The sequence below is a fragment of the Agrobacterium sp. NPDC089420 genome (assembly GCF_044900305.1).
GTDB lineage: Bacteria > Pseudomonadota > Alphaproteobacteria > Rhizobiales > Rhizobiaceae > Agrobacterium.
In genome coordinates, this window is sequence record NZ_JBJDMY010000002.1 from 224,176 (window position 1) to 280,424 (window position 56,249).

Genomic DNA, 56,249 nt, shown 5'->3' on the forward strand with positions numbered 1-56,249 from the left:
CCTGAAAGGTGTCGGCGGGGCCGTCCGCGCTGTCCTCGACGGCGCGCGGGAGTCCTCTCTACGTGAGAGTGTCCGGCGGGAATATGCCGGGGCAATCGCGGCTGCGAAGGCTGCCGTCGAAAAAGCCGAGGCGGAGGCCACGAAGGCGAATGTCTCGCGGCGTGAGGCGGAGAAGCAGGCTTCCGAGCAGCGCCATGCGTTCCGGCAACAGGGCCAGCGCTTGGCATCGGCCCAAGCGGAAATCCACAACCTTTCCAAGGCGCTCGCCGCCGCGCTGGAACAGCCGGCACCAACACCAGGGGGAGGAGCACCAACACCATGACGACAACAGGCGAGGAAATTTTCTGGAACAATGCCCGCGGTGTCCTTCGCGATATCGGTATGCAGCACCTCGATCCGGCGCATGGCGCTGCCGTGGATATCGTCCGCTGGTGCGCGCTGGTGCGGTCCCGTCCGACGCATCACCGCCAGACGTTTTTGGAGGCCGAGTCCCCGGCGCTCCTTGTGTACCTGGAGCGCCTTGCCTCGTCGGGCGATGCCACAGGCTGGCGGACTCTCAGGGATCGCATCCAATTCCATGTGGAGCTTCTTCGGGATGGCGAGATACAGCCATGCGCCCGCCCGTGGCTGGCGGCGATCTGGCATTGCCTGCCAGAGTTCGCGGCGCTCGGACAGCATATCCTCGATCAGCAGGCGGAGAAGAATGGACTCGATCCAGAGGTCGAGCCGGTGGTTTCCGACACGACGGGAACGGGCGGCGACGGAGACAAGGGCAGCGCGGGAAAGTCGGGAGCCGCGACGGCCAGCAAACCGCGTACGTCGCCACGTCTTGCATTTCCGATTGTGCCCGTGGTGCCGACGCCCGCGGAGGAAAAGGCCCTCGATCTCCGTGACGAGTCTGAAAACACGAGCACCAAAGACGGCATGACGTCTGACGGTCCGGAGACGGAGACGGAGAACGGTATGGCGGGGCCGAAACCTCCGGGAGCGAAACCATGATCGACATACTCGCGGAACCATCCACAACCAATATCGCATGGCAGTGGGTGTCCGCCGTGCTTCCCCCGGACGGTTCGTCGCCATGGGGCCGGACGCTCCAGGTGTTCACCAGCGTCCTCGCTTTCCTCGCCAGCCTTGGCCTTGGCTACAGCGTCGTGTCGGGGATCGTTCAGAGTGCGTACACAGGCAAAGTCCTCGGTGACAAGTGGCATCAGATTTGGTCGCCGCTTCGCATCATCGTCGGCATCGGTCTGCTGGTGCCTCTGCCGAATACTGGATTTTCCTCGGTCCACTATATCCTGCGCGACGTCGTAGCGCGTGGCGGTATCAATGTCGCCGACGCGACTTGGAACGTTTTCGTCGGTGTCGTCGCGGGGAAGGACGGGATGCCGATAGTCCCGGTTTCGGAGACGGGATCGACGGTTGCTATGGCGATATTGCGACATGAGGTCTGCGCTGCCGCCTACAACCAGGGTGGCTCTATGTGGGGATGGGAGCAACGGTTGCCTGACCCTGCGGGCTTCAACGTGGCTGGAGTGACGGTGTGGGCCTACGGTGCGACCTGCGGACGGTTCTCATTCACAATACCGGAGGGGCGTTCCGATTTCGTCGGTATCCGCCGTGCGGCGGTCGCGGACATCATTGCCGCGGTCCGTCCCGAAGCGGCACGGTACGCCAAGCTCGCCGCGGAGACGTCAGGCATATCGTCGGCTGATGGGATGAGAAACGCTATTTCGACGAAACTACTGTCGCCGACATTGGTTCAGGACATTCGTGCCATGGGGACAAGGTTCGACTCTGCAATCGTTGCTGCGGCCAAGGCAGAAGTGGCCGCAATGGACATGACGTCACGTTCGAAACTCGTTGAAGCGGCTGAACAGGATGGATTTTTGACGGCTGGGATGTACTGGCGGGCGCTGGCGCAAATCTCCGAGCTCACGACCGGCCTGACGAATGAGCGCCTGGATGACACGCTACCGCGCACGGATGGGGATTTCGGGCAGGCTATCGATCGGGCGTTTTCGGCGCTGGCGCTTCAAATTTCCGGAGAAACCGAAAGGGTGAACCTTACGGCCAACGATTTCGCCAGTGCAGGCGACGAGACAGCGGACTTCCTGACCAAGCTGCTCGGCGGCGTGGCTAGGGATATGGCCGAATGGGCAACGTCTTCGGGATCGGATGGCAACGCGATGGCGGGCCTGATCTCATCGGGTCATGCGATGATCGCAGGCGGATGGGCCGTGATCGCCGCAGGCGCGACTGCTGCCGCATTGGCGGGGAACGCGGTGACGCGGTTCTTTGGTGCCGCGGGTGTCGACTGGCTGTTGGACTGGTCCAAATACGTAGTGGGAGCCTTGATGCTTATTGGCAGCCTTCGTGCATACGTGCTTCCCATGATGCCTTTTGTCTTTGTGTTCATGGCAGGAATGGCGACACTGGCAGCGTTGATGGAGGCCATGATAGCCCTGCCGCTGTGGGCCATGAAGTGGCTCAAGCTGGATAATAGTGGAGACTTCGCGGGCGAAAGTGTCCGCATGGGCCTGCTTTTGATAACGAACATCGCGCTCCGCCCGATCCTCGCGGTTCTTGCGCTCTGCGCAGCATACCCCCTCTTCGACGTGACCCTCGGGACCCTCGATAAGCTGTTCGTTACCGCCTTCCTCGGCCAGACTGGCGGGCACGTCGTCGGACTCGTGGGAATCTTGGTCATGACGGGCATGTACATGTATCTGGTGTTCTATTCATGCATGAAGGGCTTCGGCCAGGTCTGGACCCTGCCAGACCTTGTCCTCAAATGGACAGGCCAACCTGGCGCAGGCGGTGAGGCGAACCTGACGTCGGGCGCGTTCGGCGGGATGATGGCGCTTGCTGGACGCGGTAATTTCCCGAAGACTGGTCTAACCGCTGCACTCAAGAAAGGTGGGCGGAAATGAGCGTGGGTTCCCAGCCTTCGGTCTCTTTCATGACCCCGCCTGCCATGCGGCGATGCCGATCAGCGTAAAGCCGACCGCATGCAAACATACAAAGAAGAAAATGAGGTTGGCAACAGCCTTCATCCACACTTTCGGAAGGCGCAGAAGCCGCATGAAGAACGCCAGTGCCACCAGCGCCGTGACGATCATCGCCACACGCTTGTAATCATGAAAGTCAACGTACTGGTAAATGTTGAGATCGATCATTTCGCAGTCTCCGATTCGATGTAGTCGATAAGAAATTGCTCCACCGTTCGCGCCGAAGCCCGTTTTTCGCGGTCCTCAATACGGCGGATCGTTTCCCAGGCATCGCCAAGCGCGCCGTAGACCTCTTCCATCTTCTTTGCGACCTCGGCCCCGTCGCGCGTTCCGAGGTTGTAGAAGTACGCGGAGATAGACCCGATTTCGTCACGAAGACGGCGATAAGTCTCGTGATTCATCGGGAAATCGGCGGTCGGGATTTCGCTGAATTGGGTCATTGTTTGTCCTCCGCAGGGTCTGATCTCCCAGCAAGTCCATCATGCTGCCGCTCGTTCCTGTCCCAGAAACCGAACAGCATCGTAAAAGCCTCGTCGAGGACCTGGAGAAATTCCTCGTGCGTCAATGGAGACGAGGCCTCCTGGTCGCCCTCACAATCGGTCTGCCTGTTCAATCCTGCATCTGATGTCATCCTGTCAGGCTCCCTTGCCACCTTTAATCAAAATGCCTTGGGTAGCGATTTCAGAATTGAGTTCATGCCAAGCCTCCATGAACTCAATGAAATCGTCGCCGTTTCCGACAGCAACCTCGACCGAACCGCGTTCTGTAAACTGAATCAGAGCGGGGCCACGATCCGAGAGACTGATTCCGAAGGGCGTACCAGCAAGGAGAGTTTCAAGCTTGCGGAGTTTTGTATCTTTACTCATGTTCATGCCTGCGCCTCCTCTTTCCGCCAGCGACGGCCGATGTCTGTGACATAGGAGAGCAATATTTCTTCCTCGCGATCACGACGGGTACACTGCGATGCGGCGCTAATCGTCATCATCGCCAGTTCGACCGTGAAGTTATTGAGACCCTGTTCCTGGAGCGCTGCGACGGCATCATCACAGTCCTTTATCGCGGCTAGCGCGTAAGGTTGCGGTTGATACCACGGTTTCCCTGTCTCGATCAGGTCGCGGGCGGTCAGGAGGTACAGGATAACCCTTTTCACCTTTAGATCGCTCATCATCGTTCTCCTTCCATTTCTTCATTCATTTTCCGATCTCCTTTCTAGATGCCGCAGCGAGATCATGAGGATGTTGATCCAGGCTGCACTGAGCAGAGCGAATATGGTAAGCGCCAAGAAGACCGTGGTCATTGCTCTTGATCCAAGGACCTCGAACATGATCCCCACCACGAGCGCCGCGGGAGCCAGGAGGAACGCGTGTTTTGTCAGCCGCTGCGTTTCCTTCTTGAATTCCGCTATGGTTGGCGGTGTTTTGATCCCTCTTTTGCCGATCACTGTCCGACCTCCTTTTTTACGAGTTCGGTCACGACTTCGCGGATCGTGGTTTCTCTCTGTGCAGCATGAATCTTGAGAGCTGTCAGAGTGCCTGGCGGCAGGTCGACTGTGAGTCGATCTCCACGGCGCTCTTGGCACGGGTGCCTTGGGTTTCCAGCGTCCGTCACCGCGATGCCTCCTCTTTGTCATCGCCAAGGTGCAGATAGGCGAGTTCCAGCGCCTGCGGGTGCGTCTCCTTCATTTCGTCGGCATCGAAGTAAGAGCCTCGTACGATGCAATCCAGAATGTGTGCTGCAACGCCCCCCTCTTCGCGGGTCATCTGAGCCTGCAGTGTTTCGATCTTGGCCCTGCGCGTCGGGCTCTTACGAGCTTTCATCCGTTCCATGTTATGCCTCCTCTATCTCGAAGTACTTGGCTACGGTGTCCTCATCCGCGTGTTCTTCGGCGAAAGCGCGGGCGTCCTGTGCGCTGACGACGGTCAGTCCCTCTCCGCCAGTTCGTCCGTCCCTCACTGACCGAGCCCACCGGGACATTGCACCGCCATGTCCCGCCAGAAAAAAGCGACCGCGAGGTGTCTGGTAGAGCGCCGTGATCTCGAAACGGAAATCTCCTCTATCCTCGTCGTTCTCAAGGCTACAAATCTTGGTCGCGGTCACCGTGTTGTAGCGAAGTCCGTCAACGATTTTGCTAATCTGTTTGGCCACTACTATTACCTTTCATGTCGACCCTGGGCATGGCTTCGCCATTCGCCCCGAGGTCATCGGGCGTTGAATTTTCCTGAGATGTCAGGAGTTTAAGATGTGTGTGGAACCACTTTTGTGAGTGTCCACGTAACAAGTGTTGGAGCGATCGGTCGACGGCGCAAGGGGTAAAATGCGCCGTCGATGCATTTTCTCATTTTGCCGAAACCGCGACCGTCAGGCCCCCGTCGAGTTTAGCGACGGCATGCGCTGCCGCTATCCGGGCAGACTCAAGATCAGTCGCGAAACCTGATGCCAGCGAACGGATTTGTCCGTCTTCCTCTGGAACGTCGATTGAAAACATCACCCGATCGTCTGGCCCTGGAATCTCCGCGACGAAAGGGCAAACTGTTCCGTCCCGTGTTTCTACTTCAGCGCAATCCCAGTTCGGCATCTTGCGGCCCCAATGTATATCGATCAATTAATATCTCCTTTGCTCGTTGTACGGGTGTATTGTTGCGCGAAATACTAAGTACGTCAACAATTTTAGTTCTGTAATTTCAATAATTTAATTCAAGAACTCGATGTATAATGAGTTCTTGAATTTATTACTTGAGTTCTTGAATTAATGTCCCGCCAGGCGCTTGGCAGCGGCAATGACCAGGACGATCGGGAGGGCGATCCAAAGAGTGATACTCGTCAATTCGACTGCTGCGGGGGCCTTGGTGGCGACCACGAAGAGAGCCATGAAGGCTACCATAGCGATGGGGAGAGTAAGGATGCGGAGTGCCAACATTGGGTTCGTCCTATGATCGTTAAGCTGTCTGATAGCGGCGAAATGCCTGGATGCCGTCACGCTGGAATTCGCGTTTCATATCGGCGGCGGCTCCAGGGATACGGGACCGCTTAAGTAGCGTTCGGGCGGACGTCTTAGGGTCAATCCTGTAAAGACTGGCGAGGTAGCAGATAAGGCCGCCCACTGGGTCAAGGTGGTTAACTTCTTCAACCTGTACGGCGAAAATCAGCCCCGGAATGGTTGTTGTCTTGACCTGCATTTCCATGCCTTTCGCTCTGTTTTCTATGGGTATTTTATACCACATCGCCGGGGCGGAGCCCAGGCTAGAACGTGGACAGGTTGAGTTGTCCCGGAGGTGGAGTTAACGGGATTGGTTGGATTTTAACGGTTCTCTTTTGAAAGCCGTGCTCCCTGTTCGATGCGGGCCGCAGGCCGAGCTTCGAACCCGCGCGTAGCGCGGTCTTTGATGCTCCCCGTCCCGATGCCTCCAAGATTGCCGACGCTCGGAGCGGCAGTCACCCGGAGGGCCGTAACGGAGTGGAGGACGCCGCGGCGTTGACAGAGTGAGAACGGTGGCAGGCTTGATGCTGAGGGTGGGAAAATGGATTCAGAGGTAGTCTGAGCCATTTTAAAATATATTAGGGACGTAGGAGGCTGCCTGCGTGGTCGTACAGAATCGTCGGCTTCAAAATGGTCCATGGGACCATTCGGGCGCGGGAACCGCGTCTGCAAAAGAAGAAGAGCATATCGGAGCGGCAACCATCGCGGTCCCCGGCTCCGGGGATGACGCGGGAATTCGCGCATGACGAGATCGGTTAAAAGGGCCGCCGTAGGAGGTTCAGCACCGCGCCGCCACTTTGGCGGGAACCGGGACCGACTGCCCCCGGATCGGCATACGGTTTCATGTGACGGTGCTGGGGTAAGGGTCATGATGCCAAGGTGGTCGCACGGGCCGCTGGCCGACTACGGTTCACGAGAGCTTAACGAAGGTGGCAAACTGGCAGGGTAAAAATACTCTCGGCGCGTGAAGCCGCATTGGCAAGTGGATTGCTACAGCATTATTCGGTGCGGAAATTGGAGGTGGTGTCATGGTACGGTTTCCTGCTCCGCCAGACACCATCAAACGATCTGGACGACTGCTGGCCCATCTTTCCCGCCGAACCCCATCTGGCGGTCACGCTGGCGACTTTCTTGGCGTAACCGCTTCCGGTCTTCCTCCTCCCTCCACGTTTTCGTCGCCTGATCCTGTGCTGCACGAAGAAACGCGGGCATCGCCACCGTTCGTTTGATGACAGGACGGATCGGTGTCTGTGTTTTCGGCGCATGGGAGGCGACTGTTTTCCCCACCACTGAGGGTTCCGTGTTCCGGACAATGGATTCTTGATTCTTAAATCCAGATTCAGCCTCAGCGGAGGGAGCAAGAACAGGGGACTCGGAGGGGGCGGGGACGTAGGTGTGGACTTGAGGCGCACAAGTATCTGATTTCGTTACGGAAGCGGCCGGAGGATTTTTGACGGAACAGACGGCTCCCGAGGCCTTGCCGACAAACTTTTCAAAGGCCTCTTTCATTGTGCGGATCAGGATCGTGGTCGCCGTAGCTGGCACGATGAAACTGTCGTGTATCGGGAGGCACGGAATACCTTTCCTGACCGTCATGGCACGTAGGACATACTCGGCCATCTTCCCGTCGAGGTTCTGGAGACGCAATCCGCAGCCGGAATGAAAGAATTCGCGGACTTCATGGTGTCTCGCCTTCATCGCCTCGATCAGCTTACTGGACAGTTTCGGGTCCAGTTCCTTTTCGATCAGGAGTTTGGCCACGGCACCCTTGGCATCGACGTAGTTCTTCGCGTTCACGATGATGAAGAAAGCACGCTTGGCGACCTTCCTGTCCCATCCCTCTAGGTCGTAGGCGTCGCCCCACAGTTTCTTCTTCGCTTCGGCGTAGATGATCCTGGCGTGGAGTTGGTCGTAGTCGACCTCCACGGTCTCGCGCCCGTCGATCAGGATGTGCCTCCTGTCCTCTGACCGCATGTTCTGCCAGAACGCTCCGTAGAAGCGTCCTCCAAGCGTCCAGCCGCCGTTGTAGATGCGGTGCAGCGACTTGTGGTTCGGGAACACGAGGTAGTCGTCGATACGGGTCCATCGGCCTTCGTTCACGACCCCTTCGCGGTCGATGCAGATGTCGGCCGCCTCAAGCACGCGATTCACCCTGGAAAGCGTGCATCGCTTATCGCGAGTCTCCGGTGTGTCCTTGTAGCCGACCATGTTGCCGTCGGCGTCCTTGAGGATCAGGGTCTCGCCTCTCGCCTTGTTCAGCTTGGGCATCTCGAGGGCGGTGAGCATCGGATTTGGTAGATACGAGGATTGGACCCCGCGCTTTCCAGGAGGGCGGCGGTCGTGATTGACCAGAATGCCCCTCTCTACGAGTTTTTCCACAGCGAGCGTGACGGTGTCTCTGTTGAACCCCTTGCCCGTGTAGCGGATGCGTGCCGCCCAGTATTCGGCCCGCCTGGAATACGAGATGCGGCGGCCGGGATAGAGGTGGGCCGACACGATGGCGTCGGCGACGATGGCCTCACAGACTAGATCGCCCGCCGCTGTAGGCATCTTGGGAAGGTTGAGGAGTGCTTTCAGTTCGTCGGACGGGATACGCCATGAATAACCGAGCGGACGGTGGCGCGATGGGTCCTTGCGCCATTCGGCATCCGTGGAGAATTCGGGCGCGACATAGGCATGTCCGCCGGCTGCGCCGGACGATTTGCGGGCCTGCCCATCGACAGCGGCACATACACGCGCCTTTGCCTCGTCGTCTGGGCCGAACGCAAAACCATTGTTTGCGAAGAGCTTGTCAACAAATTTGGATCGGTGGGTTGGAGGTGACGTCGGCTTGGCTGGGATATGTCCCAGCCTGGGGCTCACCGTTCAGAATTCGGGGTCTTTACAATAATCGCGCCGTTGGCAATCATGGACTTGTCCTTGAAAAAACACCGCGGAGGGTTCCAGCCCGTTGATGCGGTGTTTTTTTATGGTCATGCGCGGCGGCACATCGGTCAAGCGCCGAAAATACGTTCCGCATCCGAAACTATTTGGCGCTGCCGTCACCTACAAGTACGTGATGCTTTCAAACCTCCATCCCGCCCCAGGGAAGGAGCCTCACGTCCCTTGCGGGTTTCATCGCCGTCGCGCAGGCGCTCGGGCGATGCCATTACTCCATGCCGGATGCACCTCCCAGACCGAGGAAGAACTGATCCAAGGCGTCGTTGTTGGCGGGAGATTCAAGCAGCATTGAAACGATGCCATGGTCCATGCGAAACGCGAAGGGCATGACTCCTTTCATCTGGACTTCGAGGCGCGGCTTGAGGATCATGACTGGCCCGATGGGCCGGCAATCGACGCGCTCCACCAACCCACGCAACAAGGATGACAGTTTGATGCGGAGTTCCCGACGCTTCTCTAGGTCTGTTTCTTCTAGCTGTCCGGACAATTCATTTGCCGTCGTTAAACGCGCAATGATGCCCGGATCGGCTTGCCTGCTGGCCGCTGCCTTTTCTTGCTCTTTCAGTCGTTTCGTAAGTTCTTTCACTTCAGCGGCGACCTGGACAAACTGCTCCTGAACCTCTTCATCTTCGGTCACAAGAACCGTTAGCAAGCGGGTGCGTCGAGCCTTCGCGTCGGCGAGTTTTGCTTTCAGTGCTTCGATCTGTCGGAGCATCTCAGGGGTCTCATCATCCAGAGACGCGAGAGCAGCAACATCGACGTGGAGCAGCGCCGTCAACAGGTCCCTCTCAAGGCGGTCAACTCGAATGCGACGGGTGTTATCACAACCCGTCTTCCGAAGGTTGCCCGAGCACACGAGGTAGATGCCACCCTTCGGCGGTTTCCCCTTGTTCTGGATATGCATGGGGCCACCGCACGAAGCGCAGCGGGCAAGACCTTGAAGGATGTGAGCCCCCTTCTGCCCCTTTCGCCCCGCCGCCGATTGCCGCCGTCCCGCAGTAGCGTTTTGCGCTCGCCAAAAGGTATCGTCATCGATGATGCGAGGGTAGTAGTCGGTGATGGGTTCGCCGTCTGGCTTCCTGTTGCGGTTCTTATGTGTACCGACGTGGGGCTGGTACTCTCCAAGGACCGCACGGCTCTGGATAACCTTCGCGATGCTCGATGTATGCCAACCTTTGCCCCCTCGAAACGTTGGCTCTCCTTCCACGTTTAGACGGCGCATGATCTCACGCCGTCCGAAGCCATCGATTGTCTCCTGAAAGATACGCTTTACGAGATCAACTCTTTCCTCGCGTTCCACGAATTTTCCGTCGCGGACCTCAAGCCATTCCGGGCACCGCGGGGTGAGCGGACGCCGTTCGTTTCGTGCTTCGTCTTTCTTACGTCGCCACGCCTTTGCGACGCGATCCGCCTTTAGCTTACTTTCTTCGTGCGCTCTGGACATGATTGCCAGCGAGACAATCAGAGCGGTCCAATCACCACGAATTTTCTCATCAGAGTACTCCTGATTGTCACTCAACGTGACGATGGTGATACCCGCGCGGATTAGATCAAGGAAGCGAGGAACAGCATCAATGACCGCTTCACGAGACAGGCGGTCGAGACTTTCAACGATCAGATATGATCCCTCTTCAACCTCCCCCCGTTCAACTAAATCCAGGAATGAGCGAAGTGCGCCCTCCATTCTGTTCGCGCCACGGTAGGCACTCACGCCAAGATCGTGGAGGGTTTCGTCCAACGTAATGCCGCGTTCGGCACACCATTTTTCCGCACCCTCAGTCTGCCGACGAAGGGAATCACCGCGCGCCTGCTCAGGGCTGGAGAATCGAATATAAGAATAGGCTTTTCTCATGATCTACATTCCATATCAGATGTGATGCAATTAATGTAGCACAATTTGCTGATGGTCGGTCCACCTGGCTCGGGAAAATCCATGCTGGCCGCCCGCTTGCCGTCCATCCTGCCGCCGCTCGAGGCGGCGGAACTGCTGGAAGTGTCCATGGTCCATTCCATTGCCGGCCAATTGTCGGGCGGCAGGCTTTCTGACCGCAGACCGTTCCGCACGCCGCACCATTCCGCCACCATGGCGGCATTGATCGGCGGCGGGCTGCGCGCCAAGCCGGGTGAGGCTTCGCTTGCTCATCACGGCGTTCTTTTTCTGGACGAGTTCCCGGAATTTTCACCGCAGGTGCTGGATGCCCTGCGCCAGCCGCTTGAAACCGGCGAATGCATCATTGCCAGGGCCAATCATCGCGTCAGCTATCCGGCGGAAATCCAGCTGATTGCGGCCATGAATCCCTGCCGCTGCGGCATGGCGGGTGAGCCGGGTTTCACCTGCGCCAGAGGGCCGCGCTGCGTGGCCGATTATCAGGCACGCATTTCCGGCCCGCTGCTGGATCGTATCGATATTCGCATCGATGTTCCCGCCGTTTCCGCTGCCGACCTCATCCGCCCCGTTGCATCCGAGCCGAGTGCAGCGGTCGCCGCTCGTGTCGCTGGCGCGCGGCTGGCGCAGAAGGAGCGTTATGCGGCAGCGGGGTTTCCGACCATACGCACCAATGCCCGCTGTACGACAACATTGATCGAAAAATATGCCGAGCCGGATGCATCCGGGTTGCAATTACTGCGCGATGCGGCTGAACGGCTGAAATTTTCCGCACGTGGTTATCATCGCATTCTCAAGGTCGCCCGCACGCTGGCCGATCTGGAGGGCAGGCAGACGGTGGGCCGCATTCATGTAGCGGAAGCCGTGTCCTATCGTATCGCAGGCGAAAGGGTGACGTCGGCGGCCTAGTGGTATCAGGGTGTGTGTTGCAAGAAGACGGGAACGACCCCGTCAATTTGGAGCCGGTCGGTATAAAAACAAAGACTGAAAGGGCGCCGAATAGGTCTGATCGACTGCGCGCCGCTTCGTAAAGCCGATATGCCGCCGGCGGGCCGGCGGCATATCGAGATATTCGTTAATCTGGTCCGCGATTGCGCGATCCCGAAAGGGTGTGATTAAAGCCCAAGCCCTTCAAAAAGCGCGGTCGAAAGATAACGTTCCGCGAAGGAAGGAATGATGACGACAATGTTCTTGCCGGCATTTTCTTCACGTGCGCCAACCTTGATCGCCGCTGCCAGTGCAGCACCCGAGGAGATGCCGACGGGCACGCCTTCGATCCTCGCCGCCAGACGCGCGGTCTCGAAAGCCTCGTCATTGGTCACGGTGACGATCTCGTCATAAATGCCGGTATCGAGGATCGCAGGTGCGAAACCGGCGCCAATGCCCTGTATCTTGTGCGGGCCGGGGTTGCCGCCGGAAAGAACCGGGCTGTCGGCGGGTTCGACCGCGACAACCTTCACTTCGGGCTTGCGGGATTTCAGAACCTGGCCCGTGCCGGTGATCGTGCCGCCGGTGCCGATGCCGGAAACGAGAATATCAACCGCGCCATCGGTATCGTTCCAGATTTCCTCAGCCGTCGTCTTGCGGTGAATATCCGGATTGGCAGGGTTTTCGAATTGCTGCGGAATAATGGCGTCGGGCAGGGTCTCGGCCAATTCCTGCGCCTTGGCGATTGCGCCCTTCATGCCCTTCGGACCTTCGGTCAGCACCAGCTCGGCACCGAGCAGGGCCAGCATCTTCCGGCGCTCGACCGACATGGTTTCAGGCATGGTCAGGATCAGCTTGTAACCCTTGGCGGCGGCGGCGAAGGCAAGTGCAATTCCGGTATTGCCGGAAGTCGGTTCCACCAGCGTGGTCTTGCCGGGGGTGATCTTGCCCTGCGCTTCCAGCGCTTCGATCATCGCGACGCCGATACGGTCCTTCACGGAAGCGATCGGGTTGAAAAACTCCAGCTTGGCGAGGAGGTTGGCCTTCACGCCCTTTTCTTTCGCCAGCTTGTCCAGCCGCACGATCGGCGTATCGCCGATTGTTTCCGTGATCGAGGAATAGACGCGTCCGCGTCCGGGCTTTCTGGCTTCAGGCATGATGCTCTCCCGTATGAAGGCCACGTAACGGTGGCCGCAAGATGTGAGCGGCAGAATAGGTGCAATCGCCCTGTCAGGCTAGCGAACGTTCATCCTTATATGATTGGTTTTCCGGAAAAATTTCACGAAAAACCGGGTAAATGCACGAAATTATTTTAGGTGCTGCGGATCGCGATCACGGTCGCCGTTCCGGCCAGAATACCCGCCGCGGTGCGGTTGAGGATTGTAAGCGCGCTTGGCCGTTTCAGGAGGTTGCGCGCCTTGGCCGCCAGCAGGATGTACGGCAGGAGAACGGCCATCAGCACGACGAAAGTAAGCGCGAGAAGCGTCGCATATTCCGACGGGCCGATCATGCGAATATCGATCAGCGTCGGCACCAGCGCCACATAAAACAGCATGGTTTTCGGATTGCCGAGGGTGATCAGCAGGCCGGACAGAAAGGACATCGGCATGCTGGTGCTTTTTTTCGCCTTCAGTTCCTGCGGCAGCAGGCCGGCGGTCCACAGCTTCCAGGCGATATAAAGGAGATAGGCCGCGCCGGCGAATTTCAGGACCATGAACGCCTCCTGAAAGGTTTGCGCCACAAAGGCCAGCCCCAATATCACGCCGGTCAGGTAGATCATGTCGCCCAGCACCAGCCCGAGACCCATGAAGAAGGTTTCCCGAAAGCCCGAACCCAGCGCCCGCGCCACGATCGCCGTCATGCCGGGGCCGGGAATGGCGGCGGCGATGAAAAGGGCGGTGGCATAGGCAAAAAGGGTCGTCAGCGTCATGATCGTGTTTCCCCGGAAAAACTGCCAGATCCATAGCGAAATTGCCGGGCAAAAACAATCGGCTCTCGCGCGCAACCGGCTGGATGGCGCGGGAGCCTCGCCTGACTGAAAGGCGGGATGAGAGCTCTGACGGAGAGGTTGTGCGGCTAGATGCCGGTGGAGCCGAAACCGCCGGCGCCACGCACCGTTTCGGAAGTTTCCGTCACTTCGCTGACGACAACCTGCGTCACCGGCGCGATCACCATCTGCGCGATACGCATGCCGCGCTCGATGACGAAATCGCTTTCACCGAGATTGGCGAGAATGACCTTCACCTCGCCGCGATAGTCGCTGTCCACCGTGCCGGGGGAGTTGAGGCAGGTGATGCCATTCTTGATGGCAAGGCCGGACCGGGGACGGATTTGCGCCTCGTAACCATGCGGCACCTCGAAAACGAAACCGGTCGGCACCAGCGTTCGTCCGCCGGGTTTCAGGGTCAGCGGTTCACCTTCGGGCACTGCTGCGCGCAGGTCCATGCCCGCGGCACCGCCGGTTTCATAGGAGGGCAGGTCGAGGCCCGCGCCATGGGGGAGCCGGACGAGCCGGAGAGGGGGGCGATTGTCGTTTTGAACGGTCATGCGGCATTAGTTTGCCGAGATCGCGGCAAGGTCAATTGCAAAACGGGGCCTGAAACGCTAGATAGCCCGCAATTCCACAGGATTTGTCAGATGGCCGAAACACTTGCCGAGGCGGTCTCCCGCCGCCGCACCTTTGCTATTATCGCGCACCCGGATGCGGGTAAGACCACGCTTACCGAAAAACTGCTGCTGTTCGGCGGAGCGATCCAGCTTGCCGGCGAGGTGAAGGCGAAAAAGGACCGCATCCAGACCCGTTCGGACTGGATGAAGATCGAGCGTGAGCGCGGCATTTCGGTCGTCACCTCGGTCATGACCTTCGAATATAACGACCGGGTCTTCAACATTCTCGATACGCCCGGCCACGAGGACTTTGCGGATGATACCTACCGCACGCTGACGGCGGTGGATGCGGCGATCATGGTCATCGACGCCGCCAAGGGTATCGAGCCGCGTACGCTGAAGCTCTTCGAAGTCTGCCGTATGCGCGATATCCCGATCATCACCTTCATCAACAAGATGGACCGCGAAAGCCGCGACCCATTCGAGATTCTGGACGAGGTCGAGGAAAAGCTGGCGCTCGATACCGCGCCGATCACCTGGCCGGTCGGACGCGCCAAGACCTTCTGCGGCGCCTATAATCTTGCCGACAGCACCTTCCGCGGCGTCGACACGCAGGTGGAGGCCATGCCCGTCAATGGCCCGCAGGCAGTTGCCGATCGTCTGCCGGAAAATGAACGCCATGCCTTTGTCGAGGAAACGGAACTGGCGCTGGAAGCCTGCCGCCCCTTCGACCGCGAAGCCTTTCTTGAGGGCCATATGACGCCGGTGTTCTTCGGTTCGGCGCTGCGCAATTTCGGTGTGCGTGACCTCATCAACGCGCTCGGCGACTTCGCGCCGCCGCCGCGCGATCAGGTGGCGGATACCCGCACCGTCCATGCGGCTGAAGAAAAAATGACGGCCTTCGTCTTCAAGATTCAGGCCAATATGGACCCGAACCATCGCGACCGCATCGCTTTCGCCCGCATCTGCTCCGGCAAGCTGGAGCGCGGAATGAAGGCACGGCTTGCCCGCACCGGCAAGCAGATGGGCCTCACCGCGCCGCAGTTCTTCTTCGCTTCGCAGCGCCAGCTGGCTGATACGGCCTTTGCGGGTGACGTGGTGGGCATCCCGAACCATGGCACCTTGCGCATCGGCGATACGCTGACCGAGGGGGAAAACCTCGTCTTCCAGGGTGTGCCGAACTTCTCGCCGGAAATCCTGCGCCGCGTGCGGCTTGAGGATGCCATGAAGGCGAAGAAGCTGAAGGAAGCCCTGCAGCAGATGGCGGAAGAGGGCGTCGTACAGCTGTTTTCGCCGGAAGACGGTTCGCCGGCCATTGTCGGTGTCGTCGGCGCGCTGCAGCTCGATGTGCTGAAGGAACGGCTGATGGGCGAATACGGCCTGCCGGTCTCCTTCGAAATGTCGCGCTTTTCCGTCTGCCGCTGGATTTCCTCCGATCAGCCGGCAGAAATGGACAAGTTCCTCAACGTCAAGCGCGGCGATATTGCCCGCGATCTCGATGGCGATCCGGTGTTTCTGGCGCAGGACGCCTTCTCGCTGCGTTACGAGTCCCAACGGTTCCCGGCGATCAAGATGGTCGCGATCAAGGAATATCACGTCGCCAAGGCGGCGTGATTGCACTTTGAATGCCAAGGGCTTAGTTTCCCCGTAAACGGGAAACTGGTCCGGCATCATGACGCTTTCAGGCAAACATATCCTCCTCATCATCTCCGGCGGCATCGCGGCCTATAAGAGCCTCGATCTCATTCGTCGCCTGAAGGAGCGCGGTGCGAAGGTGACGCCTGTCATGACGAAGGGGGCGCAGGAATTCGTCACCCCGCTCGCTGTCGGCGCCTTGTCCGCCACCCATGTGTTTACCGAGCTTTTTTCGAGGCAGGATGAGCAGGATGTCGGCCATATCAGGCTGGCGCGCGACTGCGATCTCGTGCTGGTGGCGCCTGCCACCGCCGATCTGATGGCGAAGATGGCGCATGGCTTGGCCGATGATCTCGCCTCCACGGTTCTTCTCGCGACCGACCGCAAGGTGCTGATTGCACCTGCTATGAACCCGAAAATGTGGACGGCGAAACCGACCGGCCGCAATGTTGAAACGCTGAAGAAGGACGGCGTCTTTTTCATCGGCCCCATGGCTGGAGAGATGGCGGAGAAGGGCGAGGCTGGTCTCGGCCGCATGGCGGAGCCTTTACAGATCGTTGAAGCCGTCGAGGCGCTGCTGGAAAGCGGCCCGAAGCCCTTGCGCGGCAGAACGGCCATCGTCACCTCCGGTCCGACGCATGAGCCGATCGATCCGGTGCGTTATATCGCCAATCGTTCCTCGGGCAAGCAGGGCCATGCCATTGCGGCGGCTCTGGCGGAACTGGGGGCTGAGGTCACGCTTGTCTCCGGCCCGGTTGCCCTTGCCGATCCCGCCGGGGTCGCGACGGTCCATGTCGAACGCGCCGAAGAAATGCGCGATGCGGTGATTTCGAGGCTTCCGGCGGATATCGCCGTCATGGTCGCCGCCGTCGCCGACTGGCGGGTGGCCGGCTCGTCGGAGCAGAAGATCAAGAAGCAGCAGGGGGATGCGCCGCCGGCGCTGCAACTGACGGAAAATCCGGATATTCTCAAAACCGTCGGCCACCATGAAAAACGCCCGAAACTGGTGGTGGGTTTTGCCGCCGAAACGCAGGATGTCGAAAAGAACGGCCGGGCCAAGCTGGAACGCAAGGGAGCGGATTATATCGTCGCCAATGATGTCTCGGCCGAGACCGGCATCATGGGCGGAGACCGCAACAGCGTGAAGATCATTTCGGCGGATGGTATCGAGGTCTGGCCGGATCTCGACAAGGCAGAAGTCGCAAAACGTCTGGCAGCCCTTGTCGCGGAGAAACTCGCATGACCCTGTTTGATCGCAAGACCTTCGACAGGGTGCTGGGCAGGTGGCCGGGCGTGCGTTTCGTCGATCAGTGGGATTCGCATGTCGCCAAGGTGGGCGACAAGGTCTTTGCCGTGCTGGGTGAACGCGAGGACTGGCGGCTGGTGGTGAAATGCTCGGAGGAAAGCTTCGAAATCCTCACCTCGCTCGAGGGCATCGCGCAGGCGCCCTATTTCGCCAAGCGCAAATGGGTTTCGATCGGCGATCATTCCCCATTGGAGCAGCAAGAACTGGAACACTATGTGCGCCGTTCCTACGAGCTTGTGGCCGCAGGACTGACGAAAAAGCTGCGGGGCGAACTTGGCATCGTGATCGACACCGTATCTCGAGCACGTCCGCTCTAGACGGAATCGTCGGATGTACCCTATCCTTTGTTTTTCCGCATTTTCCGGACGGAAAACCGCTGCGCACTTTTACTGGAAATGCTGCAGCCTGTAATCTTCCGTCAGTTGAGTTTCTTGTCCTTGCCTATGATCTGGCGCACGCCTTCCCTGGTGAATGGCTGCACGAGTTGCGGCAGAAACCCCTTTGCTATTTCCCCCTTGATGCCGATATCGGTGGAGGAGGGCCGGTCGGGATTGTGGTAGGAGCCGAAGATCAGATCGAAGATGACGAGATTTTCGCCGTAATTGGTATTGCCTTCCGGAAGCTGCTTCGAATGGTGCCAGCGGTGCAGGCGCGGGGTGCTGAAGACGTAATCGAGCGGCCCCGTTTTCATATCGACATTGCAATGGGTCAAGATACCGATGAAGGCCGTAACCGCGCCCAGCCACCAGAAAACCTGTAGCGGCGCACCCATGAAATAGAGCGGAATCTGGCTGAGCGCGATCTTGAACAGCGAATCGGCCACATGGAACCGTCCCGTATTCACGACCCAGAGCCGCACCACGCTGTGATGCAGGGCATGGAAGCGCCAGAAGAACACGGTTTCATGCGCTATGCGGTGCGCCCAGTAGAGACCGAATTCGGCGATCGTCACCGCAAGCGCCACCTGGACGATCATCGGCAGTTGCGACGGCCACAGGTCGAACCGCATGGCGGCCAGGGGCTGCAGCACATTCGCCGTCAGCATCGGGAAAATCACGGCTGCCGCTGCCGCGAGCTGGACAAGTCCTTTTGTCAAAAGCGTATGGCCGATGCTGTTCACCGTCTCGCCGTCGCCCTCAAGCCATTGCACCTCATAGGGAATATAGCGCTCGAGAAGAAACAGGCTGAGAACTGCGCCCGCATAGACGGCCAGAAAAGCCGCGATCGGGTGGCTGCTCGTGAACGCGAAATAGGAGCCCGCAAGGCCGCCCACGAACACCAGCGGCCACGAAGAATAGGAAAGGGCCGCTTTCAATGCTTGCGATTTTGCCATGAATTTCAAATCCCATCCGGCATTATCTGTCTCTCAACCATCGACGCAATTCCGCGCAGGATCGCGGTTTTCCGTCACTGAAGCGGCCATCGCCGCAGGGGTCAATCCCCGGCCGTCGCGTCGGCCTTTCATAGTTCAAATCCCTGCGGTCGGGCCTGCCCGAACGGCGCAGTGCGCGCCGCAATTCGCCGCAGTTGCGCACTCTCCCGTCCCTTGTAAGTCCGTCGGTGCATGGATCACCTGTCTTGTTTCAAGATCAGGTCCTTATTCCTCCAATAGATTACACCACCATGGCAGTTGTTCGTCTTTAGATGCTCAGCTGACCCTGACAGCAATATAAAGCAGCGTCAGCGCAATCACCCACAGCGCTATCCGGCCCCACCTTGTGTGGCGCGCCTCCGCCTTGCCGATGGCCTCGGCTGTCTGCGCGTCGAAACGCAGGCCGTTCTCGCTCATATACATCAGATCGGAATGCAGTTTTTCCGTCTTGGCGGCGATTTCCGGTGCGGCCTCGGCAAGCTTGAGGGCAGCCTTCACGCCGTCCTTCAGATCGGTGACGATGCGCTTCGGACCGAGATTGTCCCTGATCCAGCCGCCGACCACCGGATCGGCAGCCTTCCACATGTTGAAGCGCGGATTGAGCATGCGCGACACGCCTTCCACCACCACCATGGTCTTCTGCAGCATCACCAGTTCCGGCCGCGTTTCCATGTCGAAAAGCTCGGTCACTTCAAACAGCAGGGTCAGAAGCTTGCCCATGGAGATGGTTTCGGCCGGCTGGCCGTGAATCGGTTCGCCGATTGCGCGTATCGCCTGTGCGAAGCTGGCAATATCGTGGTGGCCCGGTACGTAACCCGCCTCGAAATGCACTTCCGCCACCCGCATGTAATCGCGGGTGATGAAACCGTAGAGGATTTCGGCGAGGAAACGGCGCTCCTTTTTGCCGAGCCGTCCGGCGATGCCCATATCGACTGCGACGATCTCCCCTTGCGGATCAACGAAGAGATTGCCGGGATGCATGTCAGCATGGAAAAAACCGTCGCGCAGCGTGTGCCGCAGGAAGGATTGGATCAGCGTGTCGGCCAGTCTGTTGAGGTCGTGACCGGCCGCCTTCAGCCCCTCGATATCCGACATCTTGACGCCGTCGATCCACTCCATGGTGACGACATCGCGGCCGGTGCGTTCCCAGTCGACCTCGGGAACGCGGAATCCGGGATCGTTCCTGGTGTTTTCCGCAAGTTCGGAAAGGGCTGCGGCCTCAAGCCGCAGATCCATTTCGATCTTGGTCGTCTGCTCCAGCGTGCGGGTCACTTCCACCGGCCGCAGGCGGCGGGCGGAGCGGACAAAACGCTGCTGCAGGTCGGCGATCAGATACATCGCCTCGAGATCGTTCTGGAAACGCTGGCGCACGCCGGGGCGGATGACCTTGACGGCCACCTTGCGCGGCCCTTTCGGCGTATCCACCATTGCCGGATGAACCTGGGCGATGGAGGCGGCGGCGATGGGATCGCCGAATTCCCTGTAGAGATCGGAAACCGACCGTCCAAGCGAACCTTCGATATTGGCCTTCGCGGCGGCGGCCGGGAAAAACGCCATGCGGTCCTGAAGGCTTGCAAGATCGTCGGCGAAATCGGCGCCTACCACATCCGGCCGGGTGGCCAGAAACTGGCCCATCTTCACATAAGAAGGCCCCAGCCTTTCGACGGCCACCGCCAGCCGGTCGCTGCGCTGCGCCCGTTTCGCCTTGCTGCGCGCGAAGGGCTTCAGCAGCGCTTTCAACAATTGTGCGGGAGCAGGCAGGTCATCGGATGGCAGGGCCAGCACGACGCCTTCGCGCACGAGAACCCAACCCACCCTTGCGAGGCGGAAATATGCGCCCAAAGTGCTCATGCTTATGCTTGTCTCCTGCTTCTGCCAGCCATGGGTCTCAAAGTTTCCAGCCGGAATGCAGGGCGGCGATGCCGCCGGTGTAATTGGTGTAGGTGACGCGGGAGAAGCCGGCGGTGCGGATCATCGTCGCAAAATCCTCCTGATTGGGGAATTTGCGGATCGACTCGACCAGATATTGATAGGGCTCGGCGTCACCGGTGATCATCTTGCCGAATTGTGGAATGGCGTTGAACGACCAGGCGTCGTAGACGCGGTCGAGCAGCGGCATGTCGACTTCGGAAAATTCCAGCACCAGGAGCCGGCCGCCGCGTTTCAGCACACGATGGGCCTCCTTCAGCGCGACATCGATGCGCGGCACGTTGCGAATGCCGAAGGCGACGGTATAGGCATCGAAGCTATTCGCCTCGAAAGGCAGCTCTTCGGCATTGGCCTCGATGAAGGTCAGATTGTCGGAAAGCTTCCTTTTTGCCGCACGCTCTTCGCCGACGGCGAGCATCGAACCATTGATGTCGAGAACGGTGGCCTGTGCCAGGCGGTTGGAGGCTTCAACGATGCGGAAGGCGATATCGCCGGTGCCGCCCGCCACGTCCAGCACCTTGTAGGAGGCATCCTTGCGCGGCGAAAGCGAGGAGACCATCGCATCCTTCCACAGCCGGTGCAGGCCGGCCGACATCACGTCGTTCATGATGTCGTAGCGTTTGGCCACCTTGTGGAAGACTTCGTTGACCAGCCCCTGCTTCTTGCCTTCGTCCACCTTGTGGAAGCCATAGGACGTTTCCATGCCTCCTTCTGCGGTCGTACGGGCGTCGGTCATCGTCTGTCTCCATATTTATTGCGTGGCGGACCATAGCGGAAACGCCATGGCGACGCTATCTGTTGCCGCATAGCCAGGCGCGACATTTCGCGTGCATTGTATAGACCACATGGTCCTAACGATAAACTGCCGGATAAGCCAGATGCCAGAATTGCCAGAAGTCGAAACCGTCAGACGCGGCCTCGCCCCCACCATGGAAGGCGCAAGGGTCCGCAAGCTCCATCTTGGCCGCCCGGATCTGCGGTTTCCGTTTCCGGAGGATTTCGCGGCGCTGATCGAGGGCAAGGCGATCCTGTCGCTCGGTCGCCGGGCGAAATATCTCCTGATCGAGCTGGAAGACGGGCTGACCATCGTTGCCCATCTCGGCATGTCCGGTTCGTTCCGCATCGAGGCGCAGGCGGATGCGGCCGGCAATACGCCCGGGGCGTTTCATCATGCCCGCTCGAAGGACGGCAAGCACGACCATGTCGTCTTTCATCTGGAACGCGGCGGAGAGCGCGCCTTTGTCATCTATAATGATCCGCGCCGCTTCGGCTTCATGCATCTGGTGGAGCGCAACAAGCTCGATCTCTATCCGGCTTTTGCCGAGCTTGGACCGGAGCCGACCGGCAATGCGCTGAGCGCGGATTATCTGGCGAGCCGGTTCAAGGGCAAAAGCCAGCCGTTGAAAAGCACGCTGCTGGACCAGAAGGTGATTGCCGGTCTCGGAAACATCTATGTCTGCGAGGCGCTGTGGCGCGCCCATCTTTCGCCCTTGCGGGCGGCAGGAACGCTGGTGACCAAAAGCGGCACGCCGAAGCCGCAGCTTGTCGAACTGACGGAGAAAATCCGCGCTGTGATCGCGGATGCGATCGCAGCCGGCGGCTCCTCCCTGCGCGACCATATCCAGACGGATGGGACGCTCGGTTATTTCCAGCATTCCTTTTCGGTTTACGATCAGGAAGGCCAGCCTTGCCGGACACCCGGCTGCGGGGGTACGGTTGAAAGGGTGGTGCAGGCCGGTCGTTCGACCTTTTATTGCGCCGCCTGCCAGACATGACCGAGCAGGGAAATAGCGTAGAAGGGAGACTGCCGTGGATTATGAAACGATATTGGTCGAGAAACGCGATGAGGTGGGCGTCATCACGCTCAATCGGCCCAAGGCGCTCAACGCTCTCAATTCGACGCTTCTAAAAGAGCTGCGGCATATTCTCTCCTCGTTTTCGACCGATGATTCCATCGGCGCGATCATCATCACCGGCTCGGAAAAGGCATTTGCGGCAGGCGCCGACATCAAGGAAATGCAGGGGCTGGATTTCGTCGATGCCTATGTCGGTGATTTTCTCGGCGGCTGGGACGAGGTGGCGTCGACGAGGAAGCCCGTCATCGCCGCGGTTTCCGGCTTTGCGCTCGGCGGCGGCTGCGAACTGGCGATGATGTGCGATTTCATCATCGCCTCGGAAACGGCGAAGTTCGGCCAGCCGGAGATCACGCTGGGCGTCATTCCGGGCATGGGCGGCTCGCAGCGGCTGACGCGGGCAGTGGGCAAGGCAAAGGCCATGGACCTCGTTCTGACCGGCCGCATGATGGATGCGGCGGAGGCCGAGCGTGCGGGCCTCGTCTCGCGCATCGTGCCGGCGGAAAATCTGATGGAGCAGGCCGTGGAGGCCGCCGCCCGCATCGCCTCGCTGTCGCGCGCCTCGGTTCTCATGGCCAAGGAAAGCGTCAACCGCTCCTTCGAGGTGCCGCTTGCGGAAGGGCTGCGATATGAAAGGCGGTCCTTCCAGTCGCTGTTTGCCACGGCGGATCAGAAGGAGGGCATGGCCGCCTTCGTCGAAAAGCGCAAACCCGTTTTCCGGAATCGCTAAGGATTCGGAATATCGGCGCTTTTAAGCGTTTTGCGCGTTGACGGGTGCGCGCTTTAGCGGTATATGCCCGCCCACGGTTAAGGAAAGCCATCCGGCTTGTCCGAAATTACTCCCGCATTCTTGGGTTACGTGAGGTCGTCGAACGACCCGATCCTCTGGTTGCGGAATTTGGTTTGAATTCGAAGAGAGGCATACATGGCCAATACAACTTCGGCGAAAAAGGCGACCCGCAAGATCGCTCGCCGTACCGCAGTCAACAAGGCTCGCCGTTCGCGCGTTCGCGGCTTCATCCGCAAGGTCGAGGAAGCCATCGCTTCCGGCGATCTCGCAGTCGCTACCGAAGCTCTGAAGGCAGCTCAGCCCGAGATCCAGCGCGCCGCGACCAGGGGCGTTCTGCACGGCAACACGGCATCCCGCAAGGTGTCGCGTCTCGCACAGCGCGTGAAGGCTCTTTCCGCCTAATCCGGCTAATCACAAATAATTATCCAAAAAGCCTGGTCTTTTGACTGGGCTTTTTCTGATTCTAACCACCTGTTAATCATTCCTACCGTAACGTGACAAATGCATGTCAGATGGACGACAGGAAAAAATAAATAAAAACAAATACTTGCGGGAGGTCTTCCGGAAAATGGGAAGCTTGCTCTACGGAAGTCGGGAGAAGTTTTGAGTCAAGAAGATTTTTATTTTTTTGCCAAAAACGCCTCTCAAAAATTGCCAAAATTGAATCTCATTGATTCATAAGCGATTCTGCTTCGCGCCTTGTCGGTGATGCAAAACGGCCTTTGCGAGTCAATGGCCGATCTGAGTTTTTGCAGAAAAAACGCCATTGATCTCTCCCCGCGATCCTGCCTAAATGCATTCCAACAAGGGGTGCGGATCTCAGTCCACAGATTATCTCGATGATCGTATCGACGATATTCACCTTCTTGCTGACGGGTCTTTCGAGGTCCGTTTTCTCAGGTCATGGAGCTTTTTGTGCCGTTTCGGTCTCGGAACGGGCAGGGGTTTTTTGTCCTCAAGAATGCGCCTTAAGGTTGTGACGAAAGGAGCGTTTTTAGCGTGTCGCAGGCCTCTCCATGACGGGGAGGGAAATGGGATAACCGACTCGCAAACGAGTAGTAGTCTTCGACGTTCTTTCGAGGGGAACGCTGGAGGCAGGAATAATACGAGGGGGATCCCTGGCGATCGATTTTTGGTCGTCAGGCTATGATTGGCAATTTGAAAGGCGGCAATATGCAATTGAATTTGGCGATGGGTGCGGTGGCTGATGGGGACCGCGCACCAAAGGCATGTGATGCAGCTTGCTCTGATGCGGCAGGGGACAAATCGGCAATGAAGCACGATGCGCTGTTTGAACGTTTTAGCGCGCGGCTCAAGGCACAGGTCGGTCCCGAGGTCTATGCAAGCTGGTTTGCACGGCTCAAACTCCATTCCGTTTCAAAAAGCGTCGTCCGTTTTACCGTTCCGACGACCTTTCTGAAGTCCTGGATCAACAACCGTTACATGGACCTGATCACGAACCTCGTTCAGAGCGAGGATCCGGATGTGCTGAAGGTGGAAATTCTCGTCCGCTCGGCCAGCCGTCCGGTTCGACCGGCGCAGGCCGAAGAACGGTCGCAGCCCGTTGCGGAGATCGGCTCCGCACCGCGCAACAAGTCCTTCATTCCGTCGCAGCCCGCGACGTCGCCTGCCGCGCAGCCTGCGGCGGCGCAAGCCACGCTGCGCCAGGGTGGTTCCGGGCCGCTCTTCGGCTCACCGCTCGACACGCGCTTCACTTTCGATACCTTTGTCGAAGGGTCGTCCAACCGTGTCGCGCTTGCGGCCGCAAAGACGATCGCCGAAGCCGGCGCCGGCGCCGTGCGCTTCAACCCGCTGTTCATCCATGCGGGTGTCGGCCTTGGCAAGACGCATCTTCTGCAGGCCATTGCAAACGCCGCCATCGACAGCCCGCGCAATCCGCGCGTTGTCTATCTGACGGCCGAATATTTCATGTGGCGTTTCGCGACCGCGATCCGCGACAATGACGCGCTGACGCTGAAGGATACGCTGCGCAATATCGACCTGCTGGTCATCGATGACATGCAGTTCCTGCAGGGCAAGATGATCCAGCATGAATTCTGCCACCTGCTGAACATGCTGCTCGACAGCGCCAAGCAGGTCGTGGTTGCGGCTGACCGCGCGCCCTGGGAGCTGGAATCGCTCGATCCGCGCGTGCGCTCCCGTCTTCAGGGCGGTATGGCCATCGAGATCGAAGGTCCCGACTACGACATGCGTTATGAAATGCTCAACCGACGCCTCGGTTCGGCCCGTCAGGACGATCCGTCCTTCGAGATTTCGGATGAAATCCTGACCCATGTGGCGAAAAGCGTGACGGCGAGCGGACGCGAGCTTGAAGGCGCCTTCAACCAGCTGATGTTCCGACGCTCTTTCGAGCCGAACCTCTCGGTTGATCGTGTCGATGAGCTGCTGTCGCACCTCGTCGGGACTGGCGAGGCCAAGCGGGTGCGGATCGAGGATATTCAGCGCATCGTCGCCAAGCACTATAATGTGTCGCGGCAGGAACTGGTGTCCAACCGTCGCACCCGCGTCATCGTCAAGCCGCGCCAGATTGCCATGTACCTGGCCAAGATGCTGACGCCGCGCTCCTTCCCCGAGATCGGCCGCCGTTTCGGTGGTCGCGACCACACCACGGTTCTCCACGCGGTGCGCAAGATCGAGGAACTGATTTCCGGCGATACCAAGCTTGGCCACGAGGTGGAGCTGCTGAAACGCCTGATCAACGAAAACAACGCATGAAAAAAGCGGCCTGCGGGCCGCTTTTTTATTGGCTTTTCATTTATTGATGGGTTCAGGTCAGATGACGTTGCCGTTCAGCAGGCGAGATCGGCCACCACGGCATCGAGAATGAGCATGCCCGAAGGCGTGCAGCGCAGGCGGGAATTGCCGAGCCTTTCCACGAAGCCGTGCTGCAGGAGGAACTCCTCCTTCTCCGGGTCGAGATCGCGGCCGGAAAGATCGCTCCAGCGGGCGAGGTCGATGCCCTCGCGCAGGCGAAGGCCCATCAGCAGCAATTCGTCGGCCTGTTCATCGACGCCGAGAAGCTCCTGATCGACCATGCCATGGCCTTCCCGCTCGACGGTCTCGAGCCAGGTTTCCGGATGCCGCTCGGTGGCGGTGGCGAGTTTGGAAGCGCCTCTCGTCAGGCGTCCATGCGCGCCGGGGCCGATGCCGGCATAATCGCCATACCGCCAGTAGGTGAGGTTGTGGCGGCTTTCGGCGCCGGGCCGGGCATGGTTGGAAACCTCATAGGCCGGCATGCCGTAACGCGCGGTGATGTCCTGTGTCGCCTCGTAAAGCACAGCCGAATGCTCGCCATCCGGCACGATGAGCTTGCCAGCCTTGTGCAGCCCGTAAAAGGGCGTGCCCTCTTCGATGGTCAGCTGATAGAGCGACAGATGGTCGACCGCATAGGAGACCGCTTCCTTCAGTTCGGCGTCCCATTCGGCTACCGTCTGGTTCGGGCGGGCATAGATCAGATCGAAGGACATGCGTGGAAAGATGTCCCGCGCCAGCCGGATGGCCTTCAAGGCATCGGCGACGTCATGCAGGCGCCCGAGGAACTTCAGGTCGCGGTCGTTCAGCGCCTGCACGCCGAGCGAGACGCGGTTGACGCCTGCCGCGCGATAACCGCGAAATCGTTCCGCCTCGACGCTGGAAGGGTTGGCCTCCATGGTGATCTCGATACCATCGGGCACATGCCAGAAGCGCGAGACGCCATCGAGAACCGCACCCACCGTCTGCGGGTCCATCAGCGATGGTGTGCCGCCGCCCATGAAGATGCTGGTGACGACGCGCGGGCCGCTCAGCGTGCGCATATGCTCCATTTCACGCAGAAATGCCGCGGTAAACCGTTCCTGGTCCACCGGCCGGTGGCGGACATGGCTGTTGAAATCGCAATAGGGACATTTGGCCGCACAGAAGGGCCAATGCAGATAGATCCCGAAGCCGGGATCGCCCGTATCCGGCAGAAGCGATGCGCCGGGGGCAGAAAGTTGATGCTCCCCGACCATCGGGTTCATGCCTCCAGGCAGGTTTCTACGAATGTCTTGAAAGCGCGGGCACGGTGTGAAAGCGCGAAAGCATCTCCGTGTTTCCAGCCGTGTTTTTCGTCCGCCGTCATCTCGCCGAAAGTGGTGTCGTATCCTTCGGGTTTAAAGACGGGATCATAACCGAAACCGCTCGTTCCGCGCGGCGGCCACACGACAGTGCCTTCCACCTCGCCGCGGAAATATTCGACATGCCCGTCCGGCCAGGCAAGGCACAGCACGCTGACGAACCGGGCGGTGCGATCTTCCGGCTTCGATGCGCCACGCTCGGCAAGCGCATCCTCGACCTTGCGCATGGCCATGGCGAAGTCGCGTGTGCCATCGGCCGTCTCCGCCCAATTGGCGGTGTAGACGCCAGGCGCACCATCCAGCGCATCGATGACGAGACCGGAATCATCCGAGAGCGCAGGCAGGCCGGAGGCCTTCGCCGATGCCAGCGCCTTGATGGCGGCGTTTTCCTCGAAGGTGGTGCCGGTCTCGTCCGGCTCCTCGAAGTTCAGCTCCGCCGCGGATTTGGCGGAAAAGCCGAAGGGTCCGATCAGGTCGGCGATTTCGGCGATCTTGCCCTTGTTGTGGCTGGCGACGACGATCGTTCTGGTATCGAGCTTGCGCATCACGCTTTCCTGCCGGTTCAGGCGATCGCCTGTTTCTGAAGGGCCACCAGTTCGCTGCATCCGGCTTTGGCAAGACCGAGCAGCGTCAGGAACTCTTCCTCGGAGAAGGGTGCGCCTTCCGCCGTTCCCTGCACCTCGACGATGCCGCCGGAACCGGTGATGACGAAATTCGCATCGGTTTCGGCCGAAGAATCTTCCAGATAATCGAGATCGATCACCGGCTGCTTCGCAAAGATGCCGCAGGAGATTGCGGCGATATGGTCCTTCAGAACCTTCTCGACCTTGATCATGTTGCGGGTTTCCATCCACTTCAGGCAATCATGCAGGGCGATCCATGCGCCGGTGATGGAGGCCGTTCGGGTGCCGCCATCGGCCTGGATCACGTCGCAGTCGATGCTGATCTGGCGCTCGCCGAGTGCCTGCAGATCGACGACGGCGCGCAGCGAGCGGCCGATGAGGCGCTGGATTTCCTGCGTGCGCCCGCCCTGCTTGCCGGAAGCGGCTTCGCGCTTCATGCGCTCGTGGGTGGAGCGCGGCAACATGCCATATTCGGCGGTGACCCAGCCCTTGCCGCTGTTGCGCAGCCACGGCGGCGTCTTTTCTTCAAGGCTTGCGGTAACGAGCACATGCGTGTCGCCGAATTTGACCAGACAGGAACCTTCGGCATGTTTCGAGAAATTGCGCTCGAAGGAAACCTTGCGCATCTGATCGGTTTTTCTGCCTGAAGGCCGCATATGATCCACTCTCCATGTTGGTCCCTGCCTTCTAAGGCGCGGCCCGGGCTTTTGCAAAGCCAATTTCCATTTTGCCGCGGCCGCGCGACGCATTATATTGGTGGCGACAGGATCTCGACGACAAAGAACGGACGAAATGGGTTTTTCTGCACCGCTTTCAAAAGATCAGACATCGCTGCTGGATGAACGGTCGCGGGAAATTTTCCGGCGCATCGTCGAAGGTTATCTCGATACCGGTGAGCCGCTCGGATCGCGCAGCCTGTCGCGGCTGTTGCCGATGTCGCTTTCACCGGCTTCCGTCCGCAATGTCATGAGCGATCTGGAGGAGTTGGGCCTCATCTATTCGCCGCATATCAGCGCCGGGCGTCTGCCGACGCAGACCGGGCTGCGCTTTTTTGTCGATGCCTTCATGCAGGTGGGCGATCTGCCCGCCGAGGAAAGGGCAAATATCGACCGTCAGATCGGACCCGTTGCCGGCCATGAACAGTCGCTGGAAGGGCTTTTGACCGAGGCGAGCCGCATGCTGTCCGGCATGTCGCGCGGGGCGGGCCTCGTGCTCACCGCCAAGAATGACGTTGTCCTCAAACATGTCGAATTCATCCGGCTGGAGCCCACCAAGGCACTTGCGGTGCTGGTGGGCGACCATAACCAGGTCGAAAACCGCATCATCGAATTGCCGGCCGGTATTTCCTCGTCGCAATTGACCGAAGCGGCCAATTTCATCAATGCGCATCTGTCCGGCCAGACGCTGCAGGAATTGCGCGGCCAGTTCCAGAAGCAGCGGGCTGAGCTGCAATCCGAGCTCGGCACGCTGGCGCAGGACCTCATCGAACGCGGCCTCGCGGTCTGGGCGGGAGACAATGAGGACGGCAAGCTCGGCCGTCTCATCGTGCGCGGACGCTCCAACCTGCTCGAAGGGCTGGCGGGGGAAGAGGACATCGACCGTGTGCGCCTGCTGTTCGACGATCTGGAGCGCAAGGAAAACCTGATCGAAATCCTCAATCTCGCCGAAAGCGGCTCGGGGGTGAGGATTTTCATCGGCTCGGAAAACAAGCTCTTTTCCCTCTCCGGCTCATCGCTGATCGTCGCGCCCTACCGCGATGAGGACAATCGTGTCGTGGGCGCGGTCGGGGTTATCGGGCCGACGAGACTGAATTACGCGCGTATCGTTCCGATGGTCGATTACACCGCGCAGATCATGGCCCGCCTTTCCCGCAAACAGAGATAGGACAAGCCCGCAAGGTCGGGGAATGCGGCAAGCTTTTCGCCGCAAGCCTTGATTTTTGCCCGTCAAAGCTCGATATCGGGCGCAACCAACAACATTCAAATCTGGAGAACGTCATGACCGACGATACAAAAAAGCCCGGACCTGACGCGGACATCGCCGAAGAGCTTGTCGAACCCGCGATCGCCGGGGAACAGCCCGCTGATGCTGCCGAACCCGATCCGGTGGAACTGCTCAAGGCGGAAAATGCCGATCTGCGCGACAAGTTCCTGCGCCTTGCTGCCGAAATGGACAATCTTCGCCGCCGTACCGAGCGTGACGTCAAGGACGCCAAGGCCTATTCGCTGGCCGGGTTTGCGCGCGACATGCTCGCCGTTTCCGACAATCTTCGCCGTGCGCTCGAGGCCATTCCCGATGAGCTCAAGACCAATGGCGAAGCCGGCCTCAACGGCCTGATCGAAGGCGTTGAAATGACCGAACGATCGATGATTTCGACGCTGGAACGCCATGGCGTCAAGAAGATCGATGCCGAGGGCCAGAAATTCGACCCGAATTTCCATCAGGCCATGTTCGAAATCCCCAATACGGCGGTTCCGAACAATACCGTGCTGCAGGTGGTTCAGGCCGGTTTCACCATCGGTGAGCGTGTGCTCCGCCCCGCCATGGTCGGCGTTGCGAAAGGCGGTCCCAAGGTGGAGGTCGGCGCATCGGCCGAGCCGGGCACCTCGTCTCTCAATGAAAAGGACGCGTGAGGCACCTGGGCCTTACGTCATAAAAAACGCGCCTCCAGGGCGCGTTTTTTATTGCCGTCAAATCGAGGGGGCGGGCTGCGATCAAGCTGCCGTCGCCTGCTCCTGATTGAGGAAGGCATAGATTGCCGTGTCGGAATCGGTGGCGCGCAGCTTGGCCACCAGTTCGGGGTCGCGCAGCGCACGTGCAATGCGCGACAGCGCCTTCAGGTGATCTGCGCCGGCGCCCTCGGGTGCGAGCAGCAGGAAAACCAGATCGACCGGCTGGTCGTCGAGCGCTTCGAAATCGACCGGCGTTTCAAGGCGTGCGAAAACGCCGGTGATCTGATGAATGCTGTTGAGCTTGCCATGCGGAATGGCAATGCCGTGGCCCACGCCGGTGGAGCCAAGCTTCTCACGCTGGAGGATGACGTCGAAAACTTCCCGTTCCGAGACTCCGGTAATTCTGGCTGCCTTTGCGGCCAGCTCCTGAAGCAATTGCTTTTTGGAATTCACCTTGAGGGCGGGAATAATCGCATCTTGTTGCAGCAAATCTGCCAACGCCATTCTCTTTTTCCTTCATGCCATCGAGACGATGCAGGAGGCAGGTGCACTTTGTGTCCTGCCTCCCATGTCTTGTCAGACTGTTCAGCTCTTGATCGTTTCCGCGTCGATCCAGCCAATATTGCCGTCATGACGCCGGTAGACGATGTTGAGATATTCCTTGCCGGGGCTGCGGAACAGCAGCACCGGTTCGTCCGTCATGTCGAGCGCCATCACGGCGCTGGCGACGGACATTGTCTTGATCTGTTTCGAACTCTCCGCCACGATGGTGGGTGCATAATCTTCAGGGACCTCGTGGTCCTCATCGGGAATGGCATCCATCACCGTATAGGCAATTTCCGGCACAGCGCCGTTCGCTGCAGTCCCATTATGATGGTCCTTCAGCTTGCGCTTGTAGCGACGCAGACGCTTCTCGATCCGCTCTGCGGCGGCGTCGAAGCTCGCTTGCGGATCATTTGCCTGACCCGCCGCATGCAATACGACGCCCGTATCGAGATGCAGCTTGCAATCGGCGGCAAAGCGCGATCCGGACTTCACCACGGTCACTTGGCCTGAATACCCCCCATCGAAGTATTTGGTAACCGCCAGACCTATATTGTCCTCAATCCGCTGGCGGAAAGATTCACCGATCTCCATATGTTTACCAGATACACGCACACTCATGGAAATTTTCCTTTTTGTAGTGATTTGCGAGTACCAGCTTACGTCAAGCCGCGCGCGCATCCAAGCGTTTCGAAGACCCTAAAAAGCCTTCATTCGAATTTTACGCCCATGGACGGTGGAGATGAATCCGTTACAAATGACCTTGCTTACGTGTGCGGCGGGCTTCTAGCCCCTGACGTGGTAAGAGTCAATGGTGCGGCGAAAAGGCGGCCCAAACGTGATCGCGTCTGCTGCTCAGAAGGCTGCCAACTTGGCGAGCGCTTTCTTTTCCCGGCGCCTTTGGACGGAGGAAGGAATGTTCATCGCCTCGCGATACTTGGCAACGGTACGGCGGGCAAGATCGACGCCGCTTTTTTTCAAATTGTCGACGATATCGTCATCGGAAAGCACGGCGTCGGCGGATTCCTGCGCGATCATCGCCTTGATGCGGTGACGCACCGCTTCGGCCGAATGGCTGTCGCCGCCTTCGACGGCGCTGATCGACACGCTGAAGAAATATTTGAGTTCGAACAGCCCGCGTGGCGTCAGCATGTATTTCTTCGACGTCACCCGGCTGACGGTGGATTCGTGCATCTTGATGGCATCGGCCACCGTCTTGAGGTTCAAGGGGCGCAGGTGGTCGACGCCGTTGACGAGGAAAGCATCCTGCTGGCGCACGATTTCGGTCGCCACCTTCATGATCGTCCGGGCGCGCTGGTCGAGGCTGCGGGTCAGCCAATGGGCGGTCTGCATGCATTCTGAGAGGAAATCCTGGTCCTCCCCCGCGCGTGCCTTGTGTTTTGACACTTCGGCGAAGTAGCTCTGGTTGATGAGCACCCGTGGCAGGGTTTCGGGATTGATCTCCACCAGCCAGCCGCCGGCGGAGGACGGGCGCACGATGATGTCTGGAACGATCGTCTCCGAAACCACCGAATCGTAACCCGCGCCGGGACGCGGATTGAGCGTGCGGATCTCCGTCAGCATGTCGAGAAGGTCTTCTTCATCGACACCGCAGAGTTTTTTCAGGGCTGCGAAGTCCCTTTTCGCCAGAAGCTCCAGATTGTCGACGAAAATCCGCATGGCCGGATCGAGCCGGTCTCTCTGGGCGAGCTGGATTGCCAGACATTCGCTCAGCGAACGGGAAAAGACGCCGGGCGGGTCGAAGCCCTGCAGCGTCTTTAGAACATGTTCCACCGATGATGGCGCTGCCCCCAGCCGTTCCGCGACATCGTCGACGGCATCCGCCGCGATGTAGCCGGTCTCATCGAGCTGGCCGATCAGCGCATCGGCGATCAACCTCTCCTCGGCAGAGGAAATGGCCAGCGGCAATTGCTGGCTGAGATGATCACCAAGGCTTTGTTTTGCTGCAACGAAGTCGTCGAGGTCGTAGCTTTCGCCAGACTCCTGCCCGGGCATGGACTTCCACTGGCCGGCCAGTTCCGGCGCATCGGCTTTTCGCGGTTCAGCGTCATCGGGAAAGACATTTTCGAAGCTGGTATCGAGCTGTTCGCCAAGATTGGCGGCCCGTTCGCCGTACCAGTCGTCGCTATCGGCCGTTACCGTTGGGGACTTGTCCGACGCTTCGCTTTCGCCATCGCCGAAACTCTCCGCATCCGCGAGGCCATTACCGCCCAAATCGCTGTCGTTTGCCGCAATTTCGAGCAATGGGTTGCGCTCCACCTCCTGCGCGATGAACTGCGTCAGCTCGAAATGCGTCATCTGAAGCAGCTGGATGGACTGCATCAGTTGCGGTGTCATCACGAGAGACTGGTTTTGACGCAGCAAAAGGCTGGCAGATAATGCCATGGCGGACGCGAAACTCCCCTTACAGCTTCTCCATGGCCACAGTTTTCATAAATTTTACGAAGGCGATGGAACTTGGCCCAAAAATTGCTTTTTTATTATGTTTGGTCAAGCGTCAGGGCGGGGCGCGATGAAGAATCTTTCGCGCCCGGAACCTTAAAGGCTGAAATTATTGCCGAGATAGAGACGACGTACATCCGGATTGTTGACGATATCGTCCGCGCGGCCATGGGTCAGAACCTCACCGGCGTGGATGATATAGGCGCGGTCGATGAGACCAAGCGTTTCACGGACATTGTGGTCCGTGATCAGAACGCCGATGCCGCGCGCGGTCAGATGCCTGACGAGATTCTGGATATCGCTGACCGAAATCGGATCGACACCCGCGAAAGGTTCGTCGAGCAGCATGAAGGTCGGATCGGTTGCCAGCGCGCGGGCGATTTCCAAGCGACGCCGCTCACCGCCAGAAAGTGCGACGGCCGGCGACTTGCGCAATTGCGCGATATGGAACTCTTCCAGGAGCTCATCGAGCTTGCGGTTGCGCTTGGTGCTGTCCGGCTCATGAACCTCGAGCACGGCGCGGATATTTTCCTCCACCGTCAGTCCACGGAAAATCGAGGCTTCCTGCGGCAGATAACCGACCCCGAGACGTGCGCGCCTGTACATCGGCATGGTGGTGACGTCGTTGCCATTGATGGCGATCTTGCCGCTATCGACGGGCACAAGGCCGGTGATCATGTAAAAACAGGTGGTCTTGCCCGCGCCGTTCGGACCGAGCAACCCCACAGCCTCGCCACGGCGCACGACCAGCGACACACCATTGACCACCCGTCGGGTATTATAGGTCTTGGTCAGGCCGTGCGCGATCAGCGTGCCCTCATAACGGGCCTTGTCGGCCGGTGAGGCAGCGTCCGCTGAACGGTTGCGCCCACCGCCAAGGATTTTTGAGATCGAGGGTATCTTCACGAGAAAAGACTACTGTTTTTTCTGCGATTTCGGATCGAGCATGATCCGGACAGGGCCGCCGCAGCTTTCAAGCTTGGCCTGTCCCGTATTCATCAGGACGGTCAGCTTGCAGCCGGTAAAGACATTGGTGCCCTCGGACAGGACGACCTGCTTGCCCGTCAGAATGAACGTCTGCGCCGCCATGTCGAATTCGCCGTGGTCGGCGGTCGCCTTCTGGGTCTCGGAGGTCAGATAGACGTTGTTGTCGACGAAAATTTTTTCGATATTGGCGTCACCGCTGGTGAGCGAAGAGCCCTGACCCTTGTAATTGACCGTCATCTTGCCGGCCTGAAGGGTGGTCGTACCCTGCACGACCTTCACATTTCCGGTGAAATAGGCCTTGCGCTCCTGATCGCGAATTTCGAGCTGATCGCTTTCGATCGCGATCGGCTGGTCGCCGGAGAGCTTGACGCCCTGCATGTTGCTCGTGGTGTTCTGGGCAAAAGCCACGGTTGCAAGACACGAAAGAAAAAGACTTGCGGCTGTGAAGCCTGCGGATTTGCCAAGGGAAACGGGACGGGAAATTTGCATCATCTGGACCGGGCTCTCACTTGCCTTCATTTTTAATGTTGGATGCAGCGATACGTGCCCGTACCTGCCCCGAAAATGTAATCGTCTTGCCATTATCGGCGATATCAATCGATTGCGCAACAATCGAGCCGTCGTTTGTTTTGATCGCAACGGGCTCCTTGCTGCTCATTTTTCCGGCCTTGAGATCGACGTCCGCAGACTGGAACTTCGCTTGTATGCCATTGCTGAGATTGATGTCAAAAGGCGCCGTCATCTTCAGCGTATTGGTGGCCCGGTCAAAAATGCCTTCCTGGGCGATCACCTGTGCGACGCTGTCATTCACCGGCACGGCGGCCAGCACTTTCTCAAGCGTCATGAGGTTGGGGTTGGCGATATCCTGCAACGCACGGTCGGCGTTCATGGAGTAATCGATCCCCTTCTCGTTGCGTCCCGCGACGGCGGGTTTTTCCATGACGATCTTGCCGTCTTCGATCCTTGCGCTTTCCAGCGAAACCTCGTCGGGCGCCCATGTCCGGATAACCGAAACGGCGATGAAGGCGAGCGAAATGACCGCCGCGCCAAGCGGCAGGATGATTTTCAGCCGCTTCACGCGCGCGGAATGCCGAAGCGCGCGCTCGTAGGCGCCGTTCTGGTCATGGGGCAGCGAAAATGCTGGCGCGGGTTCGCGGAGTCTTTCAAGCATAAGAGTGGATCCGGAAAACTTCCTGGGCGCCATTCTGGCGCGCAATTGAAGCTTGCATGTTTATCTTAATGTCTTTGGCACGAGTGCTTTGTCCTGCCAATATGGTTTTTGTCTGGAAAGGTGCAAGGGATATGCGAATTTTATCGTAATTCTGGTTTCCTTATTGTTTCCTTGCGGCTTCGCGCTAGAAGAACCATATGGCCGTGAGGCAGGGTAGTGTCATAAGGCCGGATGGCAGAGGTTTTCGATGGATAATATGGCGATAGCGGATCGCAGGCGGTTGCGCCGCAAGCTGACTTTCTGGCGGATTGCCGCTGTTCTCCTGCTCGTCGCCGGCGCCTTCGGCCTCTACCGGTTTTTCTGGGACGGGCCGCAGCAAAGCGCCAAGCCCCATATTGCCCGCGTCGAGATTTCCGGCCTGATCCAGGACAATACCGAACTTCTGGAACGGCTCGACAAGATCGCCAAGAGCGACAATGTCAAAGGGCTGATCGTGTCGATCTCCTCTCCGGGCGGCACCACCTATGGCGGGGAACGCATCTTCAAGGCCATTCGCGGCGTTGCAGAAAAGAAGCCCGTCGTCTCCGACGTCCGCACGCTGGCTGCCTCCGCGGGTTATATGATCGCATCGGCCGGCGATGTCATCGTCGCCGGCGAAACCTCGATCACCGGCTCGATTGGCGTGATCTTCCAATATCCCCAGCTTGGCCAGCTGATGGACAAGCTCGGCGTCTCGCTGCAGGAAATCAAGTCCTCGCCCCTGAAGGCCGAGCCTTCGCCTTTCCATGAAGCGCCCGAAGAGGCAAAGACGATGATCCGCGCCATGGTGATGGACAGCTATGGCTGGTTCGTCGACCTTGTGGCCGATCGCCGCAAGTTGCCGCGGGAAGATGTTCTGAAGCTGGCGGATGGATCGATTTTCACCGGCCGTCAGGCGCTCGCCAACAAGCTGGTCGATACGCTGGGCGGCGAAAAGGAAATTCGAGCCTATTTCGAAACGCGTGGTGTCGCCAAGGATTTGCCGATCGTCGAATGGCGCGCGCCGTCGTCCCGTTCGCCTTTTTCGCTTTTCAGTGTTGCGCAAATAGCGAAGTTTCTGGGATATGACGATTTAATTCCCTTTGCGGGACCTGGCCAGCTCGGTGCGGACAAGTTGTTTCTTGACGGTCTTGTTTCCGTTTGGCAGGTTGAGCCGCATTAAAAATCCAATCCTTTCAGGGGGCAACCGTGATCAAGTCTGAACTGGTGCAGATTGTTGCTGCGCGTAACCCGCACCTTTATCACCGTGACGTGGAAAACATCGTCAATGCGGTGCTGGATGAAATCACCGATGCGCTGGCGGCAGGAAATCGCGTCGAGCTTCGTGGCTTCGGTGCCTTTTCCGTGAAAAACCGTCCGTCCCGATCCGGGCGGAACCCGCGCACGGGTGAGTCGGTTTTCGTCGAGGAAAAATGGGTGCCTTTCTTCAAGACGGGCAAGGAACTGCGTGAGCGCCTGAACCCGGGCATGGGCGACGAAGAGGACGATTGATCTTTCTTGACGCCCGGCAACTGAAACGGAGCCGGCGCAACGCCCGCAGCGATGGAGTATTGTCGGATGTCGAAAAAAATCATCAACCTCATCATCCTGCTTCCGCTGGCGATTATCCTCGTCATCCTGTGCGTGGCAAACCGCCAGGCCGTGACGCTCGCGCTCAATCCCTTCCGGCCAGAAGATGGCGTTTTGTCCTTCACCGCGCCGTTTTTCGTCTTCCTGTTTCTGGCGGTCATTTTCGGCGTATTGCTGGGATCTGCAGCCACATGGTTCGCGCAGGGCAAACATCGCAAGCGTGCTCGTATCGAAGCGAAAGAGGCCGTCCGCTGGCATGATGAAGCGAACCGCCAGAAGGCGGCGGCCGGCCAACTCCCGCAGGTGGGACAGCTCCCGGCAAAGTGATGGTGCCGACAGTCGTTCCGGCTCTAGGCGAGCGGCGCGGGGAATGTTATTTGCTCCGCGATGAAGACGCGGGCAGAAGCGGAAAGATTTCCATTGAAGAAAAAAGACAGCCGGCCGGGCAATCGCGCGCGCGCCGGGAGCGAGAAAAAACAGGTTCACGCCGCAAAGCCGGCGCGCCGGCCGGATTCGGCGCCGAAAAAGCGCGAGCCGGATGCGGTGCGCAGCGTGCAGAAACCATCGCCGAAAGAAAAAATCAGCGCCGCGCCTGCCGTTGAACAGGTGCCCGTGCGGCCTCTCAAGGATCGTACCGGCGAACTGCCGGCGGAACAGGTTCCGGTCATTCTGGAATCCAGCGGCGCGGGCGATTTTCACCTGATCGACAGCGGAAATGGTCTGAAGCTCGAACAATATGGTGACTACCGGGTCGTCCGCCCCGAGGCGCAAGCGCTGTGGAAACCGTCGGTTCCCGATCGCGTGTGGCAGAATGCCGACGCCGTCTTTACCGGTGATACGGATGAGGACGGCATGGGCCGCTGGCGTTTCCCCAAGGCGGCGCTGGGTGAGACCTGGCCACTGTCCCTGCTCGGCGTCGAATTTCTGGGCCGCTTCACGGCCTTCCGGCATGTCGGCGTCTTCCCGGAGCAGATCGTGCATTGGGAATGGCTGAAACATGCCATCGAAACGGCTGACCGGCCGCTGAAGGTGCTGAACCTGTTCGGTTATACCGGGGTTGCCTCGCTGGTCGCGGCGGCGGCCGGCGCTGAAGTCACCCATGTCGACGCCTCCAAGAAGGCGATCGGCTGGGCCAAGGAAAACCAGTCGCTCGCCGGGCTGGAACAGGCGCCGATCCGCTGGATCTGCGAAGACGCGATGAAGTTCATCCAGCGTGAGGAACGCCGCGGCAACAGCTACGACATCATCCTCACCGACCCGCCGAAATTCGGCCGCGGCACCCATGGGGAAGTCTGGCAACTGTTTGACCACCTGCCGCTGATGCTGGATATCTGCCGGGACATCCTGTCGCCGAGGGCGCTCGGCCTGGTGTTGACCGCCTATTCCATCAGGGCCAGTTTCTATTCGATGCATGAGCTGATGCGCGAAACCATGCGCGGCGCCGGCGGTGTCGTCACATCCGGCGAATTGGTCATTCGCGAGGCCGGGCTTGACGGCAAGACGCCGGGCCGGGTGCTTTCCACCTCGCTGTTCAGCCGTTGGGAGCCGAAATGACGAAGGACATGCGCGAAAATGCGACGCGCCGGGTTGGCCAGGTCAAGGAAGTGACCAGCCTTGCCAATCCCATCATCAAGGACATCAAGACGCTCAGCCAGAAAAAGGGCAGGGAAGAGACCGGCACCTTCATGGCGGAAGGCCTGAAGCTGGTCATCGACGCGCTCGAACTCGGCTGGACGATCAAGACGCTCGTATATGCCAAGGCCGCCAAGGGCAAGCCGCTGGTGGAGCAGGCGGCGGTGAAGACGGTTGCATCGGGCGGTCTCGTGCTCGAAGTCAGCGAAAAAGTCATCGCCTCGGTCACCCGCCGCGACAATCCGCAGATGGTCGTCGGCATTTTCGAACAGAAATGGAAGCCGCTGAAGGATATCCGTCCGGAAAAGGGCGAAACCTATATAGCGCTCGACCGGGTGCGCGATCCCGGCAATCTCGGCACCATCATCCGCACCGCCGATGCGGCGGGCGCCTCGGGCGTCATTCTGGTCGGCGACTGCACCGATCCCTTCTCGCTGGAAACCGTTCGCGCCACCATGGGATCGGTCTTCGCCATGCCTGTGGCCCGCGCCTCGGTTGAAGAATTCCTGTCCTGGAAAAAATCGGCGCAGGTCAGTGTTGTCGCCACCCACCTGGCCGGTTCGGTGGATTATCGAAAGATCGATTATGCCGGCAAGCCGGTCGTGCTTTTGATGGGCAACGAGCAATCCGGCCTGCCGCCGGAACTGGCCGGCAAGGCGGATCAATTGGCGCGCATCCCCCAGCAGGGCCGCGCCGACAGTCTTAACCTCGCCATCGCAACCGCCGTCATGCTGTTTGAGGCGCGGCGACATCTCCTCGAACTTGCTCCGGTGAAATAATGGCCAAAGCGGCACTGTTTTCGAAATTCGGCCCGGCTCTTGCTCTGATCGTTGCCGCGCTGGTGCTGGACCAGGTCGTCAAGCAGCTGGTGGAAGCCTATCTGCCGATGCAGGAGATGGTGCCCGTCATACCGTTTCTGGCGCTTTACCGGACCTATAATCTCGGTGTCGCATTTTCGATGTTGTCGGACATGCAGGGCTGGTTCATCGTCAGCATGCGGCTCGTCATCGTGGTCTTCGTTCTGTGGCTGTGGCGCAAGACGGCGGCGGACCGCACCTTTGCCCATCTCGGTTTCGCCTTCATCATTGCGGGTGCGGCCGGAAATCTTCTCGACCGGTTTTTTTACGGACATGTCATCGACTACATCCTGTTTCACACGCAGACATGGTCCTTCGCCGTGTTCAATCTGGCCGATAGTTTCATAACCATCGGCGCTGCCTGCGTCATTCTCGATGAATTTCTGCACGCCCGGGCGGCGAAAAAGTAAAATTTTAGGGTTTGGACCAAACATATCAAAACCGCTGTCGTGGTAGCGGTTGGATATGAGCGAACTGGCAAAACTGCGGGAAAAAGTTTCAGACGGCCTTGGGCTGGCGCCTGTTGGGACGCAGCGGCGGGACCGTGTCGACTCCACAAGGCACCACGTCGCCGCCGAACCCGAAACCGCTTCCGGGTCGATTGCCGTCTATGTCGCGGTTTCATTGTCGGTCGGTGCGTTTTCTGCGGCGCTGATTGCGCTTGCGGTGCCCTATGCGGTCACGGTTGCCCTGGCCTCCTTTTTTGGTGTGGTGCTCGTCGGCGTTCTTCTTTATGCGCTGTTTGGAAAAACGGCCTGGCATGCAGACCCCCTGTCTGCGGATTATATGGATCTTCGGCTGCGGCAGACGCAAAACCGCTCGCTGATCGCCGAGATGCAGGAGGCGATGGGCGATATCGTGGTGATCCGGAATATGGATCGGCGCATCGTTGAGGCGAACCGGGTCTTTCGTGACATGACGGGATGCCCGGCGCCGGAGGGATTGAGCTGCGAGGAAATCGGCATTGCGTTCCGCCCGGGTGACAAGGTCCATGCCTATGACGTGGAAATCGCCACCCCTTTTGGCCAGCGCATCTTCTCCTGGCACGATGTCGTCACCCGCGATCTCGAAAGCAGCCGTCTCCTCATCAGCAGCATCGCCAGGGATGTGACCGAGGAGCGGCTGGCGCTTGCCGAAAGGGAAGATGCCCGGCTGCGGGCCGAAAAAGCCGACGCCGAAAAGGCGAGACTGCTTGCCACGGTCAGTCACGAAATCCGCCTGCCGCTTTCCGGCATGCTCGGCATGAACCATCTTCTGTCGCAAACCAAGCTCAATGAAGAGCAGCGCAACTATCTCGACGGCATGAAGCAGTCCGGCCAGTCTCTGGTGCAGCTCGTCGAAGACCTGCTGGATTATTCGACCATGGAGGCGGGCCGTTTCAGGCTCAATCCGCGTGCGGAAAACCTGCGGCGGCTGATCGAGAGCATCGTTGAGATGCTGGCTCATCGTGCTCACGAAAAAGGCATAGAAATCACCTCCTTCGTCAGTCCGGATGTGCCCGATTATCTGGACTTCGATCCGGCGAGGCTGCGCCAGGTCCTGTTCAATCTCCTCGGTAACGCCGTCAAGTTCACGCGGGAAGGCGGTGTCGTCATCCGCGCGCGTATGGCCGATGGCGAATTGCAGATCACCGTCGAAGATACAGGCCCGGGCATGAGTGAAGCGGAACAGGCGCGCATTTTCGGCGAATTCGAGCAGGCAGGTCCGTTGTCGCAACGAAGCGCCGGCACGGGTCTCGGGCTTGCGATTTCCGCCCGCATCGTGCGGGAATTCGGCGGCAGCCTCACGGTTTCGAGCCGCCGGGGTAAGGGCAGCAAATTCAAGCTGTCGTTCCGCCCGGGCGGCGCGCCGTCAGCAAAGCCGGACCCCAGCCGGTATCATTGCCTGCAGCATACGAATGTCCTGCTGATTGCGCCAAAGGGTGTGGCATCATTGGTGACGATGGAGGCAATCGAGGCCTTTGGCGGCAAATGTGCTCTGATCCATCAGCCGGAAGATTTGCAGAGGCTGAGAAGCCGGGCGTCTGATCAGGACGCCGGTCTCACCGACATCATCGTCGACCAGCGTGTTTCGCTCCTGTTCAGGGATGTCCTGAAGGACTGGCCACAGCAGAATATTCGCCGTACCCTGCTGGTCAGCCCGGAAGAGCGGCCCTCGACCATGCACGTGTCCTTCGACGCCTGGCTGATCCGGCCGCTGCGCGAAAAATCGCTGATCGACGTCCTGTGTGGCCGCCTGCGTGGCATAGAGCGCCGCGACGCCCTCAACGACAATCACCCCGATGTCGGATTTTCGTCGCGGCTGAAGGAGGGAATAAGCGGCGTCGATATTCTGGTGGCGGAGGATGATGCCGTCAACGCCCGCATCATTCGCGCCGTTCTGGAAAAAAGCGGCTATATCGTTCGCGCCGTCGATGATTTTCAGGCCCTGCGGCTGTCGGTGGCGCCGGGTACGGCCCCTTTGCCGCATCTCATCATCTCTGATCTCAATATGCCGGGCGGTGACGGGCTTGAGGTGCTGCCGGAACTTCTCGGCACGCTGAAGGGCGAAAGAAATATTCCTGTGATCGTGCTTAGCGGCGATGCAAGCGCTGAGACCGCCGAAATCCTGCTGAAAGCCGGTGCCGGCGCAATTTTGACCAAGCCGGTCGACCCCAGACGGCTGGTTGAGGAAATCCGCCGCATGCTGGAGGCGAAACGCCTTTCGCCATAATAGCTTGACAGACTCGCGCCGGCGGCATTTTGTCACTATTCTGTCGTCAATTAGTGATTTATGACAGGAAAATTCTTTGGTGGCGGAGCGATTCCCCATGGTTGCCGAAATCTTCAATCACGACATTTGTGAAAACAAGGTTGTCATTAATCCTCGTCCTGAGACTGTTCAGGGCAATGAGGGCCTTTTCGGTCGTATCGGCACGCTGGAAACGCGGCTAGCGAAAAATGAGCGCGAGATCGATGCCGCGCAATCCGTGCGTTACCGGGTCTTTGTCGAGGAAATGAAGGCGCGCCTTCCCGCCGATGCGATGCGCCGCAAGCGCGACATCGATGCCTGGGACAGCGTCTGCGACCATCTTCTCGTCCTCGACAAGGCGATCGAAGGTGACAGCGAGGACCAGATCGTCGGCACCTACCGTCTGCTGCGGCAGGAAACGGCGCTCGCCAATAACGGCTTCTATTCCGCCAGCGAATTCGATATTGACGGCCTCGTCGCACGCCATCCCGGCAAACGCTTCATGGAGCTTGGCCGCTCCTGCGTGCTGCCGGACTATCGTACCAAGCGTACCGTCGAGCTTCTGTGGCAGGGCAACTGGGCCTATGCCGTCAAGCACCGCATGGACGCCATGATCGGCTGCGCTTCCTTCCCCGGCGTGCAACCGGAAACCCATGCGCTGGCGCTGTCCTTCCTGCATCATAATTGCGTTGCAAAGGGGGAGTGGGCGGCCTCCGCGCTTCCCGAGCTTTACCATGAGATGGATCTGATGCCGGCGGAGGCGCTCAACACCCGCAAGGCGCTGAACGCCATGCCGCCGCTCATCAAGGGCTATATGCGCCTTGGCGCCATGTTCGGCTCCGGCGCCGTGGTGGATCATGCCTTCAACACCACCGACGTTCTGGTGGTCCTGCCGGTTTCCTCCATTGCCGGCCGCTATATCAGCTATTATGGCGGCGAGGCCGAGCGCATCAACGGCTGAGCGGTTTTCGGCGAGACCTTGCTGGATGTTCCTGTGGGCAGCGGTGCCGCGCGTGTTGTCTTGGGGCGGCCATTGCCGCTAGTGTCGGCGCTCGTTTTCCGCAACACGATATGACATCGGCAGGCCATTGACGGACGTTCTGACAACCGCTTCCCTGATCACGGAGGAGAGCCGCGCTTCGGCCACTCCGATGATGGAGCAATATATCGAGATCAAGGCGAACAATCCCGGTTCGCTGCTCTTCTACCGCATGGGCGATTTTTATGAATTGTTCTTTGACGATGCGGTCGAAGCCTCCCGCGCCTTGGGGATCACGCTGACGAAACGCGGCCAGCATATGGGGTATGATATTCCCATGTGCGGCGTCCCCGTCCATGCGGCGGACGACTATCTGCAGAAGCTCATTCTGCGCGGTTATCGCGTCGCCGTCTGCGAGCAGGTGGAAGACCCGGCGGAGGCAAAGAAGCGCGGATCGAAATCGGTGGTTCGCCGCGACGTGGTGCGTCTCGTCACCCCAGGCACGCTAACCGAAGAAAAACTGCTGTCACCGACGGAATCCAATTATCTGATGGCGCTTGCCCGCATCCGCGGCAGTGCCGAGGCGCAGTTCGCACTCGCCTGGATCGATATTTCCACCGGCGTCTTCCGCCTGGCGGAAACCACGCTGACAAGGCTTCTCGCCGATATCTGGCGTATCGATCCGCGTGAGCTGATCGTCGCCGACAGCCTGTTTCATGATGAGGAATTGCGTCCGGTCTTCGATGTGCTGGGCCGTGTGGCCGTGCCGCAGCCGGCCATTCTCTTTGACAGCGCCACGGCGGAAGGGCGTATCGCCCGTTATTTCAACGTCTCGACACTCGATGGATTCGGCACGTTTTCGCGGGTGGAACTGGCTGCTGCTGCTGCTGCTGTCGCTTATGTCGAAAAGACCCAGATTGCCGAACGCCCGCCACTCGGTGCGCCGGAACGCGAAAGTGCCGCCTCCACGCTTTTTATCGATCCCGCCACCCGCGCCAATCTGGAACTGGTGAAGACGCTTTCCGGCGAAAGGGATGGATCGCTGCTGCACGCGCTCAACCGCACGGTCACGGGCGGCGGCGCGCGGCTTCTGGCGGAGCGGCTGATGTCGCCCTTGACCGATCCCGAAAGGATCAATGCCCGCCTCGATGCCGTCGCCTATCTCATCGATGACGTTTCGCTCTGCGACGGCCTGCGGGACGCCTTGAAACAGGTTGCCGATATGCCGCGTGCGCTCTCCCGCCTTGCGTTGGAGCGCGGCGGCCCGCGCGATCTCGGCGCCATCCGGCAGGGGCTGGCTTCGGCGGAACGGATTGCCGTCATTCTCGATCAGGGATTGTTGCCGGATGAGCTGGCGGCGGCGCTTTCGGATTTGAAAGCCCTGCCCGGCGGGCTGGAAGCCATGCTCGGATCGATGCTGGCCGACGATCTGCCGCTTCTGAAGCGCGACGGCGGCTTTTTGCGTGAGGGAGCGAACCCGGAACTCGATGAGGTGCGGGCGCTGCGCGACCAGTCGCGCCGGGTAATTGCCGGGCTGCAGCTGCAATATGCCGACGAGACCGGCATCAAGTCGCTCAAGATCAAGCATAACAATGTTCTCGGTTATTTCATCGAGGTTACGGCTGGCAATGCCGATGTGATGACGGCGACGGATGAGGCCAAGGCGCGTTTCATCCACCGCCAGACCATGGCGGGCGCCATGCGTTTCACCACCACCGAGCTTGCCGATCTCGAAAGCCGTATTGCCAATGCCGCTGCTGAGGCATTGACCATGGAACTGCAAGCCTTCGAGCGTATGGTCAAGGCCGTGGTGCAGCAGGCGGAAGCGATCAAGGCTGGTGCGCTGGCGCTTGCGGTGATCGATGTTGCTGCGAGCCTTGCCTATCTCGCGACCGAACAGGCCTATTGCCGCCCGATCGTCGATGCCTCCATGACCTTTGCAATCCGGGGCGGGCGTCATCCGGTTGTAGAGCAGGCGCTCAGGCGGCAGTCGGCCGGACCCTTCATCGCCAATAATTGCGACCTGTCGGCCGTCGATGGCAGCAAGAACGGTGCGATCTGGCTGCTCACCGGCCCGAACATGGGCGGTAAATCGACCTTCCTGCGCCAGAATGCGCTGATCGCCATCCTCGCCCAGATCGGCTCCTTCGTTCCGGCGGAAGCTGCTCATATCGGCGTTGTCGACCGGTTGTTTTCCCGTGTCGGCGCCTCCGACGATCTGGCGCGCGGCCGCTCCACCTTCATGGTGGAAATGGTGGAGACCGCCGCCATCCTCAATCAGGCGACGGATCGCTCGCTGGTCATTCTGGACGAGATCGGCCGCGGCACGGCAACCTTCGACGGGCTATCGATCGCCTGGGCGGCGGTCGAACATCTGCACGAGGTCAATCGCTGCCGCGGCCTCTTCGCCACCCATTTCCATGAGCTGACCGTGCTGTCGGAAAAACTCGGCCGCCTTTCCAATGCCACGATGCGGGTGAAGGAGTGGGAAGGCGATGTCATCTTCCTGCACGAAGTCGGACCCGGGGCTGCGGATCGTTCCTACGGCATTCAGGTCGCACGGCTTGCAGGACTTCCGGCATCGGTGGTGGAACGCGCCCGCGAGGTTCTGACCAAGCTCGAAGATGCCGACCGCAAGAACCCGGCCAGCCAGTTGATCGACGATCTGCCGCTGTTCCAGATCGCCGTGCGCCGCGAGGAAACCCGCAAGGCCGGGCCATCGAAGGTGGAGGAAGCTCTGAAGGGGTTCAACCCCGATGAAATGACACCACGTGAGGCATTGGACGCGCTCTATGCGTTAAAGAAAGAACTTGGCAAGGCTTAAGGGGATAGACTGCCTGTCCATCGCCTTTAAAACTCGCTATAGGACACTCCCATCGCAAGCGGTGGGATTTCCCACAGGACATGGATACCGGCATAGATGGCCATCAAGGACCTGGATTTTTCCGAAATTCTCGATGTCTCGGCGCTCAGGAGCGACTGCGACGTCATCTTCAGGGAAGACGGCAAGCGCACCGCCGATATCAGGTCCGACCTGTTGCCGCTCTTCCGCAAGGCCAGCACGGAAGGCCGGGAAAAGATCCGCGAATTGCTGAAAGCCGATGGCAGCGGCATTGATTGCGCCCGGCGGATTTCCTGGCTTCAGGATCGGCTGATCGAGATGCTTTACGATCTCGCCTGCCAATATGTCTATCCTAAGGACGCGCCGCAGATCGCGGTCGCCGCGGTTGGCGGTTACGGACGCGGCACTCTGGCGCCCGGATCGGATATCGATCTGCTGTTCCTGCTGCCGGCCAAGAACACGCAGGATATGCACAAGGCCGTGGAGTTCGTGCTCTACCTTCTCTGGGACCTCGGCTTCAAGGTCGGCCACGCCACCCGCACGGTGGACGAGTGCATCCGCCTGTCGAAATCCGACATGACCATCCGTACCGCCATTCTGGAAGTGCGGGCGATCTGCGGCAGGAAATCTCTGACAGACGATCTGGAAAAACGTTTCGAGTCGGAAGTCGTCACCGGCACCGGTCCGGAATTCATCGCCGCCAAGCTGGCCGAGCGCGACCAGCGCCACCGCAAGGCGGGCGATACGCGTTATCTGGTGGAACCGAATGTGAAGGAAGGCAAGGGCGGGTTGCGAGACCTGCACACGCTGTTCTGGATCGCCAAATATTATTACCACGTCCGCGATACGGCCGACCTCGTCAAGCTCGGCGTTCTGTCCAGGTCCGAGTTAAAGCTGTTCGAGAAGGCCGATGATTTTCTCTGGGCCGTCCGTTGCCAGATGCATTTCATCACCGGCAAGGCGGAAGAACGCCTTTCCTTCGATATTCAGCGTGAGATTGCCGATGCGCTGAACTATCAGCCGCGTCCGGGGCTTTCCGCCGTCGAGCGCTTCATGAAACACTATTTCCTCGTGGCGAAGGATGTCGGTGATCTGACCCGCATCGTCTGCGCCGCGCTCGAGGACCGGCAGGCGAAGGATGTACCGGGCCTTTCCGGCGTCCTCAGCCGCTTTGCCCACCGCGTTCGCAAGATTCCCGGTTCGGTGGAATTCGTTGAGGACAGGGGGCGTATCGCGCTGGCCAAGCCTGATGTTTTCAAGAACGACCCGGTCAATCTGATCCGGCTGTTCCACATCGCCGATATCAACAATCTCGAACTGCATCCGGACGCTCTGCGTGTCGTCACCCGCTCGCTGTCGCTCATCAATGACGAACTTCGCGAAAACGAGGAGGCGAACCGGCTTTTCCTGTCGATCTTGACGTCGCGTCGCGATCCGGCGCTGACGCTGCGGCGGATGAACGAAGCCGGCGTGCTCGGCAAGTTCATTCCCGAATTCGGCAAGATCGTCGCGATGATGCAGTTCAACATGTATCATCACTATACGGTGGACGAGCATCTGATCCGCTCGGTGGGCGTGCTGTCGGAAGTGGACAAGGGCACGGCTGTCGATGCCCATCCGCTTGCCAACCAGCTGATGCCGGGGGTTGAAGAGCGCGAGGCGCTTTATGTCGCCGTGCTGCTGCATGATGTCGCCAAGGGCCGGCAGGAAGACCATTCGATTGCCGGGGCGCGTGTCGCCCGCAAGCTCTGCCAACGCTTCCGCCTGACCGGCAAGCAGACCGAAACCGTCGTCTGGCTGATCGAGCAGCATCTTCTGATGTCCATGGTCGCCCAGACGCGCGACCTGCACGACCGCAAGACCATTACCGATTTCGCCGACAAGGTGCAGTCCATGGAGCGGCTGAAGATGCTGCTGATCCTGACCGTCTGCGATATCCGAGCCGTCGGTCCAGGCGTGTGGAACGGCTGGAAGGGGCAATTGCTGCGCTCGCTCTATTACGAGACGGAACTGCTGCTCTCCGGCGGCTTCTCGGAAGTCTCGCGCAAGGAACGGGCGCAGATCGCCCGGCAGGCGCTCTACGACGCCCTTGACGACTGGGGCCAGAAGGCGCGGCGCAAATATACCAAGCTGCATTACGAGCCCTATCTGCTGACGGTCGCATTGGAAGACCAGGTGCGCCACACCCGCTTCATCCGCGAGGCCGACAAGCAGGAAAAGGCGCTGTCGACCATGGTGCGCACCCATTCCTTCCACGCCATCACCGAAATCACCGTGCTGGCGCCCGACCACCCGCGCCTGCTGTCGATCATCACCGGCGCCTGTGCGGCAGCCGGTGCAAACATTGCCGACGCGCAGATTTTCACCACTTCCGACGGACGGGCGCTCGATACGATCCTCATCAACCGCGAATTCCCGATCGACGAGGACGAGATGCGGCGCGGCAACAATGTCGGCAAGCTGATCGAGGAAGTGCTTTCCGGCCGCCAGCGCCTGCCGGAAATGATCGCCACCCGCACCAAGAGCCGCAAGAAGAAAAGCGCTTTCACCATTCCGCCCTCGGTCATCATTTCCAACGGGCTGTCGAACAAGTTCACCGTCATCGAGGTTGAGTGCCTCGACCGGCCGGGCCTGCTGGCGGATATGACGGCCGTCATTGCCGACCTGTCGCTCGACATTCATTCCGCCCGCATCACCACCTTCGGTGAGAAGGTCATCGATACCTTCTATGTCACCGACCTTTTCGGCCAGAAGGTGACGAACGACAACCGGCAGGCCAGCATATCGCAACGCCTGAAGGCGGTGATGAGCGAGCAGGAGGACGAATTGCGCGACCGCATGCCGAACGGCATCATCGCCCACCCAGACGTGGCGGCCCTGCCGGCCGCGCGCACGGCAAAGGCTTGAAACGCCCATGAGTCTGATCGGCAAGTTCGCCACCGTCGGCACCGCCACGCTTGGCAGCCGCATTTTCGGCTTCCTGCGCGAAACCCTGATGGCCGCCGCTGTCGGCACCGGGCCGGTGGCCGACGCCTTCAATGCCGCTTTCCGCTTTCCGAATACCTTCCGGCGGCTTTTTGCCGAAGGCGCCTTCAACTCCGCCTTCGTGCCGCTTTTCGCCAAGGAAATCGAGGCGAACGGCATGGAGGGTGCAAGGCGCTTTTCCGAAGAGGTCTTCGGAGTTCTCTTTACCGTGCTCCTGGCGCTGACGATCCTGATGGAACTGTCGATGCCCTTCATCGTGCGCACGGTGATCGCGCCGGGCTTTCTGGAAGACCCGGTGAAATTCGAAAACACCGTCCACCTCGCCACCATCATGTTCCCCTATCTCGCCTGCATGTCGCTGGCGGCGATGATGGGCGGTATGCTGAACTCGCTGCACCGTTATTTCGCGGCGGCGATTGCCCCGGTTTTCCTCAACATCATCCTCATCGGCGTGCTCGCGCTCGCCTGGTGGAAAGACTACGACCCCCTGGAGGTAGGTTATGCGCTTTCCTGGGGGGTGATGGCGGCGGGCCTGGTGCAGCTCGCCATCGTCTGGATCGCCGTGCGCAATGCCGGCATGCGGATTGGCTTCCGCAGGCCGCGGCTCACCAAGAATGTTCAGCGGCTTCTGGTGCTTGCCCTGCCGGCCGCGATCACCGGCGGCATCACCCAGATCAATCTCCTCATCAACACCAACATTGCCTCCGGTGGTGAGGGCGTGATCTCCTCGCTCGCTTATGCTGACCGGATTTACCAGCTGCCGCTCGGTGTCGTCGGCATTGCCGTTGCCACCGTGCTTCTGCCGGAACTGGCGCGGGCTCTGCGCGGCGGGCATACGGTCGAGGCGGGAAGCCTGCAGAACCGCTCGGTCGAATTCGTATTGTTCCTGACATTGCCGGCCGCCGCCGCCCTTCTCGTCATGGCGGAACCCATCGTGCGTTTTCTCTATGAGCGCGGCAATTTCTCGCCGTCGGCCACCGTTACGGTCGCACAGATCCTCGGCATCTACGGTCTGGGCCTGCCGGCTTTCGTGCTGATCAAGGCCTTCATTCCGGGTTTCTTCGCTCGCGAGGACACACGTACGCCGATGATCTTCGCAGCGATTTCCGTGGTGGTGAATGTCTCCATGGCGCTGACCCTGTTTCCACGCCTGGGCGGTCCGGGCATCGCCATTGCCGAAATCACCGCCGGCTGGGTCAACGCCGCCTTGCTGTTCGGCATGCTCTTGTGGCGCGGTCACTGGCAGCTGGACATTCCGCTGCTCACCCGCATTCCGCGCTTGCTTCTGGCCTCCGCCCTCATGGCGGGCTTTGTGCATTATGCGCTGACCTATCTGAGCTTCGAACTGTCTTCCGCCTCGTCCATCGTCGTGCGGGCGGGAACGATCATGGCTCTCGTCTTCGCGGCCATGCTGGTCTATTTCGTACTGGCCTTCGTTTCGGGCGGCGCCGACATCGGCATGGTCAAGAGGGCCATCCGCAAGCGCGGCAAAAAGAATGTCGGGACGGAGGCGGGCTGATGTCCTTTGCTGAAAACCGCCGCATTGCCCTCATCACCCTGGTGGTCGATGATTACGACCGGGCAAAGGCGTTTTATTGCGGGGTTCTGGGTTTCGAATGCCTCTCCGATCAGCAGCTCGGCGATGGCAAGAGATGGCTGGTGGTCAAACCTCTGGGCAGCGATGGCTGCGCCCTGCTGCTTGCCCAGGCGGACGGTGAGCCGCAACGGCTTGCCATCGGCAACCAGACCGGCGGGCGTGTCGGATTTTTCCTGCATACCGACGATTTTGCCCGCGATTACGAGACGATGCTGGCGCGCGGGGTAAGATTTCTGGAGGAGCCGCGCCTTGAGGTTTACGGTTCTGTCGCGGTTTTTGCCGACCCTTACGGAAATCGCTGGGATCTTCTTCAGCCGCGCAGCTGACATGCCCTGAAAGCGCTTGATCGCAAGGGGCTGCGGGTGCATAAGCGCGCGTGCAATTCCAACCATGGGGCAAGGCCCTCCACCAGCCTTTTCGAGGACGACAATGAACGCATTCAAGCCGCTGGTTTTCTCGGGCGTCCAGCCGACCGGCAATTTGCATCTCGGCAATTATCTCGGCGCCATCCGTAAGTTCGTGGCGCTGCAGGACGATAACGACTGCATCTATTGCGTGGTCGACATGCACGCCATCACCGCCCAGCTCGTTCATTCCGACCTGAAGGCGCAGACCCGCTCCATCGCCGCCGCCTTCATCGCCTCCGGCATCGATCCTGTGAAGCATATCGTCTTCAACCAGTCGGCCGTGCCGCAGCATGCCGAACTGGCCTGGGTGTTCAATTGCGTCGCGCGCATCGGCTGGATGGAGCGCATGACGCAGTTCAAGGACAAGTCGGGCAAGAATGCAGAGCAGGTCTCGCTCGGCCTGCTCGCCTATCCGAGCCTGATGGCCGCCGACATTCTCGTTTATCGCGCCACCCATGTCCCTGTCGGTGACGACCAGAAACAGCATCTGGAACTCGCCCGCGATATCGCCCAGAAATTCAACATCGATTTCGGCGATCATATCCGCAAGGCGGGTCTCGGCCTCGACATTACGGTGGGCGATGAGCCGGTGCACGCCTATTTCCCGATGGTGGAGCCGCTGATCGGCGGTCCGGCGCCGCGCGTGATGTCGTTGAAGGACGGCACCAAGAAGATGTCGAAGTCCGATCCCTCCGATCTGTCGCGCATCAACCTCATGGACGATGTCGACGCGATCTCGAAGAAGATCAAGAAGGCGAAGACCGACCCGGATGCGCTGCCGGGCGAAGTGGAAGGCCTGAAGGGCCGCCCGGAGGCCGAAAACCTCGTCGGCATCTATGCAGCCCTCTCGGACAAGACGAAGGCCGATGTTCTTTCCGAGTTCGGCGGCCAGCAATTTTCGGCCTTCAAGCCGGCCCTGGTCGAGCTTGCCGTGCATGTGCTTGCCCCGGTCAACAACGAGATGCGACGCCTTCTCGATGACCCGACCCATATCGACGCCATCCTCAAGCAGGGCGGCGAGCGGGCGCGCACTATTGCCGAAAAGACGATGAACGAGGTGCGCGATATCATCGGTTTCCTGCGCTGACAGGTTGCTGCCGCGCGGATGCGGCGGGCGGTTTGCGCCTGCCGTGATTTGATATAATCTCCGCCCGAACCGTCGGGCGGTTTGCGGATCACGGCGGACCTAGGGAGTGCGGAATGGTTTCAAAACGGCTATCGCGTCTGGAAGGGCATCGCCGCAAGTTTCTCGCTGTTATCGATGATACACCGGAATGCGAAAGGGCCGTGCATTATGCCGGTCGGCGCGCCAAGAACTCCAATGGCGGGCTGGTGCTGCTTTACATGATCCCGGAAGGCGATTTCCAGCAATGGCTGGGCGTCGAGCAGATCATGCGGGCCGAAGCGCGCGAGGAGGCGGAAGCCACCCTCGCCAAGATCGCTCAGAAAGTGCGCGAAACCATCGGCATCGAGCCGGAGGCGGTGATCCGCGAGGGCAGCGCCACCGAGCAGATTCACGGGCTGATCGAGGAGGACCGTGATATCGCCATTCTCGTGCTGGCGGCAGGCTCGACGAAGGAAGGGCCGGGACCGCTCGTCTCCTCCATCGCCGGACGCGGGGCTGCTTTCCCCATTCCCGTCACCGTGCTGCCGGATACGCTGACGGATGAGGAAATCGACGCGCTCTGCTGATCCCGTTACGGACAAGATTTGAGGGCTGACGATTTCTTGAATGTAATTATCATGTCAGGGCTTGAAGTGAGGCTTCGCCGGGCGTATTTTTTGGAAGAATTCTAAATTGCGGGGCGTGAACGGCGACCTCGAAGGAGACAGATGATGTTCATTCAGACGGAAGCCACGCCGAACCCAACGACCCTGAAGTTCCTGCCGGGCAAGGTGGTGCTGGAAAGCGGGACAGTGGAGTTTCTCAACCCGTCGCAGGCGCAGGCGTCGCCGCTGGCGGAACGTCTCTTCACCATTCCGGGCGTTACCGGCGTTTATTTCGGTTTCGATTTCATCACTGTCACCAAGGACGGTGCGGAATGGCAGCACCTGAAGCCCGCCATTCTGGGCGCGATCATGGAACACTTCATGTCCGGCCGCCCGATCATGGGTACGGCTGTTGCGGCCGAAGTGTCTGATGAAGAAGGCGAGTTCTTCGAGGAGGGCGACGAAACCATTGTCGCCACCATCAAGGAGCTGCTGGAAACCCGCGTCCGTCCCGCCGTGGCGCAGGATGGCGGTGACATCACCTTCCGCGGTTTCCGTGATGGCACGGTGTTCCTGAACATGAAGGGCGCCTGCTCGGGTTGCCCGTCCTCCACCGCCACGCTGAAGCATGGCGTTCAGAACCTGCTTCGCCATTTCGTGCCGGAAGTGCGCGAAGTCGAGGCGGTATGATAGCGTAAGCCGGGCCAAGCCATGATCGTTCTCGCACTTGACACCGCCGGTGTGGATTGCTCCGCCTGCGTGTATGACAGCGCCTCCGACAACGTGCTCGGCGACATCTGTGAAACCATTGGAAAGGGCCATGCCGAAAGGTTGATGGCCGTGACAGACGCTGCCCTGCGACAGGCGCAGCTTCCCCTCCAGAAGGTTGAGCGCATTGCCGTGACCATCGGTCCGGGGTCTTTCACCGGCATCCGCGTCGGTGTCGCCGCCGCACGCGGTTTTGCCCTGTCTCTCGGTGTCGACGCCGTGGGCGTCACGACGCTCGAAACGCTTGGCCTGCACCATCTGCTTGACAATCCCGGCCGGCCCGTGGCCGTCGGGCTGGATGCCAAGCGTGGCGAAGCCTATCTCCAGACATTCGGCGCGGATGGCTTGCCGCTGCGTGAGGCCGCGCTTCTGTCTCTAGAGGACGCCCAAAAGGTCATTGCCGGTTTCAGCGGCGACGTCATCGGTTCCGCCGCGCCGCTTTTTGCGGGGTTGGAGGCCGGTTCTGGGCCGGATCACTTCCCGATCACTTCTGTGGCGCGTGCCGCCGCGCGCAAGCCGGCGGGCCAGCCGAAACCCGCGCCGCTTTATCTGCGCGGGCCGGATGCCCGTCCGCAGACCGGTTTTGCGCTGGCACGTCAGGGCGTTGCCTGATAGGGCATTCGTCAAGACGTGCGAATGATTCCGTGATGCCCGATTCCTGTTATGTTTGACGACTATCTAAGCTGGAAGCCCTATTTCGAGATCGTGCCGATGCAGCATGAGGATTGCGCCGCGGTGGCGGAGCTGCACGCGCTGCGTTTTCCGCGCTCGTGGAATGACGGGGAGTTTTCCGTGCTGTTGACGCAAGGGTCTGTTTTCGGTGCCGTTGCGCGTCAGACCAACGCATTTTTCAGCAAGCCGCTCGGTGGTTTCGTGCTTGCGCGGGAAGTGGCGGGCGAGGCGGAAATCCTCACCATCGCTGTCGCCGACAGGTTCGCGCGCGCCGGTCTCGGCTGGCGCCTGATGCAGTCGGCCACTCGTGAGGCGATGATGCGCGGCGCTGAAACCATATTCCTAGAGGTGGACGGCAGCAACGTTTCCGCCCTCGGGCTTTATAAAAAGCTCGGCTTCAAAACCGTTGCCGAACGCAAGGCCTATTACACCGCCAAGGATGGAACGAAGTCGACGGCGCTTGTCATGCGCCGCGATCTTCGCTAGTTCCCTGCGACAGGCATTTTTTCGGCGAAAGCCGCAAAATTCAACCGGAATACTCAAAAGGCCAGAAGACGTGATAGACCTTTCGAAAACGCTGGAGGAGCTTTGTGCCGAACGCGGCATGCGGATGACGGACCAGCGCCGCGTCATCGCCCGTGTCCTGCAGGAATCGGCCGACCATCCCGATGTCGAGGAGCTCTACCGCCGTTCCTCCGCCGTGGACCCGCGCATCTCGATTTCCACGGTCTACAGGACGGTGAAGCTGTTCGAGGATGCCGGCATCATCGAGCGTCACGATTTTCGCGACGGCCGCTCGCGTTATGAGACCGTGCCCGAGGAACATCACGATCATCTGATCGACCTGAAGAACGGCGTTGTCATCGAATTCCATTCGGCCGAGATCGAGGCCCTTCAGGAAAAGATCGCCCGGGAACACGGCTTCAAGCTCGTGGATCACCGGCTGGAACTTTATGGCGTGCCGTTGAAACCCGGCGAACACTGAGACGCCGGTGAGCAAGCGGACGTTTCACCCATGATGTGGCTGCGGACAGCCTATATTGCGGTCGTTCTGCTGATCGTCACGCTCATATTGCTGCCCCTGCAACTCCTGGGCCTTGCTTTCGACTGGCGGCTACGCCGGCGCATTCCCCGCATCTGGCATCGTGTCGCCTGCCATGTGCTCGGCATCCGCGTGCATGTTCATGGCGAGGTGGAGCGGGCAAAGCCGCTGATGCTGGCGGTCAACCACGCCTCGTGGAAGGACATCCTCGTTTTAGGCAGCATTGCCGACGTGGTGTTCATCGCCAAGACCGAAGTGCGTGACTGGCCGGTTTTCGGCTGGCTTGCCCGGCTGCAGAAAAGCATCTTCGTGCAACGCGAGCAGAAGCGCAGCACCGGCGCGCAGGTGAGCGAGATCGCCAGCCGCATGGCCGACGGCGAGATCGTCGTCCTGTTCCCCGAAGGCACCACCTCTGACGGCAACCGCATGCTGGCCGTGAAATCTTCGCTATTCGGCGCCGCCTCCACCGCCGCTGAACAGGTGCCGGGCAAGCTGGTTTATGTCCAGCCTGTCGCCATCGCCTATACGCGGGTGCATGGCATGGCCATGGGCCGTTACCACCGGGTCATCGCCGCCTGGCCGGGCAGCATCACGCTCGTGCCACATCTGCTCGG

General features: G+C 59.8%; 57 protein-coding genes and 1 pseudogene (2 of these 58 only partly in view). 32 read left to right on the plus strand and 26 right to left on the minus strand.

What is annotated here, in order from left to right:
- The 3 genes in view from ACI2KA_RS03675 to ACI2KA_RS03685 are tightly spaced (each overlapping or abutting the next) and all read left to right on the plus strand, a layout consistent with a single transcriptional unit that may run on beyond the window.
- A protein-coding gene (locus ACI2KA_RS03675; RefSeq protein ID WP_404499321.1) for a plasmid recombination protein crosses the window boundary here: on the plus strand, nt 1-322 show its 3' portion. The gene continues 842 nt to the left of window position 1, outside the view; the window shows 322 of its 1,164 coding nt (coding positions 843-1,164); its start codon lies off the left edge, out of view; its stop codon occupies nt 320-322.
- Nucleotides 319-999, plus strand: a complete 681-nt coding sequence (locus ACI2KA_RS03680; protein WP_404499323.1) for a hypothetical protein — start codon at nt 319-321, stop codon at nt 997-999. The genes ACI2KA_RS03675 and ACI2KA_RS03680 overlap by 4 nt, the downstream gene beginning before the upstream one ends.
- Nucleotides 996-2,933, plus strand: coding sequence for a DotA/TraY family protein (locus tag ACI2KA_RS03685; protein ID WP_404499325.1), 1,938 nt, complete (start codon nt 996-998; stop codon nt 2,931-2,933). The genes ACI2KA_RS03680 and ACI2KA_RS03685 overlap by 4 nt, the downstream gene beginning before the upstream one ends.
- Before the next feature lie 27 nt (nt 2,934-2,960).
- Here the strand turns inward: ACI2KA_RS03685 and ACI2KA_RS03690 are convergent, their stop codons facing one another.
- The 11 genes from ACI2KA_RS03690 to ACI2KA_RS03740 form a co-directional block, all read right to left on the minus strand.
- On the minus strand, nt 2,961-3,179 hold the full coding sequence (locus ACI2KA_RS03690) for a hypothetical protein (protein ID WP_404499327.1): 219 nt from the start codon (nt 3,177-3,179) through the stop codon (nt 2,961-2,963).
- On the minus strand, nt 3,176-3,451 hold the full coding sequence (locus tag ACI2KA_RS03695) for a hypothetical protein (protein WP_404499328.1): 276 nt from the start codon (nt 3,449-3,451) through the stop codon (nt 3,176-3,178). The genes ACI2KA_RS03690 and ACI2KA_RS03695 overlap by 4 nt, the downstream gene beginning before the upstream one ends.
- Before the next feature lie 195 nt (nt 3,452-3,646).
- A complete protein-coding gene (locus ACI2KA_RS03700; RefSeq protein ID WP_404499330.1) occupies nt 3,647-3,883 on the minus strand; it encodes a hypothetical protein in 237 nt (78 codons plus the stop codon).
- Complete coding sequence (locus ACI2KA_RS03705; RefSeq protein ID WP_404499332.1) at nt 3,880-4,176, minus strand: hypothetical protein; 297 nt, start codon at nt 4,174-4,176, stop codon at nt 3,880-3,882. Before ACI2KA_RS03705 ends, ACI2KA_RS03700 begins: the two co-directional genes overlap by 4 nt.
- 21 nt (nt 4,177-4,197) lie before the next feature.
- Complete coding sequence (locus tag ACI2KA_RS03710) at nt 4,198-4,452, minus strand: hypothetical protein (protein ID WP_404499334.1); 255 nt, start codon at nt 4,450-4,452, stop codon at nt 4,198-4,200.
- A gap of 163 nt (nt 4,453-4,615) precedes the next feature.
- On the minus strand, nt 4,616-4,837 hold the full coding sequence (locus ACI2KA_RS03715; protein ID WP_404499336.1) for a hypothetical protein: 222 nt from the start codon (nt 4,835-4,837) through the stop codon (nt 4,616-4,618).
- Nucleotide 4,838: 1 nt separating this feature from the next.
- A complete protein-coding gene (locus ACI2KA_RS03720) occupies nt 4,839-5,156 on the minus strand; it encodes a hypothetical protein (protein ID WP_404499337.1) in 318 nt (105 codons plus the stop codon).
- A 190-nt stretch (nt 5,157-5,346) separates the two neighbouring features.
- A complete protein-coding gene (locus tag ACI2KA_RS03725; protein WP_404499339.1) occupies nt 5,347-5,613 on the minus strand; it encodes a hypothetical protein in 267 nt (88 codons plus the stop codon).
- 334 nt (nt 5,614-5,947) lie between these two features.
- Nucleotides 5,948-6,193, minus strand: coding sequence for a hypothetical protein (locus ACI2KA_RS03730; protein WP_404499341.1), 246 nt, complete (start codon nt 6,191-6,193; stop codon nt 5,948-5,950).
- An 854-nt stretch (nt 6,194-7,047) separates the two neighbouring features.
- The gene (locus tag ACI2KA_RS03735; RefSeq protein WP_404499343.1) at nt 7,048-8,850 is read right to left on the minus strand and encodes a hypothetical protein; all 1,803 of its coding nucleotides are present in this window, start codon (nt 8,848-8,850) and stop codon (nt 7,048-7,050) included.
- Nucleotides 8,851-9,136: 286 nt separating this feature from the next.
- Complete coding sequence (locus tag ACI2KA_RS03740) at nt 9,137-10,780, minus strand: recombinase family protein (protein WP_404499345.1); 1,644 nt, start codon at nt 10,778-10,780, stop codon at nt 9,137-9,139.
- Nucleotides 10,781-10,819: 39 nt separating this feature from the next.
- Between ACI2KA_RS03740 and ACI2KA_RS03745 the strand changes: the two are divergent.
- Nucleotides 10,820-11,722, plus strand: a pseudogene (locus tag ACI2KA_RS03745) (YifB family Mg chelatase-like AAA ATPase); the annotation flags it as partial.
- 206 nt (nt 11,723-11,928) lie between these two features.
- On the opposite strand, the gene cysK reads toward ACI2KA_RS03745, so the two are convergent.
- The 3 genes from cysK to dut form a co-directional block, all read right to left on the minus strand.
- Nucleotides 11,929-12,897, minus strand: a complete 969-nt coding sequence (cysK, locus tag ACI2KA_RS03750; protein WP_404499347.1) for a cysteine synthase A — start codon at nt 12,895-12,897, stop codon at nt 11,929-11,931.
- 155 nt (nt 12,898-13,052) lie between these two features.
- Nucleotides 13,053-13,670 carry a LysE family translocator gene (locus ACI2KA_RS03755; protein WP_404499349.1) on the minus strand — a complete coding sequence of 206 codons (618 nt, stop codon included), beginning with the start codon at nt 13,668-13,670 and terminating at the stop codon, nt 13,053-13,055.
- Between the two features lie 146 nt (nt 13,671-13,816).
- Nucleotides 13,817-14,287 (minus strand): dUTP diphosphatase, encoded by a 471-nt coding sequence (gene dut, locus ACI2KA_RS03760; protein WP_404499351.1) that lies wholly within the window; start codon nt 14,285-14,287, stop codon nt 13,817-13,819.
- 90 nt (nt 14,288-14,377) lie between these two features.
- On the opposite strand from dut, the gene ACI2KA_RS03765 reads away from it, so the two are divergent.
- Genes ACI2KA_RS03765 through ACI2KA_RS03775 form a run of 3 tightly spaced genes read left to right on the plus strand, consistent with a single transcriptional unit; the run spans nt 14,378 to nt 17,605 of the window.
- Nucleotides 14,378-15,961: a peptide chain release factor 3 gene (locus ACI2KA_RS03765; RefSeq protein ID WP_404499353.1), complete on the plus strand. Its 1,584-nt coding sequence runs from the start codon at nt 14,378-14,380 to the stop codon at nt 15,959-15,961.
- A 58-nt stretch (nt 15,962-16,019) separates the two neighbouring features.
- Nucleotides 16,020-17,225 (plus strand): bifunctional phosphopantothenoylcysteine decarboxylase/phosphopantothenate--cysteine ligase CoaBC, encoded by a 1,206-nt coding sequence (gene coaBC / locus ACI2KA_RS03770; RefSeq protein WP_404499355.1) that lies wholly within the window; start codon nt 16,020-16,022, stop codon nt 17,223-17,225.
- The gene (locus tag ACI2KA_RS03775) at nt 17,222-17,605 is read left to right on the plus strand and encodes an MmcQ/YjbR family DNA-binding protein (RefSeq protein ID WP_404499357.1); all 384 of its coding nucleotides are present in this window, start codon (nt 17,222-17,224) and stop codon (nt 17,603-17,605) included. Before coaBC ends, ACI2KA_RS03775 begins: the two co-directional genes overlap by 4 nt.
- A 101-nt stretch (nt 17,606-17,706) precedes the next feature.
- On the opposite strand, the gene ACI2KA_RS03780 is transcribed toward ACI2KA_RS03775, so the two are convergent.
- The 3 genes from ACI2KA_RS03780 to ubiE form a co-directional block, all read right to left on the minus strand.
- Complete coding sequence (locus ACI2KA_RS03780; protein ID WP_404499359.1) at nt 17,707-18,621, minus strand: sterol desaturase family protein; 915 nt, start codon at nt 18,619-18,621, stop codon at nt 17,707-17,709.
- Nucleotides 18,622-18,936: 315 nt separating this feature from the next.
- Nucleotides 18,937-20,511: a 2-polyprenylphenol 6-hydroxylase gene (gene ubiB, locus ACI2KA_RS03785; RefSeq protein ID WP_404499361.1), complete on the minus strand. Its 1,575-nt coding sequence runs from the start codon at nt 20,509-20,511 to the stop codon at nt 18,937-18,939.
- Between the two features lie 37 nt (nt 20,512-20,548).
- Nucleotides 20,549-21,325 (minus strand): bifunctional demethylmenaquinone methyltransferase/2-methoxy-6-polyprenyl-1,4-benzoquinol methylase UbiE, encoded by a 777-nt coding sequence (ubiE, locus tag ACI2KA_RS03790; RefSeq protein ID WP_404499363.1) that lies wholly within the window; start codon nt 21,323-21,325, stop codon nt 20,549-20,551.
- 142 nt (nt 21,326-21,467) lie between these two features.
- On the opposite strand from ubiE, the gene mutM reads away from it, so the two are divergent.
- The 4 genes from mutM to dnaA all read left to right on the plus strand — a co-directional run bounded on the left by mutM (nt 21,468) and on the right by dnaA (nt 25,968).
- Nucleotides 21,468-22,364 (plus strand): bifunctional DNA-formamidopyrimidine glycosylase/DNA-(apurinic or apyrimidinic site) lyase, encoded by an 897-nt coding sequence (gene mutM / locus ACI2KA_RS03795; RefSeq protein WP_404499365.1) that lies wholly within the window; start codon nt 21,468-21,470, stop codon nt 22,362-22,364.
- Between the two features lie 34 nt (nt 22,365-22,398).
- Nucleotides 22,399-23,172, plus strand: coding sequence for an enoyl-CoA hydratase (locus ACI2KA_RS03800; protein ID WP_404499367.1), 774 nt, complete (start codon nt 22,399-22,401; stop codon nt 23,170-23,172).
- A 195-nt stretch (nt 23,173-23,367) separates the two neighbouring features.
- Nucleotides 23,368-23,634 (plus strand): 30S ribosomal protein S20, encoded by a 267-nt coding sequence (gene rpsT, locus ACI2KA_RS03805; protein WP_003493474.1) that lies wholly within the window; start codon nt 23,368-23,370, stop codon nt 23,632-23,634.
- An 870-nt stretch (nt 23,635-24,504) separates the two neighbouring features.
- Entirely contained in the window at nt 24,505-25,968 is a 1,464-nt protein-coding gene (gene dnaA, locus ACI2KA_RS03810; RefSeq protein ID WP_404499370.1) for a chromosomal replication initiator protein DnaA, read from the plus strand.
- 74 nt (nt 25,969-26,042) lie between these two features.
- Here the strand turns inward: dnaA and hemW are convergent, their stop codons facing one another.
- Genes hemW through rph form a run of 3 tightly spaced genes read right to left on the minus strand, consistent with a single transcriptional unit; the run spans nt 26,043 to nt 28,626 of the window.
- Nucleotides 26,043-27,242, minus strand: coding sequence for a radical SAM family heme chaperone HemW (hemW, locus tag ACI2KA_RS03815; RefSeq protein ID WP_404499727.1), 1,200 nt, complete (start codon nt 27,240-27,242; stop codon nt 26,043-26,045).
- Between the two features lie 5 nt (nt 27,243-27,247).
- A complete protein-coding gene (gene rdgB / locus ACI2KA_RS03820; RefSeq protein WP_404499372.1) occupies nt 27,248-27,892 on the minus strand; it encodes an RdgB/HAM1 family non-canonical purine NTP pyrophosphatase in 645 nt (214 codons plus the stop codon).
- Nucleotides 27,893-27,909: 17 nt separating this feature from the next.
- Entirely contained in the window at nt 27,910-28,626 is a 717-nt protein-coding gene (gene rph, locus ACI2KA_RS03825) for a ribonuclease PH (protein ID WP_404499374.1), read from the minus strand.
- A gap of 136 nt (nt 28,627-28,762) precedes the next feature.
- Between rph and hrcA the strand changes: the two genes are divergently transcribed.
- Both hrcA and grpE read left to right on the plus strand, forming a co-directional pair.
- Nucleotides 28,763-29,854 (plus strand): heat-inducible transcriptional repressor HrcA, encoded by a 1,092-nt coding sequence (gene hrcA / locus ACI2KA_RS03830; RefSeq protein WP_404499376.1) that lies wholly within the window; start codon nt 28,763-28,765, stop codon nt 29,852-29,854.
- A 113-nt stretch (nt 29,855-29,967) separates the two neighbouring features.
- Nucleotides 29,968-30,603, plus strand: coding sequence for a nucleotide exchange factor GrpE (grpE, locus tag ACI2KA_RS03835; RefSeq protein WP_404499378.1), 636 nt, complete (start codon nt 29,968-29,970; stop codon nt 30,601-30,603).
- Nucleotides 30,604-30,684: 81 nt separating this feature from the next.
- Here the strand turns inward: grpE and ptsN are convergent, their stop codons facing one another.
- The 6 genes from ptsN to lptC all read right to left on the minus strand — a co-directional run bounded on the left by ptsN (nt 30,685) and on the right by lptC (nt 35,806).
- Nucleotides 30,685-31,146, minus strand: coding sequence for a PTS IIA-like nitrogen regulatory protein PtsN (gene ptsN, locus ACI2KA_RS03840; protein WP_003503792.1), 462 nt, complete (start codon nt 31,144-31,146; stop codon nt 30,685-30,687).
- Nucleotides 31,147-31,227: 81 nt separating this feature from the next.
- Entirely contained in the window at nt 31,228-31,806 is a 579-nt protein-coding gene (gene hpf, locus ACI2KA_RS03845) for a ribosome hibernation-promoting factor, HPF/YfiA family (protein ID WP_404499380.1), read from the minus strand.
- Between the two features lie 234 nt (nt 31,807-32,040).
- On the minus strand, nt 32,041-33,591 hold the full coding sequence (gene rpoN, locus ACI2KA_RS03850) for an RNA polymerase factor sigma-54 (protein WP_404499382.1): 1,551 nt from the start codon (nt 33,589-33,591) through the stop codon (nt 32,041-32,043).
- A 153-nt stretch (nt 33,592-33,744) separates the two neighbouring features.
- On the minus strand, nt 33,745-34,554 hold the full coding sequence (gene lptB, locus ACI2KA_RS03855) for an LPS export ABC transporter ATP-binding protein (protein ID WP_404499384.1): 810 nt from the start codon (nt 34,552-34,554) through the stop codon (nt 33,745-33,747).
- Between the two features lie 9 nt (nt 34,555-34,563).
- Nucleotides 34,564-35,127, minus strand: coding sequence for an LptA/OstA family protein (locus ACI2KA_RS03860; RefSeq protein ID WP_404499386.1), 564 nt, complete (start codon nt 35,125-35,127; stop codon nt 34,564-34,566).
- A gap of 13 nt (nt 35,128-35,140) precedes the next feature.
- Complete coding sequence (lptC, locus tag ACI2KA_RS03865; protein ID WP_404499388.1) at nt 35,141-35,806, minus strand: LPS export ABC transporter periplasmic protein LptC; 666 nt, start codon at nt 35,804-35,806, stop codon at nt 35,141-35,143.
- A 247-nt stretch (nt 35,807-36,053) separates the two neighbouring features.
- On the opposite strand from lptC, the gene sppA reads away from it, so the two are divergent.
- The 19 genes from sppA to ACI2KA_RS03960 all read left to right on the plus strand — a co-directional run.
- Entirely contained in the window at nt 36,054-37,007 is a 954-nt protein-coding gene (gene sppA, locus ACI2KA_RS03870; RefSeq protein ID WP_404499390.1) for a signal peptide peptidase SppA, read from the plus strand.
- 2 nt (nt 37,008-37,009) lie between these two features.
- Nucleotides 37,010-37,336: an integration host factor subunit beta gene (locus ACI2KA_RS03875; RefSeq protein ID WP_262517148.1), complete on the plus strand. Its 327-nt coding sequence runs from the start codon at nt 37,010-37,012 to the stop codon at nt 37,334-37,336.
- A 66-nt stretch (nt 37,337-37,402) separates the two neighbouring features.
- Nucleotides 37,403-37,741, plus strand: a complete 339-nt coding sequence (locus tag ACI2KA_RS03880) for a LapA family protein (protein ID WP_404499392.1) — start codon at nt 37,403-37,405, stop codon at nt 37,739-37,741.
- 93 nt (nt 37,742-37,834) lie between these two features.
- The gene (locus tag ACI2KA_RS03885; protein ID WP_404499394.1) at nt 37,835-38,968 is read left to right on the plus strand and encodes a class I SAM-dependent methyltransferase; all 1,134 of its coding nucleotides are present in this window, start codon (nt 37,835-37,837) and stop codon (nt 38,966-38,968) included.
- Nucleotides 38,965-39,825 (plus strand): TrmH family RNA methyltransferase, encoded by an 861-nt coding sequence (locus tag ACI2KA_RS03890; protein WP_404499396.1) that lies wholly within the window; start codon nt 38,965-38,967, stop codon nt 39,823-39,825. The genes ACI2KA_RS03885 and ACI2KA_RS03890 overlap by 4 nt, the downstream gene beginning before the upstream one ends.
- Nucleotides 39,825-40,313 (plus strand): signal peptidase II, encoded by a 489-nt coding sequence (gene lspA / locus ACI2KA_RS03895; protein WP_404499398.1) that lies wholly within the window; start codon nt 39,825-39,827, stop codon nt 40,311-40,313. The genes ACI2KA_RS03890 and lspA overlap by 1 nt, the downstream gene beginning before the upstream one ends.
- Nucleotides 40,314-40,368: 55 nt before the next feature.
- Nucleotides 40,369-42,615: a hybrid sensor histidine kinase/response regulator gene (locus ACI2KA_RS03900; RefSeq protein WP_404499400.1), complete on the plus strand. Its 2,247-nt coding sequence runs from the start codon at nt 40,369-40,371 to the stop codon at nt 42,613-42,615.
- 97 nt (nt 42,616-42,712) lie between these two features.
- A complete protein-coding gene (locus ACI2KA_RS03905) occupies nt 42,713-43,594 on the plus strand; it encodes a GNAT family N-acetyltransferase (protein WP_404499730.1) in 882 nt (293 codons plus the stop codon).
- 127 nt (nt 43,595-43,721) lie between these two features.
- Complete coding sequence (mutS, locus tag ACI2KA_RS03910) at nt 43,722-46,436, plus strand: DNA mismatch repair protein MutS (RefSeq protein ID WP_404499402.1); 2,715 nt, start codon at nt 43,722-43,724, stop codon at nt 46,434-46,436.
- Between the two features lie 96 nt (nt 46,437-46,532).
- Nucleotides 46,533-49,361 carry a [protein-PII] uridylyltransferase gene (locus tag ACI2KA_RS03915; RefSeq protein ID WP_404499404.1) on the plus strand — a complete coding sequence of 943 codons (2,829 nt, stop codon included), beginning with the start codon at nt 46,533-46,535 and terminating at the stop codon, nt 49,359-49,361.
- A gap of 7 nt (nt 49,362-49,368) precedes the next feature.
- A complete protein-coding gene (murJ, locus tag ACI2KA_RS03920; RefSeq protein ID WP_404499405.1) occupies nt 49,369-50,958 on the plus strand; it encodes a murein biosynthesis integral membrane protein MurJ in 1,590 nt (529 codons plus the stop codon).
- Complete coding sequence (locus ACI2KA_RS03925) at nt 50,958-51,362, plus strand: VOC family protein (RefSeq protein ID WP_404499407.1); 405 nt, start codon at nt 50,958-50,960, stop codon at nt 51,360-51,362. Before murJ ends, ACI2KA_RS03925 begins: the two co-directional genes overlap by 1 nt.
- Nucleotides 51,363-51,465: 103 nt before the next feature.
- The gene (gene trpS, locus ACI2KA_RS03930) at nt 51,466-52,530 is read left to right on the plus strand and encodes a tryptophan--tRNA ligase (RefSeq protein WP_404499409.1); all 1,065 of its coding nucleotides are present in this window, start codon (nt 51,466-51,468) and stop codon (nt 52,528-52,530) included.
- A gap of 113 nt (nt 52,531-52,643) precedes the next feature.
- Nucleotides 52,644-53,135 carry a universal stress protein gene (locus tag ACI2KA_RS03935; RefSeq protein WP_080826728.1) on the plus strand — a complete coding sequence of 164 codons (492 nt, stop codon included), beginning with the start codon at nt 52,644-52,646 and terminating at the stop codon, nt 53,133-53,135.
- A 144-nt stretch (nt 53,136-53,279) separates the two neighbouring features.
- A complete protein-coding gene (locus ACI2KA_RS03940) occupies nt 53,280-53,843 on the plus strand; it encodes a NifU family protein (RefSeq protein WP_404499411.1) in 564 nt (187 codons plus the stop codon).
- A gap of 21 nt (nt 53,844-53,864) precedes the next feature.
- A complete protein-coding gene (gene tsaB / locus ACI2KA_RS03945) occupies nt 53,865-54,533 on the plus strand; it encodes a tRNA (adenosine(37)-N6)-threonylcarbamoyltransferase complex dimerization subunit type 1 TsaB (protein WP_404499413.1) in 669 nt (222 codons plus the stop codon).
- A 51-nt stretch (nt 54,534-54,584) separates the two neighbouring features.
- The gene (locus ACI2KA_RS03950; RefSeq protein ID WP_404499415.1) at nt 54,585-55,079 is read left to right on the plus strand and encodes a GNAT family N-acetyltransferase; all 495 of its coding nucleotides are present in this window, start codon (nt 54,585-54,587) and stop codon (nt 55,077-55,079) included.
- Nucleotides 55,080-55,149: 70 nt separating this feature from the next.
- Complete coding sequence (locus tag ACI2KA_RS03955) at nt 55,150-55,578, plus strand: Fur family transcriptional regulator (RefSeq protein WP_065114719.1); 429 nt, start codon at nt 55,150-55,152, stop codon at nt 55,576-55,578.
- A gap of 30 nt (nt 55,579-55,608) precedes the next feature.
- Nucleotides 55,609-56,249, plus strand: partial view of a lysophospholipid acyltransferase family protein gene (locus ACI2KA_RS03960; protein ID WP_404499417.1) — the 5' portion only. 154 nt of this gene lie beyond the right edge of the window; 641 of the gene's 795 nt are visible here — the first part of the coding sequence; the start codon lies at nt 55,609-55,611; its stop codon lies beyond the right edge, outside the window.

Coding starts and splice junctions, on each gene's coding strand:
- ACI2KA_RS03765 (WP_404499353.1), top strand. CDS start 14,378: ATGGCCGAAACACTTGCCGAGGCGGTCTCCCGCCGCCGCACCTTTGCT.
- ACI2KA_RS03755 (WP_404499349.1), bottom strand. CDS start 13,670: ATGACGCTGACGACCCTTTTTGCCTATGCCACCGCCCTTTTCATCGCC.
- ACI2KA_RS03740 (WP_404499345.1), bottom strand. CDS start 10,780: ATGAGAAAAGCCTATTCTTATATTCGATTCTCCAGCCCTGAGCAGGCG.
- dut (WP_404499351.1), bottom strand. CDS start 14,287: ATGACCGTTCAAAACGACAATCGCCCCCCTCTCCGGCTCGTCCGGCTC.
- ACI2KA_RS03905 (WP_404499730.1), top strand. CDS start 42,713: ATGGTTGCCGAAATCTTCAATCACGACATTTGTGAAAACAAGGTTGTC.
- ACI2KA_RS03780 (WP_404499359.1), bottom strand. CDS start 18,621: ATGGCAAAATCGCAAGCATTGAAAGCGGCCCTTTCCTATTCTTCGTGG.
- ACI2KA_RS03925 (WP_404499407.1), top strand. CDS start 50,958: ATGTCCTTTGCTGAAAACCGCCGCATTGCCCTCATCACCCTGGTGGTC.
- ACI2KA_RS03680 (WP_404499323.1), top strand. CDS start 319: ATGACGACAACAGGCGAGGAAATTTTCTGGAACAATGCCCGCGGTGTC.
- tsaB (WP_404499413.1), top strand. CDS start 53,865: ATGATCGTTCTCGCACTTGACACCGCCGGTGTGGATTGCTCCGCCTGC.
- ACI2KA_RS03860 (WP_404499386.1), bottom strand. CDS start 35,127: ATGATGCAAATTTCCCGTCCCGTTTCCCTTGGCAAATCCGCAGGCTTC.
- dnaA (WP_404499370.1), top strand. CDS start 24,505: ATGAAGCACGATGCGCTGTTTGAACGTTTTAGCGCGCGGCTCAAGGCA.
- ACI2KA_RS03880 (WP_404499392.1), top strand. CDS start 37,403: ATGTCGAAAAAAATCATCAACCTCATCATCCTGCTTCCGCTGGCGATT.
- coaBC (WP_404499355.1), top strand. CDS start 16,020: ATGACGCTTTCAGGCAAACATATCCTCCTCATCATCTCCGGCGGCATC.
- ACI2KA_RS03900 (WP_404499400.1), top strand. CDS start 40,369: ATGAGCGAACTGGCAAAACTGCGGGAAAAAGTTTCAGACGGCCTTGGG.
- rph (WP_404499374.1), bottom strand. CDS start 28,626: ATGCGGCCTTCAGGCAGAAAAACCGATCAGATGCGCAAGGTTTCCTTC.
- ubiB (WP_404499361.1), bottom strand. CDS start 20,511: ATGAGCACTTTGGGCGCATATTTCCGCCTCGCAAGGGTGGGTTGGGTT.
- ACI2KA_RS03695 (WP_404499328.1), bottom strand. CDS start 3,451: ATGACCCAATTCAGCGAAATCCCGACCGCCGATTTCCCGATGAATCAC.
- lptC (WP_404499388.1), bottom strand. CDS start 35,806: ATGCTTGAAAGACTCCGCGAACCCGCGCCAGCATTTTCGCTGCCCCAT.
- hpf (WP_404499380.1), bottom strand. CDS start 31,806: ATGAGTGTGCGTGTATCTGGTAAACATATGGAGATCGGTGAATCTTTC.
- ACI2KA_RS03690 (WP_404499327.1), bottom strand. CDS start 3,179: ATGATCGATCTCAACATTTACCAGTACGTTGACTTTCATGATTACAAG.
- ACI2KA_RS03915 (WP_404499404.1), top strand. CDS start 46,533: ATGGCCATCAAGGACCTGGATTTTTCCGAAATTCTCGATGTCTCGGCG.
- trpS (WP_404499409.1), top strand. CDS start 51,466: ATGAACGCATTCAAGCCGCTGGTTTTCTCGGGCGTCCAGCCGACCGGC.
- ACI2KA_RS03940 (WP_404499411.1), top strand. CDS start 53,280: ATGTTCATTCAGACGGAAGCCACGCCGAACCCAACGACCCTGAAGTTC.
- cysK (WP_404499347.1), bottom strand. CDS start 12,897: ATGCCTGAAGCCAGAAAGCCCGGACGCGGACGCGTCTATTCCTCGATC.
- rdgB (WP_404499372.1), bottom strand. CDS start 27,892: ATGCGCAAGCTCGATACCAGAACGATCGTCGTCGCCAGCCACAACAAG.
- murJ (WP_404499405.1), top strand. CDS start 49,369: ATGAGTCTGATCGGCAAGTTCGCCACCGTCGGCACCGCCACGCTTGGC.
- mutM (WP_404499365.1), top strand. CDS start 21,468: ATGCCAGAATTGCCAGAAGTCGAAACCGTCAGACGCGGCCTCGCCCCC.
- hrcA (WP_404499376.1), top strand. CDS start 28,763: ATGGGTTTTTCTGCACCGCTTTCAAAAGATCAGACATCGCTGCTGGAT.
- ACI2KA_RS03935 (WP_080826728.1), top strand. CDS start 52,644: ATGGTTTCAAAACGGCTATCGCGTCTGGAAGGGCATCGCCGCAAGTTT.
- ACI2KA_RS03715 (WP_404499336.1), bottom strand. CDS start 4,837: ATGGAACGGATGAAAGCTCGTAAGAGCCCGACGCGCAGGGCCAAGATC.
- grpE (WP_404499378.1), top strand. CDS start 29,968: ATGACCGACGATACAAAAAAGCCCGGACCTGACGCGGACATCGCCGAA.
- ACI2KA_RS03775 (WP_404499357.1), top strand. CDS start 17,222: ATGACCCTGTTTGATCGCAAGACCTTCGACAGGGTGCTGGGCAGGTGG.
- ACI2KA_RS03700 (WP_404499330.1), bottom strand. CDS start 3,883: ATGAACATGAGTAAAGATACAAAACTCCGCAAGCTTGAAACTCTCCTT.
- ACI2KA_RS03950 (WP_404499415.1), top strand. CDS start 54,585: ATGTTTGACGACTATCTAAGCTGGAAGCCCTATTTCGAGATCGTGCCG.
- lspA (WP_404499398.1), top strand. CDS start 39,825: ATGGCCAAAGCGGCACTGTTTTCGAAATTCGGCCCGGCTCTTGCTCTG.
- ACI2KA_RS03705 (WP_404499332.1), bottom strand. CDS start 4,176: ATGAGCGATCTAAAGGTGAAAAGGGTTATCCTGTACCTCCTGACCGCC.
- rpsT (WP_003493474.1), top strand. CDS start 23,368: ATGGCCAATACAACTTCGGCGAAAAAGGCGACCCGCAAGATCGCTCGC.
- sppA (WP_404499390.1), top strand. CDS start 36,054: ATGGATAATATGGCGATAGCGGATCGCAGGCGGTTGCGCCGCAAGCTG.
- rpoN (WP_404499382.1), bottom strand. CDS start 33,591: ATGGCATTATCTGCCAGCCTTTTGCTGCGTCAAAACCAGTCTCTCGTG.
- ptsN (WP_003503792.1), bottom strand. CDS start 31,146: ATGGCGTTGGCAGATTTGCTGCAACAAGATGCGATTATTCCCGCCCTC.
- ACI2KA_RS03730 (WP_404499341.1), bottom strand. CDS start 6,193: ATGGAAATGCAGGTCAAGACAACAACCATTCCGGGGCTGATTTTCGCC.
- ACI2KA_RS03890 (WP_404499396.1), top strand. CDS start 38,965: ATGACGAAGGACATGCGCGAAAATGCGACGCGCCGGGTTGGCCAGGTC.
- hemW (WP_404499727.1), bottom strand. CDS start 27,242: ATGGTCGGGGAGCATCAACTTTCTGCCCCCGGCGCATCGCTTCTGCCG.
- ACI2KA_RS03685 (WP_404499325.1), top strand. CDS start 996: ATGATCGACATACTCGCGGAACCATCCACAACCAATATCGCATGGCAG.
- ubiE (WP_404499363.1), bottom strand. CDS start 21,325: ATGACCGACGCCCGTACGACCGCAGAAGGAGGCATGGAAACGTCCTAT.